Origin of the sequence: uncultured Dokdonia sp. (assembly GCF_947492815.1) — a bacterium.
Lineage (GTDB): Bacteria > Bacteroidota > Bacteroidia > Flavobacteriales > Flavobacteriaceae > Dokdonia.
In genome coordinates this window covers 1-57,671 of sequence record NZ_CANLOB010000029.1, presented here as the reverse complement: position 1 = coordinate 57,671, position 57,671 = coordinate 1, and the positions used below count along the sequence as shown (strand labels likewise).

Annotated in this window: 55 protein-coding genes; 15 read left to right on the top strand and 40 right to left on the bottom strand. The window is 33.8% G+C overall.

Annotated elements, in window-relative coordinates; genetic code table 11:
• The first annotated feature begins 160 nt into the window (after positions 1-160).
• Both Q1A01_RS20135 and Q1A01_RS20130 read left to right on the top strand, forming a co-directional pair.
• Complete coding sequence (locus tag Q1A01_RS20135; RefSeq protein ID WP_299684468.1) at positions 161-373, top strand: hypothetical protein; 213 nt, start codon at positions 161-163, stop codon at positions 371-373.
• 68 nt (positions 374-441) lie between these two features.
• Positions 442-2,781, top strand: coding sequence for a UvrD-helicase domain-containing protein (locus tag Q1A01_RS20130; RefSeq protein ID WP_299684466.1), 2,340 nt, complete (start codon positions 442-444; stop codon positions 2,779-2,781).
• Here the strand turns inward: Q1A01_RS20130 and Q1A01_RS20125 are convergent.
• On the bottom strand, positions 2,771-3,676 hold the full coding sequence (locus tag Q1A01_RS20125) for an alpha/beta hydrolase (protein ID WP_299684464.1): 906 nt from the start codon (positions 3,674-3,676) through the stop codon (positions 2,771-2,773). The two genes, Q1A01_RS20130 and Q1A01_RS20125, sit on opposite strands and share 11 nt — an antisense overlap.
• A gap of 196 nt (positions 3,677-3,872) precedes the next feature.
• On the opposite strand from Q1A01_RS20125, the gene Q1A01_RS20120 reads away from it, so the two are divergent.
• The gene (locus tag Q1A01_RS20120; RefSeq protein ID WP_299684462.1) at positions 3,873-4,490 is read left to right on the top strand and encodes an L-threonylcarbamoyladenylate synthase; all 618 of its coding nucleotides are present in this window, start codon (positions 3,873-3,875) and stop codon (positions 4,488-4,490) included.
• Positions 4,491-4,603: 113 nt separating this feature from the next.
• Here the strand turns inward: Q1A01_RS20120 and Q1A01_RS20115 are convergent, their stop codons facing one another.
• Positions 4,604-5,362: a Two component regulator three Y domain protein gene (locus Q1A01_RS20115; protein ID WP_299684460.1), complete on the bottom strand. Its 759-nt coding sequence runs from the start codon at positions 5,360-5,362 to the stop codon at positions 4,604-4,606.
• Positions 5,363-5,862: 500 nt separating this feature from the next.
• Between Q1A01_RS20115 and Q1A01_RS20110 the strand changes: the two genes are divergently transcribed.
• The gene (locus Q1A01_RS20110; RefSeq protein ID WP_299684458.1) at positions 5,863-6,264 is read left to right on the top strand and encodes a heme-binding protein; all 402 of its coding nucleotides are present in this window, start codon (positions 5,863-5,865) and stop codon (positions 6,262-6,264) included.
• Between the two features lie 216 nt (positions 6,265-6,480).
• On the opposite strand, the gene Q1A01_RS20105 is transcribed toward Q1A01_RS20110, so the two are convergent.
• The 3 genes from Q1A01_RS20105 to Q1A01_RS20095 all read right to left on the bottom strand — a co-directional run bounded on the left by Q1A01_RS20105 (position 6,481) and on the right by Q1A01_RS20095 (position 9,684).
• Entirely contained in the window at positions 6,481-7,053 is a 573-nt protein-coding gene (locus Q1A01_RS20105; protein ID WP_299684456.1) for a hypothetical protein, read from the bottom strand.
• Positions 7,054-7,512: 459 nt separating this feature from the next.
• Positions 7,513-8,757: a peptidase T gene (pepT, locus tag Q1A01_RS20100; protein ID WP_299684454.1), complete on the bottom strand. Its 1,245-nt coding sequence runs from the start codon at positions 8,755-8,757 to the stop codon at positions 7,513-7,515.
• 84 nt (positions 8,758-8,841) lie between these two features.
• Positions 8,842-9,684, bottom strand: a complete 843-nt coding sequence (locus tag Q1A01_RS20095) for an alpha/beta hydrolase-fold protein (protein WP_299684452.1) — start codon at positions 9,682-9,684, stop codon at positions 8,842-8,844.
• A gap of 86 nt (positions 9,685-9,770) precedes the next feature.
• Between Q1A01_RS20095 and Q1A01_RS20090 the strand changes: the two genes are divergently transcribed.
• From Q1A01_RS20090 to Q1A01_RS20080, 3 genes are all read left to right on the top strand, one after another.
• Entirely contained in the window at positions 9,771-10,805 is a 1,035-nt protein-coding gene (locus Q1A01_RS20090) for a quinone-dependent dihydroorotate dehydrogenase (RefSeq protein ID WP_299684450.1), read from the top strand.
• A gap of 28 nt (positions 10,806-10,833) precedes the next feature.
• Positions 10,834-11,613, top strand: coding sequence for a hypothetical protein (locus tag Q1A01_RS20085; protein WP_299684448.1), 780 nt, complete (start codon positions 10,834-10,836; stop codon positions 11,611-11,613).
• Positions 11,614-11,684: 71 nt separating this feature from the next.
• A complete protein-coding gene (locus Q1A01_RS20080) occupies positions 11,685-11,846 on the top strand; it encodes a hypothetical protein (protein ID WP_299684446.1) in 162 nt (53 codons plus the stop codon).
• Positions 11,847-11,859: 13 nt separating this feature from the next.
• Here Q1A01_RS20080 and Q1A01_RS20075 read toward each other — a convergent pair whose 3' ends face one another.
• Positions 11,860-13,077 carry a tRNA modification GTPase gene (locus Q1A01_RS20075; protein WP_299684444.1) on the bottom strand — a complete coding sequence of 406 codons (1,218 nt, stop codon included), beginning with the start codon at positions 13,075-13,077 and terminating at the stop codon, positions 11,860-11,862.
• Positions 13,078-13,155: 78 nt separating this feature from the next.
• Between Q1A01_RS20075 and Q1A01_RS20070 the strand changes: the two genes are divergently transcribed.
• The gene (locus Q1A01_RS20070; RefSeq protein ID WP_299684442.1) at positions 13,156-13,767 is read left to right on the top strand and encodes a LysE family translocator; all 612 of its coding nucleotides are present in this window, start codon (positions 13,156-13,158) and stop codon (positions 13,765-13,767) included.
• A 36-nt stretch (positions 13,768-13,803) separates the two neighbouring features.
• A complete protein-coding gene (locus Q1A01_RS20065; protein ID WP_299684440.1) occupies positions 13,804-14,670 on the top strand; it encodes a hydroxymethylglutaryl-CoA lyase in 867 nt (288 codons plus the stop codon).
• 100 nt (positions 14,671-14,770) lie between these two features.
• Here Q1A01_RS20065 and Q1A01_RS20060 read toward each other — a convergent pair whose 3' ends face one another.
• From Q1A01_RS20060 to Q1A01_RS20020, 9 genes are all read right to left on the bottom strand, one after another.
• Entirely contained in the window at positions 14,771-15,832 is a 1,062-nt protein-coding gene (locus tag Q1A01_RS20060) for a tetratricopeptide repeat protein (RefSeq protein WP_299684438.1), read from the bottom strand.
• A 219-nt stretch (positions 15,833-16,051) separates the two neighbouring features.
• The gene (locus Q1A01_RS20055; RefSeq protein WP_299684436.1) at positions 16,052-17,137 is read right to left on the bottom strand and encodes a tetratricopeptide repeat protein; all 1,086 of its coding nucleotides are present in this window, start codon (positions 17,135-17,137) and stop codon (positions 16,052-16,054) included.
• 87 nt (positions 17,138-17,224) lie between these two features.
• On the bottom strand, positions 17,225-17,566 hold the full coding sequence (locus Q1A01_RS20050; protein ID WP_299684434.1) for a nuclear transport factor 2 family protein: 342 nt from the start codon (positions 17,564-17,566) through the stop codon (positions 17,225-17,227).
• An 82-nt stretch (positions 17,567-17,648) separates the two neighbouring features.
• Complete coding sequence (locus tag Q1A01_RS20045) at positions 17,649-18,296, bottom strand: DinB family protein (RefSeq protein ID WP_299684432.1); 648 nt, start codon at positions 18,294-18,296, stop codon at positions 17,649-17,651.
• A 97-nt stretch (positions 18,297-18,393) separates the two neighbouring features.
• Positions 18,394-19,917, bottom strand: a complete 1,524-nt coding sequence (locus Q1A01_RS20040) for an alpha/beta hydrolase (protein WP_299684430.1) — start codon at positions 19,915-19,917, stop codon at positions 18,394-18,396.
• A 118-nt stretch (positions 19,918-20,035) separates the two neighbouring features.
• The gene (locus Q1A01_RS20035) at positions 20,036-21,868 is read right to left on the bottom strand and encodes a Xaa-Pro dipeptidyl-peptidase (RefSeq protein WP_299684428.1); all 1,833 of its coding nucleotides are present in this window, start codon (positions 21,866-21,868) and stop codon (positions 20,036-20,038) included.
• A gap of 94 nt (positions 21,869-21,962) precedes the next feature.
• Positions 21,963-22,862, bottom strand: a complete 900-nt coding sequence (locus Q1A01_RS20030; RefSeq protein WP_299684426.1) for a hypothetical protein — start codon at positions 22,860-22,862, stop codon at positions 21,963-21,965.
• A 4-nt stretch (positions 22,863-22,866) separates the two neighbouring features.
• Entirely contained in the window at positions 22,867-23,169 is a 303-nt protein-coding gene (locus tag Q1A01_RS20025; RefSeq protein ID WP_299684424.1) for a peptidyl-tRNA hydrolase, read from the bottom strand.
• 12 nt (positions 23,170-23,181) lie between these two features.
• Entirely contained in the window at positions 23,182-24,138 is a 957-nt protein-coding gene (locus tag Q1A01_RS20020; protein WP_299684422.1) for an ion channel, read from the bottom strand.
• Between the two features lie 256 nt (positions 24,139-24,394).
• Here Q1A01_RS20020 and Q1A01_RS20015 point away from each other — a divergent pair, with 256 nt between their 5' ends.
• Both Q1A01_RS20015 and Q1A01_RS20010 read left to right on the top strand, forming a co-directional pair.
• Positions 24,395-24,766 carry a hypothetical protein gene (locus Q1A01_RS20015; RefSeq protein WP_299684420.1) on the top strand — a complete coding sequence of 124 codons (372 nt, stop codon included), beginning with the start codon at positions 24,395-24,397 and terminating at the stop codon, positions 24,764-24,766.
• A 7-nt stretch (positions 24,767-24,773) separates the two neighbouring features.
• Entirely contained in the window at positions 24,774-25,694 is a 921-nt protein-coding gene (locus Q1A01_RS20010; protein WP_299684418.1) for a DUF6624 domain-containing protein, read from the top strand.
• Between the two features lie 51 nt (positions 25,695-25,745).
• On the opposite strand, the gene Q1A01_RS20005 is transcribed toward Q1A01_RS20010, so the two are convergent.
• The 5 genes from Q1A01_RS20005 to thrA are packed head-to-tail and all read right to left on the bottom strand — an operon-like array spanning position 25,746 to position 31,264.
• Positions 25,746-25,988: a DUF1059 domain-containing protein gene (locus tag Q1A01_RS20005; protein ID WP_299684416.1), complete on the bottom strand. Its 243-nt coding sequence runs from the start codon at positions 25,986-25,988 to the stop codon at positions 25,746-25,748.
• Between the two features lie 59 nt (positions 25,989-26,047).
• Positions 26,048-26,488: an RDD family protein gene (locus Q1A01_RS20000; RefSeq protein WP_299684414.1), complete on the bottom strand. Its 441-nt coding sequence runs from the start codon at positions 26,486-26,488 to the stop codon at positions 26,048-26,050.
• A 59-nt stretch (positions 26,489-26,547) separates the two neighbouring features.
• A complete protein-coding gene (gene thrC, locus Q1A01_RS19995) occupies positions 26,548-27,855 on the bottom strand; it encodes a threonine synthase (RefSeq protein ID WP_299684412.1) in 1,308 nt (435 codons plus the stop codon).
• 5 nt (positions 27,856-27,860) lie between these two features.
• Positions 27,861-28,817, bottom strand: a complete 957-nt coding sequence (locus Q1A01_RS19990; RefSeq protein WP_299684410.1) for a homoserine kinase — start codon at positions 28,815-28,817, stop codon at positions 27,861-27,863.
• Positions 28,818-28,825: 8 nt separating this feature from the next.
• The gene (gene thrA, locus Q1A01_RS19985) at positions 28,826-31,264 is read right to left on the bottom strand and encodes a bifunctional aspartate kinase/homoserine dehydrogenase I (protein ID WP_299684486.1); all 2,439 of its coding nucleotides are present in this window, start codon (positions 31,262-31,264) and stop codon (positions 28,826-28,828) included.
• 415 nt (positions 31,265-31,679) lie between these two features.
• Here thrA and Q1A01_RS19980 point away from each other — a divergent pair, with 415 nt between their 5' ends.
• Positions 31,680-33,335: a hypothetical protein gene (locus Q1A01_RS19980; protein WP_299684408.1), complete on the top strand. Its 1,656-nt coding sequence runs from the start codon at positions 31,680-31,682 to the stop codon at positions 33,333-33,335.
• Between the two features lie 151 nt (positions 33,336-33,486).
• Here Q1A01_RS19980 and Q1A01_RS19975 read toward each other — a convergent pair whose 3' ends face one another.
• The 12 genes from Q1A01_RS19975 to Q1A01_RS19920 all read right to left on the bottom strand — a co-directional run bounded on the left by Q1A01_RS19975 (position 33,487) and on the right by Q1A01_RS19920 (position 42,685).
• Positions 33,487-34,197, bottom strand: coding sequence for a hypothetical protein (locus Q1A01_RS19975; protein ID WP_299684406.1), 711 nt, complete (start codon positions 34,195-34,197; stop codon positions 33,487-33,489).
• A 90-nt stretch (positions 34,198-34,287) separates the two neighbouring features.
• Positions 34,288-35,181 (bottom strand): TIM barrel protein, encoded by an 894-nt coding sequence (locus Q1A01_RS19970; RefSeq protein ID WP_299684404.1) that lies wholly within the window; start codon positions 35,179-35,181, stop codon positions 34,288-34,290.
• Positions 35,182-35,221: 40 nt separating this feature from the next.
• Complete coding sequence (locus tag Q1A01_RS19965) at positions 35,222-35,599, bottom strand: ester cyclase (protein ID WP_299684402.1); 378 nt, start codon at positions 35,597-35,599, stop codon at positions 35,222-35,224.
• A 176-nt stretch (positions 35,600-35,775) separates the two neighbouring features.
• Complete coding sequence (locus tag Q1A01_RS19960; protein ID WP_299684400.1) at positions 35,776-36,498, bottom strand: hypothetical protein; 723 nt, start codon at positions 36,496-36,498, stop codon at positions 35,776-35,778.
• 75 nt (positions 36,499-36,573) lie between these two features.
• Positions 36,574-37,170 (bottom strand): hypothetical protein, encoded by a 597-nt coding sequence (locus Q1A01_RS19955; protein WP_299684398.1) that lies wholly within the window; start codon positions 37,168-37,170, stop codon positions 36,574-36,576.
• Positions 37,171-37,318: 148 nt separating this feature from the next.
• The gene (locus tag Q1A01_RS19950; protein WP_299684396.1) at positions 37,319-37,933 is read right to left on the bottom strand and encodes a hypothetical protein; all 615 of its coding nucleotides are present in this window, start codon (positions 37,931-37,933) and stop codon (positions 37,319-37,321) included.
• A gap of 167 nt (positions 37,934-38,100) precedes the next feature.
• Positions 38,101-39,171 (bottom strand): 1,4-beta-xylanase, encoded by a 1,071-nt coding sequence (locus tag Q1A01_RS19945; protein WP_299684394.1) that lies wholly within the window; start codon positions 39,169-39,171, stop codon positions 38,101-38,103.
• A 75-nt stretch (positions 39,172-39,246) separates the two neighbouring features.
• A complete protein-coding gene (locus tag Q1A01_RS19940; protein WP_299684392.1) occupies positions 39,247-39,825 on the bottom strand; it encodes a YceI family protein in 579 nt (192 codons plus the stop codon).
• A 47-nt stretch (positions 39,826-39,872) separates the two neighbouring features.
• Entirely contained in the window at positions 39,873-40,226 is a 354-nt protein-coding gene (locus Q1A01_RS19935) for a nuclear transport factor 2 family protein (protein ID WP_299684390.1), read from the bottom strand.
• A gap of 97 nt (positions 40,227-40,323) precedes the next feature.
• Positions 40,324-40,908: a Crp/Fnr family transcriptional regulator gene (locus Q1A01_RS19930; RefSeq protein WP_299684388.1), complete on the bottom strand. Its 585-nt coding sequence runs from the start codon at positions 40,906-40,908 to the stop codon at positions 40,324-40,326.
• Positions 40,909-41,039: 131 nt separating this feature from the next.
• Positions 41,040-41,738 carry a LytTR family DNA-binding domain-containing protein gene (locus Q1A01_RS19925; RefSeq protein WP_299684386.1) on the bottom strand — a complete coding sequence of 233 codons (699 nt, stop codon included), beginning with the start codon at positions 41,736-41,738 and terminating at the stop codon, positions 41,040-41,042.
• Positions 41,735-42,685, bottom strand: a complete 951-nt coding sequence (locus Q1A01_RS19920; protein ID WP_299684384.1) for a histidine kinase — start codon at positions 42,683-42,685, stop codon at positions 41,735-41,737. The genes Q1A01_RS19925 and Q1A01_RS19920 overlap by 4 nt, the downstream gene beginning before the upstream one ends.
• 230 nt (positions 42,686-42,915) lie before the next feature.
• Between Q1A01_RS19920 and Q1A01_RS19915 the strand changes: the two genes are divergently transcribed.
• The 3 genes from Q1A01_RS19915 to Q1A01_RS19905 all read left to right on the top strand — a co-directional run bounded on the left by Q1A01_RS19915 (position 42,916) and on the right by Q1A01_RS19905 (position 45,314).
• A complete protein-coding gene (locus Q1A01_RS19915; RefSeq protein WP_299684382.1) occupies positions 42,916-44,004 on the top strand; it encodes a serine hydrolase domain-containing protein in 1,089 nt (362 codons plus the stop codon).
• Positions 44,005-44,069: 65 nt separating this feature from the next.
• A complete protein-coding gene (locus Q1A01_RS19910; RefSeq protein WP_299684380.1) occupies positions 44,070-44,876 on the top strand; it encodes a sigma-70 family RNA polymerase sigma factor in 807 nt (268 codons plus the stop codon).
• Positions 44,877-44,882: 6 nt separating this feature from the next.
• Positions 44,883-45,314, top strand: a complete 432-nt coding sequence (locus Q1A01_RS19905; RefSeq protein WP_299684378.1) for a hypothetical protein — start codon at positions 44,883-44,885, stop codon at positions 45,312-45,314.
• A gap of 73 nt (positions 45,315-45,387) precedes the next feature.
• Here Q1A01_RS19905 and Q1A01_RS19900 read toward each other — a convergent pair whose 3' ends face one another.
• The 8 genes from Q1A01_RS19900 to Q1A01_RS19865 all read right to left on the bottom strand — a co-directional run bounded on the left by Q1A01_RS19900 (position 45,388) and on the right by Q1A01_RS19865 (position 57,393).
• Positions 45,388-46,851: an NAD(P)/FAD-dependent oxidoreductase gene (locus Q1A01_RS19900; protein ID WP_299684376.1), complete on the bottom strand. Its 1,464-nt coding sequence runs from the start codon at positions 46,849-46,851 to the stop codon at positions 45,388-45,390.
• 484 nt (positions 46,852-47,335) lie between these two features.
• Complete coding sequence (locus Q1A01_RS19895; protein WP_299684374.1) at positions 47,336-47,923, bottom strand: 2OG-Fe(II) oxygenase; 588 nt, start codon at positions 47,921-47,923, stop codon at positions 47,336-47,338.
• 91 nt (positions 47,924-48,014) lie between these two features.
• Positions 48,015-49,241, bottom strand: a complete 1,227-nt coding sequence (locus tag Q1A01_RS19890) for a DUF418 domain-containing protein (protein ID WP_299684372.1) — start codon at positions 49,239-49,241, stop codon at positions 48,015-48,017.
• A 503-nt stretch (positions 49,242-49,744) separates the two neighbouring features.
• Positions 49,745-50,656 (bottom strand): T9SS type A sorting domain-containing protein, encoded by a 912-nt coding sequence (locus Q1A01_RS19885; protein WP_299684370.1) that lies wholly within the window; start codon positions 50,654-50,656, stop codon positions 49,745-49,747.
• Positions 50,657-50,693: 37 nt separating this feature from the next.
• The gene (locus tag Q1A01_RS19880) at positions 50,694-52,142 is read right to left on the bottom strand and encodes a hypothetical protein (RefSeq protein WP_299684368.1); all 1,449 of its coding nucleotides are present in this window, start codon (positions 52,140-52,142) and stop codon (positions 50,694-50,696) included.
• 455 nt (positions 52,143-52,597) lie between these two features.
• On the bottom strand, positions 52,598-54,586 hold the full coding sequence (locus tag Q1A01_RS19875) for a hypothetical protein (RefSeq protein ID WP_299684366.1): 1,989 nt from the start codon (positions 54,584-54,586) through the stop codon (positions 52,598-52,600).
• 344 nt (positions 54,587-54,930) lie between these two features.
• A complete protein-coding gene (locus Q1A01_RS19870; RefSeq protein ID WP_299684364.1) occupies positions 54,931-56,472 on the bottom strand; it encodes a hypothetical protein in 1,542 nt (513 codons plus the stop codon).
• Positions 56,473-56,691: 219 nt separating this feature from the next.
• Entirely contained in the window at positions 56,692-57,393 is a 702-nt protein-coding gene (locus Q1A01_RS19865; protein WP_299684362.1) for a carboxypeptidase-like regulatory domain-containing protein, read from the bottom strand.
• Positions 57,394-57,671: the final 278 nt, after the last annotated feature.

Genomic DNA, 57,671 nt, shown 5'->3' with positions numbered 1-57,671 from the left:
TCGACTGAGTGATTTGATTTCGCCGAAAGGCAGAAAGGAAATAGTATCGAAGTCTCGCCTATACAATAGAGTACTACTCTAATTCTGTTTTATTCTTCTTTAGTCGGTCATTTCGATACTATTTTTATATTTCGCTATCGCTACATATTAAAATCACTCAATGTCCTTTGTTTTATATTTACCCAACACCCAACACCCAACACCCAACACCCAACACCCAAGACCCAAGACCCAACACCCAACACCCAACACCCAAGACCCAACACCCAACACCCAACACCCAACACCCAACACCCAACAATTCTTCAAACTCTCTTTTCCTTTTAGACAGTCTATACGCTATGCACTATATTCTTTTTTAAAAGGTTGTTGAAAAAACGCTATAAAAAGGGAACGGATTGGTTTTAAAATAGCGCTTCATATCGTACTTTGGCAGGAGCTATGGATTCTAAACTAGAAGTATATATTGAGGGCTTAAACGATGCCCAACGAGCGCCAACGTTACACAAAGACGGAGCGCTAATTGTGATTGCGGGAGCGGGGTCTGGGAAGACACGTGTACTTACGATGCGTATTGCATATTTGATGAGTCAAGGGATTGATGCCTTTAATATACTGTCACTTACCTTTACGAATAAGGCAGCACGTGAGATGAAAAAACGTATTGCTGGTATTGTAGGAAATAGCGAAGCCAAGAACTTATGGATGGGAACTTTTCACTCCATATTTGCTAAGATTCTTCGCTTTGAAGCCGATAAACTTGGTTTCCCTTCTAATTTTACGATTTACGATACGCAAGATTCTCAACGCCTTATCAGTGGGATTATCAAAGAGATGCAACTGGATAAAGATATTTATAAGTACAAACAGGTGCAAAACCGTATTTCGTCTTTTAAAAATAGCTTGATTACCGTACGTGCATATTTTAATGATCCTGATCTTGTAGAGGCAGATGCGATGGCAAAGCGCCCGCGTATGGGAGAGATTTATAAAGAATATGTAGATCGTTGTTTTAAAGCTGGTGCGATGGATTTTGATGATCTACTATTACGTACCAATGAGCTTTTAAATCGTTTTCCAGAAGTATTAGCAAAGTATCAAAATCGTTTCCAATATATATTGGTAGATGAGTACCAAGATACCAACCATAGTCAGTACTTAATTGTAAAGGCACTTTCAGATCGTTTTCAGAATATTTGTGTAGTAGGAGATGACTCTCAGAGTATCTATGCCTTTAGAGGTGCCAACATTAATAATATTCTGAACTTTCAGAAGGATTATGATAATGTAGCGATGTATCGTCTGGAACAGAATTATCGCTCTTCTAAGAATATTGTAGAGGCAGCCAACTCTGTCATTGAAAAGAATAAAACGCGTCTAGATAAAACGGTTTGGACGGCCAATGAAGATGGAGGAGAGATTATCGTACATAGAAGCCCAACCGATGGAGAAGAAGGGCGTTATGTAGCCTCTAGTATTTTTGAAAATAGAATGAACCATCAGTTAATGAATGGTGATTTTGCCATCTTATATCGTACCAATGCACAGTCTCGTGCGATGGAAGATGCTTTACGTAAACGCGATATACCTTATCGTATTTATGGAGGACTCTCTTTCTATCAACGTAAAGAGATCAAGGATGTATTAGGCTATTTACGATTGATTATCAATCCTAAAGATGAGGAAGCATTAAAGCGTGTGATTAACTATCCTGCGCGTGGTATTGGAGGGACAACAGTAGATAAGCTTATCGTTGCTGCAAAGCATTATGGACGTTCTATTTTTGAAGTAATGGAGAAAATAGAGCAATTAGGGGCTTCTATGAACATTAATCGAGGGACACAAACTAGACTCGCTAATTTTGTGACCATGATCAAGAGCTTTCAGATTATGAATGAAAGCGGAGATGCTTTTGAGTTAGCAGAAACGGTTACTAAAAAAACAGGACTTGTTCAAGAGCTTAAAAAAGATGGTACTCCTGAAGGAATCGCACGTATAGAGAATATTGAAGAGTTATTAAATGGTATGCGTGATTTTGTAGAAGAGCAAAAACAACTGGCAGATACTACAGGTTCTTTAGCAGAGTTTCTAGAAGATGTTGCCCTCGCTACCGATATGGATAATGATAAAGGAGATGAAGATCGTGTAGCACTCATGACCATTCATTTAGCTAAAGGCTTAGAATTTCCATTTGTATATATCGTAGGGATGGAGGAAGACCTTTTTCCAAGTGCGATGAGTATGAATACTCGTAGCGAACTGGAAGAAGAACGTCGTCTCTTTTATGTCGCATTAACGCGTGCTGAAAAGCAAGCATATCTTACCTATACAGAATCTCGATATCGTTGGGGAAAACTGGTAGATGCAGAACCTAGCCGTTTTATTGAAGAGATAGATGATAAGTATCTAGATTACCAAACGCCTATGCAAAGCTATCGCTATAAACCTTTAATGGATACCGATATTTTTGGAGATGTAGATAAAAGTAAATTACGTTTAAAGAAACCCGTGAGTGGTTCGCCACCAAGTGTGGGAACACCTACAGGAGATCAATTACGTAAGCTCAGAAAAATAAGACCTACAGACTCATCTGATGTTCCAATCTCTAGTGTTGTAGGAGCTTTAACACGAGGGACTATTGTAGAGCATATTCGCTTTGGACGTGGTATTGTAGAAGGTCTTGAAGGAAAAGGCCAAGACCAAAAAGCCGAAATCAATTTTGAAAATGGAGGCTTAAAGAAATTATTGTTGCGTTTTGCAAAGCTTAAGATTATTGAGTAATCACAGGTAAATACGTATCTATATATTCACTTGATTTTAACGTAAGATCTAAGGTGCTTTCTTCACTCCAATCATTTCCATGGCCACCTTGATACACTGTAAATAAATGTGGTACATTGGCTGTATTCAAGTTACTATCTAATTGCATTCCGTTGGAAAGCGGAACCAAAGGATCCTGATCTCCATAAAAGAGTAGGGTAGGACTACTACTTGCGGTTACTTGTAAAGCAGGACTATTTGCAACAGCATAATCTGTTCCTTCTGGAAATTGAGATTCATCTACAAAAAAGGCAAGAGCGATATTAAAATTAGGATCATTGGCATAAAACGGATCTGTAAAATCACTAGGTCCTACAATATTGATCACAAATTTTACTTGATCGTTGGTATCATATACATAATCATACATCATGGCAAGATGTGCTCCTGCACTTGCGCCTATCATTCCAAATTCTGGTAAGATTTGTAATGTTTCACTTTGTGTTGTGATTTGATTAATAACCGTTTGTATATCTAAATATTGATTCGGAAACGCTGGTGTACCAGATACATTAGCCAATACATAGTTCATGTTTATAATAGCATGATCAGGGTGAAACGCTTGTACAAATGCAACCGATGCTGCCATGTCACTTTTATCTCCAGAAGTCCAACCACCGCCATGTACCAATAGAATCACCTTTGTGGTAGTAGCAGTTCTTCCTTCTGGTAAATACAAATCATATACTTGCTGTGGGTCATCACCATAGGAAACATTCGTCATAGTAACTGCTTCCAAAGCAGGTTGTTCAATGGCCGTCGTATCATCAGTGATGATCTCATCATCAGAAGATGAGCAACTAGCTAATGTGATAGAAAAGCCAATAGCAATTAAGAGTATATAGAGATATCTCATGGGTGGTTTTTTTAGTATAACGTTTGTATGTATGTATTACGTATGTATATACATGATTTCTTTTGCATCAATTAGTATGCCCTTTTCAAAGAATTGTATATAAAAATGATCAATAAGACTGTTAAATATGTTTTATACGCTTTCGCGAAAGCGTATAATTTTTTTATATAACTTTACAACGTTCATACAGATACCTATGGCTGAGTTTATTAAAATATATGAAGAAAACCCTAATCCTAAAGAGATAGAGCGTATCGTGTCTATTATAAGGAATGGGGGATTGGTCATTTATCCAAGTGATACGGTATATGCTTTGGGCTGTGATATTACGAATAATAGAGCATTAGAACGGGTCGCAAAAATAAAAGGCGTGAAACTAGCAAAGGCTAATTTTTCTTTTGTATGTAAAGATTTGAGTAATCTATCAGATTATGTAAAGCAAATTGATACGGCCACATTTAAATTACTTAAGAGAGCACTTCCTGGACCATATACATTTATATTACCAGGTAATAATAATCTACCCACAGTATTTAAAAAGAAAAAAGAAGTTGGGATACGTGTACCTGACAACTCCATTACGCATGCTATTATTGATACGCTAGGAAACCCCATTGTATCTACATCTATTTATGATGAAGATGAGGTCATAGAGTATATGACAGATCCTGAACTTATCTTTGAAAAATGGGAACACCTCGTAGATGTTGTAGTAGATGGAGGTTATGGTGATAATATTCCTTCTACAGTTATTGATCTTACAAGCGGCGAACCTATTCTAGTCAGAGAAGGGAAGGGGAGTTTAGAAATATAAACCATATAACCTAACCATTAGATAGCAAAAAGCCTCCATTGGAGGCTCTTAAAACTAAATCTAAAAAGATTTGGGGTAAATACTAATTGTAATTAACTAGTATACTAATAATTTTATCTATCACTTATCGCGATAGCTGTTGTTGTATTGAATTTGTTGTTTTGAAAAGCTAGCTCTTGAAGATCTAGTGTGTTTATCGTTTCTGGAAAGTCTCCTGAAAAATTGTTGTCAAATATGCTTAATCTCTTAAGAGAGTTCATATATCCAATTCCGATTGGTAACTCTCCTTCAAAATTATTACTACTGATATGAATCTCACGTAATTTTGTAAGATTTTCAATAGATGTTGGAAGTTTACCTTCAAAGTTATTACTGTATAAACTTAATCTCTTAAGGTTTTTTAATGCTCCTAAGTCTGCTGGTAATTCACCAGTTAAATTATTAAAGAATAAATCAATGTACTCTAGACTCGCTAAATCTGTAAATGAAGAAGGTAATTGTCCTTCTAATTTATTGAAAGACATGTTTAATACTTTCAATCCTTTAATAGCAGTAATAGATTGTGGTATAGTCCCTTCAATACTATTTTTATGAAGATTTAAAACTTTTAAGTTTGTTAAGTCTCCAATACTTTGAGGAAGTGCACCAGTTAAGTTATTATCAACAAGAGATAATGCAATTACTTTATCATTTAAAACAATAACACCTTTCCAAGTTTTTGGAGATTTTTTCAAATCCCAAGAATTTGTCCAAGTGTCTCCATTGGTTTGTGTATAAAGATCTATTAAAGCTTGTTTTTCGGTAGAAGATATCTGAGCAATTGTGCTAAAAGATATCATGACAGCGATTACTAGGGTAGTAAAGATTTTCATATTGTTGTTGATTTGGGTGACACTAATATACTATGATAGTCGAAACACTAGATGAAAGTGCACCTTTTTTCGACCAAATACTCAAAAATTTAACATTTAAAAGGCAATTTTGTGTATTTCATCGATTCTGGAATTCCTAAAACTGTGTATTTCATCGATAAAATACATTTAAATGTAGTCCAAGTACACAAATTTCACACTTTCTCAACAAATTGAAAATAGAACTTTATCAAACAAAGTTTAGAGGATCGTTTTCATGGATGTTTTTAAAGTAGTAATGATCAATTGTAAGCAATTATTCAAGCTTATAATCTCCATTTTTTGCTTAGAATTTTACAGGATGAAATAAAAATTTCCCCTATGTATCTTATAAGAAATAGGAAAATTGAAAGAGTCTATTAGAAATACATAATTATTTATCCTTATCCAAGTAAGTATTTATGGATCATACGTACTACATCTAGTAGTTTGTATTTAGACAAATTTTAAACATATATATAATGAATATCACATTAGAACAAGCAGAACATATAATTACAATAGCGAAAGCTACATCTACAAAGATAGATACCAAAATGAATATAGCAGTAGTTGATGCTGGGGCAAACCTAGTTGCGTTTGCACGTATGGATGATGCATGGTTAGGATCTTTAGATATAGCTATTAAGAAAGCAAAGACAGCACGTTATTTTGATATGAATACTGGTATTATAGGAGAATTGTCTCAACCTGGTCAACCTCTCTATAATATAGAACATTCTAATAATGGTCTTATTACATTTCCTGGAGGCGTACCTATAAAAGATGCAGCAGGAGTTATTATTGGAGCGATAGGAGTAAGTGGTAGTAGTGTAGAAAACGACCATACTGTCGCTGAAGCTGGAGCACTTAGTATACTTTAGATGGCATACTGCATAAAAAATGCGTTCACAATGAATGCCTTTTTTATGGGTGCTGACAAAAGATTTTAATTCCAAAAAAAGAGATTGAATTTTCAATCTCTTTTTAGTTTTGTTCTAGGAAGCTTTCATACCTTAAAGCTTGTTTCGCTAGTTAATATTTAAAGTTTGAAAACGTGTTTTTTTAAACGATTCGTATACTTATCTAGAAGAAATGTACTAGAATCTATATCCAAAAGAAACACCTCCTCTAAAGAATCCATCTGGAGATAAACCATCATCATCGTCACCTAAATAACGACCACCTCCTAGAGATAATTCTATAACAAAGCCATTTCTACTTACCCATTTCTGACCGATAGCAACTCCAACTCCAAATTTGTTCCAAGTCCCTCTTTCATCCAAAGTGTTTTCATCAAAATTAAAAAACCTTTCATTATCTCCAGTGGCATATTGTAATAAACCTTCAGCAAAAAAGCCTCTTGCCCCATACTCTTTTTTATTAAAGAAATACTGTCTAAAATAAGGAGTAAAAGCAAAGTTTTGTCTAAAGTCATTTTCATCATCTTGGAAACTAATATTAAGACTTGCTCCAACACCTGAATATTTACTTAATACATACTCATAGCTAACATCAATAGCGGGTAACGCAAGACTTTCTAGAACATCGATACGAAACTCATGTTTTTTGTTATTGATTTCATTAAGGTTTACGGGTTGTTCTTCTGTGTCTTCTTGAGCAAATGCAAAAGTTGAAATGATAAGTGTTAATAATGTGATCGCTTTTTTCATAAGATTGATGTTTATAATTAATTGTGTTGTTGTAGTTTTCGTTATTAATTCTATAGATTCATAAAGTTTAAAATGGTTGCTTAAATAAAATATGATTAACCAAAAATTAACAACCTGTATTTTAATAAATAACTCATTGATATAGTATTAAAACGATATTTGATAGGTGTTCATTAATCAAAAGTGATGCCAAAAAAATATTCTTTTCTAATGAACGATAATTAAAGTGGTTTACATGTAAATTACTGTTTATTAATACTTTTGTGTTTTTGATTGAGCATCAACAAAAATAAATTTCCTTATATCTATTAAGACAAATATATATGGATAGGTGCTATAATTGTATTGCAAAAATTGCTAAAAGAACTGAAAAAAAATTGCAATTTTTGCAAGCATAAAAAAAGCCACTGTTACAAAATAACAGTGGCTTGTATATTATGATTGTTTTAAATTAATATGTTAAGCTAGTTGTTTTTGTGCAGTAATTTCTGCAATTTTCACAATGACTTCTACCGCGCGCATCATACTTTCTACAGGAACATATTCATAACGACCATGAAAATTATGACCTCCTGCAAAAATATTAGGACAAGGTAATCCCATAAATGATAATTGCGAACCATCAGTTCCACCTCGTATGGGTTTAATGAGTGGTTTAATATCTAATGCTTTCATTGCTTCTTCAGCGATATCCACAATATGCATTACAGGTTCTACTTTTTCTCGCATATTGTAATATTGATCTTTGATCTCTACAGAAATAAGATCTTTACCCAATTGCGTATTCAATTCGTTGGCAAGTTTTGACATCATCTCTTTACGGGCTTCAAAATGCCCTTTATCATGATCACGAATAATGTACTCTAATCGTGTACTATCTACACTTCCTTCTATACTATATAGGTGAAAGAACCCTTCTCGGTCTTCAGTATGTTCCGGGGTTTCAAGTCTTGGTAATGAGTTGATATAATCTGTAGCGATGTACATACTATTCACCATTTTTCCTTTAGCATATCCAGGATGTACAATTTTTCCTTCTATAGTCACTACAGCTCCAGCAGCATTAAAGTTTTCATATTCTAACTCTCCAATCTGACTACCATCCATGGTATATGCCCATGCTGCTCCAAATTTTTCTACATCAAATTTATGAGCACCTCTACCTATTTCTTCATCTGGAGTAAAGCCTACACGTATAGGACCATGTTTGATTTCTGGATGTGCAAGTAGGTATTTCATAGCTTCCATGATCTCTGTAATCCCTGCTTTATCATCGGCTCCTAATAAGGTAGTTCCATCGGTGGTAATGATCGTTTGTCCTTGATATTGCTTTAAGTCATCAAAATAATCGGGTGATAAAATGATATTCTGAGCTTCATTAAGAACAATATCACCCCCATCATAATTTTCTATAATCTGTGGCTTCACATCTTTTCCTGTAAAATCTGGTGTGGTATCAAAGTGAGAGACAAAACCAATAGTAGGTACTTCGTGTGATACATTAGATGGAAGCGTAGCCATGACATAGGCATTATCATCTATAGAAACATCTTGCATTCCCATTGCTTCTAATTGCTCTGCGAGAATGCGTGCTAAGTCCCATTGTTTTTCAGTACTAGGTGTGGTATCACTATTTGGGTCACTTTCTGTATCTATCGTTACGTAACTTATAAAACGGTCTATTAAGGCTTGTTTGTTAATCATAGTAATGTCATTTCCGAAAAGGCAGGAATCTCAGCCCGTCTTCTTGATTTATATTTTTAATTTTTCTTTTACGCTTACGCGAAATTATTCTTTTTTCTCTTCTTCTTTTGGGTAAAAATGTACAAAAGCTTCATATACTGCTTTGTGTAAAATATTTGAATGGTCTTGACCATCAAAATAGGTGAAATTTGAGGTGATATTTCTATCTTCTTTTAAAGTTCCTATCAAACTAAAAGCAGCGCTCTCCATATAGGGACCTTCTTTTCCAACAGCTACATATACGTTTGTAGGGTTTGTAATAGCGACTCTTTCTTTGGGAAGTAATGAATTGTCATCCCACCATAAACTTGGACTTACAATAATATATTTAGAAAATAATGTAGGTTTTTTCCAGAGAATTTCGGTAGCCAAAAGGCCTCCTAATGACTGCCCGATAAGTGTGCGTTCTTCCGAAATACGATAGGTATTTGCCACGTATGACTGTAATTCTTTTTCTAAAAAAGAGATAAATGCTTCCGAGCCTCCAGTGGTTGGAAAGTCTTCTTTATCCTTTTTATTGGTTGTTGGGTATGTGAAATCTCGTTTTCTATCTACATTACTAATCCCAATAATAATAGACTCTGGCAACATTTTAATCCACGGAAAATTTCCAAATTGTACAATACCTGCAATATGAATAAAATCTTCATCCTTACTACCGTCTAGAAGATAAATGACGGGATAGGTAGCTTCTTTTTTTTCAGTATAAGAAGCGGGTAGGTATACGTTTATCGTTCTGTTTTCTTTTAGTATATCAGAGTAAAACGTACGAGTTTCTCCTATAGTAAAAGGTGTTGTTTCTAGCGTCTTAGGCGCACTGTTTTGTTGTGCAATACCCTGTAGAGATAGTGTAGAAAGAAGTAGTAAAAAAGCGTAGTGTAGCTTCATAAATACAGTTGATTTTTTTTATGCTTTCGCGAAAGCATAAAATTACCCATTTTCGATTACTTTTGCACTCAAGATCTATAACGATTATGTATAAACTTCTTGTCAGACCTATTCTTTTTTTATTTGACCCTGAAAAAGTCCATTATTTTACATTCTCTCTTATTAGAAATATGACCAAACTAGGTTTTGGTGGGCTCTTTAGAAGCTTATGGCAAGTAAAGGACCAAGCTCTAGAGCGTGAAGTATTTGGATTGAAATTTAAAAACCCTGTGGGACTTGCAGCTGGTTTTGATAAAGATGCCAAATTGTTTCAAGAACTGGATAATGTAGGGTTTGGATTTATAGAAATAGGTACGGTAACTCCAAAAGGGCAGATAGGAAATCCTAAAAAGCGTTTATTCCGTTTAAAGAGTGATCATGCGATTATTAATCGAATGGGCTTTAATAACGGTGGGGTAGCTGCAGCAGTAGAACGTCTTAAGAAGAATAAAAATGTTCTAATAGGCGGTAATATAGGAAAGAATACAGGTATTAAACCTGAAGATTATACCGCAGATTATTTGACGTGTTTTCATGCATTACACCCTTATGTAGATTACTTTGTACTAAATGTAAGTTGTCCCAATGTATCGAGTCATGCAAAGCTCAATGATAAAGACTATCTGGTAGAATTGATACAAGCGGTTCAAGAAGCCAATAAGCAGTATGATATACAACGTCCTATTGTTTTAAAAATAGCGCCAGACCTTAATGACAATCAACTTGATGAGATTGTAGAACTTGTTCAAGAGACCAAGTTAGATGGGGTAATTGCTAGTAATACGTCTGTCTCTAGAGAAGGATTAAAAGCTACAAAAGAGCGCCTGGATGAAATTGGAAACGGAGGCCTCAGTGGAAAACCGATTACAGACAAGTCGACACGTGTGATACGCTATCTTTCAGAAAAGAGTAACAAATCATTTCCTATCATAGGCGTAGGAGGAATTCATTCGGTGCAGGATGCGCTAGATAAACTAGATGCGGGTGCAAGTCTTGTGCAATTATATACTGGTTTTATTTATGAAGGGCCAAGTTTAATTAAGAATATTAATAAGGCACTTTTAAAACGTGGTTTGGTGTAGATTTTTTAACTTAATAACTTAGGGTAGAATGAAAACTACGATATTAACGAATGAAATTTTTCCAGGAGATATATCGGTTGATTCATATCCTTGGTTAAGTTTATTAGAAATAGTTAATTGGAAGATAGATCAGCTTGATATAGTTAATGAATCAATATCCTCATCTTTATATTATTCTATTATACTCGACTTAGCAGGAATTATAGAAGGATTCACTAATCAAACTTTAGATACTGTTTTAGATTTAAGAACTTCAGTTTCTTATACAATAGAAGAGCTTGCTGATTTAAAAGATTCTGACTTTTGGGAAGATTCTAAAAACGAAGAAGATGATTTTAATTTGAGATTAATAAAAGATGTAAGAGAAAAATTATATTCAAGTACTTGGACTGGTTACAATAACATTTTTAAATTAATTTTTGGTAAATCGATACTTGAGAAAATAAAACCTGAAACTTGGAAAGGAATTAATTCTCTTTTTACCCTACGAAATATGATAATTCATGGTAAAGTATTAACTATCAATTATAATCAAATAGCGGAAAGTGATGAATATAGTATTACTGTAGATAATAAATATCAAGGAGTATATTCTTATTTAACTGAAAAAAAAATAGTTGAAGTAGGCCCTACTGGTTATGTAGAATTAATTAGTAAAATGTCAATAGATCATTATTATAGAAATATGAATTCTTATATCAAAGAGATTGTAGTTGGAATAGAAAATATAAAAGAAAGAAATGAAATAGTAGAAATTTGCAGTATGAACAAGGACTTAGTAGATATACTTAATTCTGATATTTTGTAATGTTTGAGTTATTTTACGATTAAACCCTATAGCTAAACCAAATTCAATCTATATTCTTATCATTATCTGTTATGCGAAATTCTCATAAAGTACTTCTAGCTTCTGTTATGGTGTTACTTTTTTCTTTAAAACCAGATTTAGCATCCTTTATCCCGCAAGTTGTAAAAGTAGGAGTTGCAGGTGCTTTATTTCTCTTAGGACTTTTTCTAGTCTGGAAAGAGCGTCAATGGTAGAGTAGTTAATTTTTTAGAAGAAAGAGTATCCTACTATAAACGATAATGTTTTATAGTCCGTAATTCTTAATGATGAAGTATCATTAATGATATCTCTATCAGTAAAAAGTCTAAACTCGGTACTAAACTTATTTTTATATCTATATCCGATTCCAGTTGCAAAACTTGTTGACAATTTAAGATCTAAATCTCTACTTGTATTAAAATCATCAGTTTCTAGTTGAATATTCGAACTTCCATTTGGAAAATCAACTATAAAAGATACGTTTAAGAAGAGGTCAGATGTATCATTAATATGAAATGAGTATCGAAATCCTAAAGGAACTTCTATGGATGTGTAATCAACAGTTGCAATGAAATTTTCTGTTTGTTGAGTTGCTTCATAGCTTTGAAAAGTTGGTTCTAGGATAACAGATATGTTATCTATATTGAAAGGCAGTATAAGTTCTGCTTCTAATCCTAATCTAAAACTTGTTTGATTATCAAAGTCTACATCAGTAGCTGTTAGGCCTAGTGTATTATTAGTAAGAAATAAAGAAGAATTATTTATACCTGGTCGTATACTTAGATTAAAAGCATCTCTATCTTTCTTTTTGTATATAGATTTTACACTAGATGGATTTTTACAATTATTATACTTTAAGAAAAAAGAGGTTAATTTTTTCTTGTTATAATCCACCATTTTAATATCCTTGTCAGTAATCTTGTTACACCCTAATGAGTTAGTTAGTTGCTGTTTATAATATATGTTCTCTTTGGTAATTTGAGCTCGTGTGTAATATCTTTTAAAAATTAATTGCTCTATATCTGCTGTGTTTTTTTTGTAAAAAAACCGTGTAAATTTATTGGTTTTATAAAAATATAAATTTGCTTCACCTTCTAATAACACTTCTAAAAAGACTTCTTGTTTTTTAAATTCGGGGTTTCTTTGAGTAGATAAAAATCTTAAATCATCATTTGATTGATCTATTTGTACAGTTGTTTTTATAAATTTAGATTCATTCTTTATACCAAACTCCTTAATAGTAGTAATATTATTATTTAATTCTTCTCCATTTTCAGATAGTTTATATGTGAAAAAAGATGGTGTATTTGACCAATTATTATCTTTTATCTGACACTCTATTTTTTTTCCTTCATTAGTGATAAAATATCCATTTTTAAATGATATTTGCGAATATGCATTAAAACAAAAAAAATAGGTAATAATTATTAGTATCAGGTTTTTCATAGTTTTTTTCAAATTAGATTGATAGTATAAGTCAGCAATGTTAATCATTTTTATAATATTTACAATATAACTTACACCATGATTGAATCTATGATTGGATTTTTAGGAGCCACGGCATTATTAGCATTTTCTCCAGGGCCTGATAATATATATGTATTGACGCAAAGTATTGTTAATGGTCGTGCTTCAGGACTTGCCACAACTGCTGGCCTTATTTCAGGATGTATTGTACATACAACACTTGTTGCTTTTGGTGTTTCGGCTATTATAGCAACGTCACCAACCATATTTTTTATCATTAAACTCTTGGGTGCCATCTATCTCTTATATCTTGCTTATAAAGTGTTTCAAAGTGATTCTAAAGTATCCCTTACTGATGGAGCTCCTAAAAAGAGTTATTGGAGTTTATTTAAGCAAGGAGTAATCATGAATATACTAAACCCTAAAGTCACTATTTTCTTTCTCGCTTTTTTTCCAGGTTTTTTATGGGATCCTGATGGAAATACCGTGTATCAGTTTTATGTATTAGGTATTTTATTTATGATAGCATCTTTTTTCATTTTTGGTGGAATTGCTGTGTTGGCAGGAAGTATTTCTGGATATCTTAAAAAAAGCAATCAAATAGGAACTGTTTTAAAATGGTTACAGATTATTGTTTTTATTGGGATAGCAGTTTTCATTCTAATTTAGCTTTCGCGAAAGCGTAATTAGCCCTATTTTTACATAGTGAATAACAAGGTTAAAATCATAGAATGTCCTCGCGACGCCATGCAAGGAATTAAGGATTGGATTCCTACGGATGCTAAAGTTCAGTACATCCAGTCGTTATTGCGTTGTGGTTTTGATACGATAGATGTGGGAAGTTTTGTATCGCCCAAGGCGATTCCTCAGATGGTAGACTCTGCCGAGGTATTACATCGTTTAGATCTTTCAAAAACGGAGAGTAAATTGCTTACTATCGTAGCCAATGTACGTGGCGCCACCGATGCTGTTACTCATGAGATGGTAGATTATTTAGGATACCCCTTTTCAATATCTGAAAACTTCCAGATGCGTAATACGCATAAAACTATCGCACAATCTGTAGAAGTGCTTAAAGAAATACTAGATCTGGCACATAGCAATGATAAACAGGTGGTCGTATATATATCTATGGGGTTTGGAAATCCTTATGGAGATCCTTGGAATGTAGATATCGTAGGGGAGTGGACAGAGAAATTAAGTGCTATGGGTGTCAAAATTCTTTCGTTGTCTGATACTGTTGGGACATCTAATCCAGAGAATATTAATTACTTATTTTCTAATCTAATTCCAAAATACCCAACCATAGAGTTTGGAGCACACTTGCATACTACACCAACAACATGGCATGAAAAAGTAGATGCAGCGTATAATGCAGGTTGCCGTCGATTTGATGGGGCTATTCAAGGTTTTGGGGGGTGCCCTATGGCTAAAGATGAGCTCACTGGAAATATGCCTACAGAAAAGTTAATCTCTTACTTTGCTTCTGTAAATGCATATGATAATATTAATACTATGTCTTTTGAAAGCAGTTATAATGAGGCTTTGAAAATATTCCAAAAGTATCATTAACTATTATGAAACACTATTTTGTAATAGTCTGTAAGATGCTCATAAAATAGATAGTTGAACTAATCTCACTTTTTCAGCGAGATCTTGGTTTAATACCTTTTTATTCAGTATTTGTACTTTTGCCTCTTTGTTCTAATTTGCTTTGAACTAATTCTCTTTGCGCTTTATGGATATCTCTAGTTAGCCTTGTGCTTTTACGTATTTTAGCTATCAGAATACCTAATAATAAGAGAATAATTGTCCCAACTACATACAAAATTTTGTATAATAGTTCCTTGTCTTTTAATGATTGTAATTGTTGTTCTTGTTCTTTTTGTTGTTGTTTTAGTTGATTTAATTCAATATCATTTAAGTCAGAGCTTAAGGATAAAGAATCGTTATAATTTAACACTTTTTTTAAGTAAAAGGCTTCTTTTTTAGTGTCTCCTATTTCTGCATAGATAGAGAAAAGTTCTCTACTACTTTCGTAAGCACTTTTGGGTGCATTTTGTTTTTCTGCTTCTTGAAATGCTTTTTGTGCTTGTGATATTGCTAATTCTATTTTTTTTTGGGCTCTATATGATTTTGCAAGTGCAAGATCTGCTTCACTACTAGATTGTTTTAAACTATCGAGTCTTTGAATTCCTTTTTTTAGGTAGTGTGTTGCTTCTTTATAATTGCCAATGGCATAATGGGTTTCTCCGAGACTTGTGTATACAACTCCTAACAGTCTTTTAGAATCTCCTTTTTTTACTATTGTTAAAGAAGAATCTAAGTTTGTAAGTGCTTTATCATATTCTCCTAATTCTTTATGAATCATTCCTATATTGTTATATAGTAGCGCGACACGAACAGGTTCATTAAGCTTTTTTGCGAGTGATAAACCTTCATTAAAATAGGTGACAGCTTTTTCTTTATCGCCTAAAGTATAGTAGATGATGGCTTGATTATTTATAGCAAAAGCTTCTATATCTCTTTCTTTTACTTCTTCTCTTTTTGAAATAGTTCTAATCTTTTCCAAATAGACTAAAGCACTATCATAATGTAATTGTTTTTGAAAATAATTATTAGATATGTCAATGTAATGCTTAAGTTTTTTTTGTGTATCAGTTTCTGTTTTTGCCTTTTGCTTTAAGCTATCTACATACGAAGTTTGGCTTATGGAAGAATAAGTTTGTAGCAAAAGGATAAAAAGGAAAAGTATATATTTTGGCATCTAAAATTCCATAAATAAGAATTTAAATATACTAAAGATTTGGAGTTATATATTGATAAAACTTATAAAACATGACGATAACGTTGTCGCTATATCGCAATAATAATGTCATAAGACTATTGTTGAGAACGTCTTAATTTAGATATTTAAAGCAATTTATTTGATAACTTAATTCAAAACTAGGCGTCACTTTTTAGCAGTTTTTTCTCTTCGGTCTAGTTCGTTTTGAATTAAGTTTTTTTGTGCCTTATGAATCTCTTTAGTAAGTTTAGAAGCTTTGAGTTGCCTATATAATAAATAGCCTAGTAAAATAAGAATAATGACGCCTACAATGTATAGAATAGTGTACAGTATATCTTTGTCTTTTAATAATTGTAATTGTTGTTCTTGTTCTTTTTGTTGTTGTTTTAGTTGATTTAATTCAATATCATTTAAGTCAGAGCTTAAGGATAAAGAATCGTTATAATTTAACACCTTTTTTAAGTAAAAGGCTTCTTTTTTAGTGTCTCCTATTTCTGCATAGATAGAGGAAAGTTCTCTACTACTTTCGTAAGCACTTTTGGGTGCATTTTGTTTTTCTGCTTCTTGAAATGCTTTTTGTGCTTGTGATATTGCTAATTCTATTTCTTTTTGGGCTCTATATGATTTTGCAAGTGCGAGATCTGCTTCACTACTAGATTGTTTTAAACTATCTAATATAAAAATGCCTGTTTTTAAATGATGCGTAGCTTCTTTATAATTGCCAAGCGCATAATTTGTTTCGCCCAAACTCGTATTTACTACAGCCAAGAGTCTTCTAGATTTTCCATTTTTTACAATGGTAAATGCAGAATCTAAATATATAAGTGATTTTTTATATTGCTCTAGGTCTTTATAAAGTAACCCTATGTTATTATATAATAAGACATTTCGTGAGGGAATGCCTAACTCTTTCGATATGTAAAGGCCTTCATCAAAATAAGAAATGGCTTTTTCTTTATCTCCTAATACTTCATATATCAATGCTTGATTATTTAATGCTACAACTTCAGCTTCTTTATTTCCACTTGTTTTAGCAAGTGATCTAATCTTTTTTAAATATACAAAGGCACTATCATAACGTAATTGTTTACTATAATAGGTATTTGCAATAGTAAAATAATTTTTAAGTCTTTCTTCAGCACTTATGTCTTGTTTGCTTATTCTTTTTAAGCTGTCTATTTTTGAATTTTGTCCTGTGGCAAGCATGGAACACATCCATGCTAAAAGAAGAGTAAGGACAGTTTTAGACATTCGTTAGTTTAGTTAGTTATTTTTAAATATACTAAAGTTTTTAATATCTCTATATGATGCTAATTAAAATAGTATTTCAGGTATAATTTATTTTCTAATAAAATGGGCTTTAAGAATAGAAGTATCATTCACTTCATAAATAGCAATAAATTCTAAAACATCAACCCCTTTGCGACCAGTAATCTCTTCATGATCTATCACTTTATTACCTAAAACAATTCTATGTATAAGTCTTGAGTGTAATTGAGGTGAATTTTCAAATATTTCTGAATATATAGTTCTTATTTGCTTTTGTCCTTGAGCAAAAGGTACTGTTTCAGAAAAAGAATATAGCTGTACGTTTGGATGGTGTATCGCAACAAAAGAGTCTATATCTCTATTATTATAGGCATCTAGTTGTTTTTGAGCAATTTCTTCAGGTGACATCATTAATGATTTAAAGTATTATAGGAATATATCAAAAATAGTAGATACATTCCTATTATATAAATTATGCAGACTATTATAAACCTTATGAAGACATTCTAGACATAATAAATTTAATTTGCCCGTTATGATTAGATTCATGTTCTACGACATGAAACCATTTACAATAAGCATTGGTCGGTCCCCAAGGCCAGTTATTGTCAATGCTTAGTAACCAATCATCATCACGTTTTTTTAACTCTTCTAACGTATGTGATCGTACTTCATTAAGGGCATCTAAATAGTAAGAAATATCATTTCCTTTTATTAGCATACGAGCTCTATCTCCCAAACCAGAAGCGACACTCCAGCGTTTACGATCTTCTCGAGACCAATTTCCCCAATTTTTACCTTCAAAAGTATGTATCTGATAATAACGTTCTGTAGCAGCGAGATGTAATAGCATAGCGCCTACAGTATTTGCTTTGTCATCTATTAAAAAATCTAATTGTTCTTGTTTAAGACCTCTTACTTGATCCTCTATAACATTACGCATCCAGTTCATCATAGAAACAAGTGTCCCTATTTGTGGAGAATATCCGGCCTTAGGTCCTACAATATTAAGTTCATCTTGTACTGGGGTATAAGAAGCTCCCATAAGTGGCATTGAAACAAAGCTTAAGGTGCCTGCTGCAGCAAATGATGATTTCTTTAAAAAGTCACGACGACTGTAATCTGGTATGATAGAATTCATGATGATATATTGATTAGTTGAGTACAATATAAAAGCAGCACATCAAAAGATTACGTTAAAGCTGCGATAAAATCTTGTTAATTACCTATAAATACTACTATTCTAACTCTTGAAGTCTTGTTATTGCATTCTGATTTTCAGGGTTTAAGACTAACGATTCTTTAAAACTCTTTTTTGCATTTTCTATATCTCCTAGATATAAATACCCTTCAGCTAAACTATCATAAAGATTTGCAGATGTAGGATATAACTGAAGTGCAAATTTAAAAACAGCAATACCTTCAGTTGCTCTTGAAGGATCAAAAATAAGCTGTAACCCTAAGGTGTTCAATACTCCCTCTGGTATTTCCATCATCGGATATTTACTTTTTGATTGCACGTAAAGAGTATGTATGTTTTGATAACGTTGTTGTCGTACTTGTTCTAAAAAATCATAGAATGAAAACGTGGATGTTTGAGCTTTTTTTGAATCGATAGTTATGAGCTGTTCTGATATATGATTTGCTTGCGGTGTGTTTGTAATAAAAGCTAACGATGTTGCATTATTTTTGAGATAGGCATTAAAGAAATGTAAACTATAGGATGTTGCAATTTTGTAAGAAGCCATAATTTCTGGATCGCTTTTGTCTTGTTTTGGATCTCTTTCTTGAAAAAGGACTCCTAATGTGCTAAAATAAGAATGTGATAAATCGTGTAAACGTATTTTATAGGCATCATTCGTGATTAATTCATCATAAAATGTAAAATGAGTATTTAAAGAATCTGGGATGTTTTTTTCTTCCATAATTATCTTAGGAATCTCTTTTTGTGCCAAATGCATAAAAGGGATTGTTGCTTTTTTAATATCATAAAAAGGACTTCCTTTAATCACATCAGGTCGATAACGTATGGTTCCATCAAGACTCATATTTGCCTTAATGTTTGTATTACGCATTTGCAGAAGTACATTTGATAATCCTCCAAAACTAAATCCCATAGTCCCTATATGATTCATATCAGTATTTGAAACCTTTGCAGCTTCTTTTACAAGAAACTCTAAATCTCTCGCTTGTGTTTCAATGGCGAGTTCTAGTTTTTTAAAACGTTTTGAAGTTGAGCCTCTACTTGGGCTAGCAATAACAATATATCCATGACTAGCTAAGAGTTCGCATAGTGCAAAATTTTCTATAGAAGATGCTTGAAAACTAGCTGCGTATATAATCACAGGAAAATTACCTTTTGCAGGTGTAATGTCTTTAAAAGCTGTTGTTTTTTCTTTAAGATGTTTTTGATTTTCAGGAGTGTTTTTATAATAGAACCAATCTAATAGGAAATAATTTGGGAGGTGCTCCCATTCTTCTTCTTCCTTTAAGACTTCCATATAATTTAAGATTGCTAATGATTGCTCATTCTCAATAGTTACATCAGATGGATACCAGATGCTTATAGGAATAGGTCTATGTACTGTTGTAGCATTAATATCAGATTTTGGAATATATGTACGTGTACTATCAATAGCAGTATAGTGATTAAAGCCTACAGTATATGTTCCATTTTCTAATTGTAATTCTTGTAATGAGGTCTGACTATATGTGGTTTGTGAGAGGGTATATATTAAGAAAAAAAGAAGTGTTGGTTTCATAGTGTTAGCTAATGTATACTATCAAAGATGCCATTTGTAGTAAAATGTTACAGTTTTAGATAGGTACAAAAAAAAGGCACTCTTTTGGAGTACCTTTTTACTGGATATATGGTAATTTTTATTTTACCGCTTTCGCGAAAGCGGAATCACCTCCCACAACAGGGAGCGTAAGTGTCGTTCCTTTAAGATCCAAGGTAAGTTCTGTACCCGGTCTTGGATGTAATGTAAATTCATTATCACTAGAAAAGATCATTAATCCTATTTGTTGCCCTTTAGGAATAATTTGATCATCTGGCATAAGATCAAAAGTGACATCATAAAATGTCTTTGCTACTAATGGTTCTCCTTTACGTATTGAACTATGATTTTGAGGGTCAGCCCATCCTCGTGTAATGATATTATCTGTGATTTTTGCCTTGCTTTCCCCATTCCATGGTAGTGAAACTAGCCACACAGATAAGTTTGCAGCAGGTTTGCTACTAGCAATACGTATAGTTACTTTTGCTGTACCCGAAATATGAATATCTTCTTTTAATGCTGGTGTAACATATAATAAACGGTTTTTTGAATCTTCTGCTTGCGCATGATCAGCTCCTTTGATGGTATAATCATCTATAAATGATTCAGGAGTTGCATTTGTGTTTTGAGAAGTTCCTAAAAGCCCTATTGTTGTACCTCCTTTTCCAGGAAATAAAGTCACATTTGATGCTGCTGGATTTGGATAGTCTTCATATGAAGTTGGATTATCTCTATCATCATTTTCGCGAACAATCCATGAGCGTGCATCCTTTTCTACACCATTTTCGATACCATGTAAATATCTTGTAAACCAACGGTTACGCATTTTCATAGGTGGCGGACCTCCGTGACCATTTTGATGATAAAAAATTTGAGAAGGAATTCCTTGTGCTTTTGCTTGTGCATAAATACGGTAACTATGTTCTGGCATTACATTCCAGTCATTAAAACCATGAGACATTAATAATGCGGCTTTCATAGGCTTCATCTGAAGTAAGTAATCTCTACCTGCCCAAAAATCATTATAATCTCCTGTAATACGATCCATGCCATTTTTCATTTCAGTGTCTCGTACTGTCTTATTATTATATGGACGTTTTGCTTCGTCTCCACTATGAATAAAGTCATAAAGTACATCAATATCTTCCCCTAAGTATCCTCCTGGAGAACGAACCAATCCATTAGAACGATAGTAATGATAATAGGATGTATTTGGAGCGATAGGAATAATAGCTTCTAATCCTTCTACCCCAGTAGTAGCAGCAGCAAGAGGCAATGTTCCGTTATACGATGTTCCAGTCATTCCTACTTTTCCAGTAGACCAGAATGCTTCTACTGTTTCTTTTCCATCTGGCGAGGTGTATCCTTTTCTTTTTCCTGTGAGCCATTCTATAACGGCTTTTGGCGCTAGTGATTCATTAGGACCTCCTACGGTAGGAGAACCTTGCGAAAGTCCTGTGCCAGGCGATGATGAATGCACTACAATATAGCCTCTGGGTACCCATGTTCTGATATGAGAATTCGAAATAATAGGACGTTTCCCTCTACGTTTTACTTCAGGATGCGCTCGTTCTTCAGCGGTTTCACCAAGTTCATGTTTTACATTCCAATTGGGAGTATCTGCAGCAACCCCAGCAAAATAAGGACTGCTTACGTATATGATAGGAAGTTTTAAACCTTCTGTATCTGTCTGCTTTGGACGTGTTACAGAAACGTGCATACGATCCATAGTGGTATCACCATCCGTATTAAAATCTGTCTCGACCCATAAATCATGACGTATCCAATCGCTTGGGTTTTCAAATGCAGCTACTATTTGAGCTTCTCCATCCTTAAAGATAGGAACAGCATTACTACTTTTTTCTTGTGCGCAGGCAATAGAAAAACTTGCCAAGAGAATCGCTAAAAAATAGATAGTTTTATGTTTTTTCATAGAAAATATTATGTATTAAAAAGTAGCTAGTAAGATACGGATATTCTACTATTTTTATGTTAAAAGGTAATTTTGTATACTAATTATAACGCGATTATTGTAAATCTACAGCATCCCATATTTTGAGATTTAGATGGTATTTTTCTGATTGGATAATAAATGCTAGTAGGGTAGAAGCTTCTATCCAATGGATAGTTTCTTTGTTTACTTTTTTAATAGAGATATACATACCTTTTGCACCTACACTTAGAAGAGTTTGAAGTAATTTTTTTAATTCCTTTTTTTGATATCTACCATCAATAAAAACTTTTACTTCTTGATTTTCTATATCTTTTACTATAGATCGAATATTATCTTTAGTTTCCTCAGCTAAATCATTTGAAGCGATTCTATTGGCAATAATCATTTTAGATGATGGAGACGTATATTTTCCAGGTCCATTAGGGAAAATAATAAGATGTGAGTTTTGAATATTATGATTTTCAATTTTTAGGTTTGATATGTCAGAAAATACAGGGATTTTTAAGTTGCTATACTTCCTCATATTTAATGGATCATATATATGATTTAGATGCATAGTATCTTGATCCCTATACCCTCTATATCTCCTATTAGTTTCTTTAGAAAATAAATACAAAGTATCTGTATCTGAAAGATCTTCGTTATCAACTATCCAAGGAGCTAAAGCATATGTTAGTTTAATAGGGGCTGAGTCCGTATGTATTATAAGTTCTTTGTTTTTTGTGTCTTGACTAATTTCATACGTTCTCAAAAAAGTAGAACTCTGATTTACGACTCCTTTTTGGTCACTGATATCAAAAGTTTGGAAATCATAAAATTCTGATGGCATCTCATCAGCCACAAGGAATATTTCTTCTTTTTCCTTGTCTTCCTCAGTTACTTCTATAATATGCCAATGCCCATCAATATTTTGTGTGTCACAACTATAGAAAAAGACAGTTAAAAAATAGATGTAAACTAATTTTTGCTTCATAAATTTATCTGTATAGTTTGTAAAATTTAAAAGGTTTAGGCCATTCCTCTCTAGGTTTAAAAGCAATCGCTACTTCTTTATGTTCTAATGCAGATTCTGTAAGTAAGACATGATCTTTGAATGCTTTCGCTTTTTGGAATTCTTTATCATTTACTTTACAAACTACCTTATAAAAGGTGCCAGAAATCCATGTTTGCATATCACTATCTTCTTTATATTTTAGATATGTAGCAAGGGAAGCATGAGCGGCTGCTAATATTGCAAACCCTTCAGGAATATCATCTTTAATGAGGATGTACATTTTCATAAGTACTACTTTTTATTCATTTAATGCTATATCATACGTTTCGTCTAGCCGTTCTACATCAATAGCAATTTTATCATTTTCAAAGGTAACGAGGTATACAAATTTTTGTCCCCACTTTATTTCAGCAGGTTTATAAGAAGTACGCGAGTATACAGTTTGCGAAAAAGATTCATCAAAGGCTTTGAGAGTAACTATAAACTCTGCATCCTTATCTTCGAGATCTTCTGGAGTCAAATTGTATAATGGGCTTTTAGTACTTATGGGATGTACTACAGTCCATACGGAAGGCAAAAATACGACTTTAGAACGCTCTAAGTCTAAACTAAAAAAGTCTCTTAAATCAGAGCTTTCTCTTCGTAAAGAAAGCGATACTTTCACCTCTACTTCTAGTAATTGATTTTCTTTTACATTAACCACTCTAAACATAAAACCATTAATATCTCTATATGGAGCAATGACGCCATGCTCACTATATTTTACAGTAGCCTTTGGTTTTGAAAAACGACCGTATAACATTCCTGTAGCCAGCGCAAAAGTGAGTAACCCTAACATAGATTCGGTGGCAGCTATAATATTAGCCATAAGGCCTACAGGTGCCACACGCCCATACCCTAGTGTTGTAATCGTTTGTGCGCTAAAGAAAAATGCTTCCATGAATTGTTCCATAGGAGCATCTACTTTTTTCATACCAGTAAGGTGCTCTACACCTATAAGCATATAAATAGATGCAAATAAGGTGTTAATGATAAAATAGCCTACAAGAATAAGCCCTAAAAAACGAGGCCAAGGCATAGAGACTAATGAGTGAAAAAAATTAATGCGCTCTAAAAACGGAACATTTGTTTTTCTAACGTTAAACGTACCGTCTTTATTTAGTGTACGATATACTCCAGAAGTTTCTTTTACACCTAATCCAAGATCATTGTATTTCTTCTTAGTATACTTTTTAGTCGTCTTTTCAGAAGTCATATGCTCATTTTATTTACAGTATGAAGGTATTAAAAAAGTAACAGTACTATTTAGAAATAATAAACGTTTTTAGTAAAGTATAAAGAGATCATATTTAGTGGTCTCTTTTTTTGTGCGCTTTCGCGAAAGCGTATAAAACACCGTATAAAAATGGCTAAAACCTGTTTGAATTTGTTGATCTGTCGAAAAAAAATAAAACTACAATGGCTCTTAGGTATTTTTGAGGCATCAATTTTTAAAACGAATCTTTATGAGAATGCCTTTTTCAGAATTTGTCTCCAGTGGTGATTTAAAATTTATCGTAGTCTTTATCATTTTTAGTGGATGGGCTATCGTTCACTTTTTTAAAAAACTAAGCCTGCGAAAGCAAGAAGTAACTATAGATCTATTACAGTATCATAATACCAAAATAAACAATGCGGCATTTTGGATTTTGATACTTAGCCTATTGTCTCTATTACTAGGGCTGATGCATAGCTTTTATTTTATAGGAAAAACAGGTGGAATAGCTCCAAATCTCATTTTTCAAGGTGTTTCTTATGGATTAATAACTCCTGTTTTAGGAGTATGTCTTTTTATATGCTGTAAAACACTAAAAGGAATCTTCAATAAAATCTCCACTAAATAATGCCAAGATGAAAATACTATATACATTATTATTAATACTAAGCATTAGCGGTTTAAGTAATGCGCAATCTACGGTCTCCAAAGCCGATAGTTTACGACAAGTCGGTAAGTTAGTAGAAGCAATAAAATCGTATACAAAAGATTATAATATGACTAAGGATAAGAAGGTGGGATACAATCTTGCAGCTACCTATGCTTTAGTATTTCAAAAAGATAGTGCCTTTCATTATCTTGATCTCTCTTTAAAAAATGATACCTCTTTATGGCCTTTGGCAGACACCAATTTATTTGCCTTAATTGATGACCCTCGTTGGTCTTCAATAGAAGAGAGTCAGTTGCATAAATATCAACAAGATCAAGGCGTTTTAAAGCAACCTGAGTTCACTAAAAAACTACTACAACTTATTATAAAAGACCAAGCATTGGATTATTATATAGATCAAGCAAAATCTCATTTCATGAAAGAAGGAAGCCCTCCTCAATGGTATTATCCTATAGGGGCTTATAAACAAGAAATCGTAAAAGAAAACTATGAGACGATGCTTCAGTTATTAGATGCGAATGGTTGGCCAACATATACTAACGTAGGGAAATTAGCAGCAGATGCTCCTCTATTAGTGATCAATCATCATGAGGAAGATGCCGTTAGAAAGAAATTCTTAGGAAAAATTAAACAATCGTGTCTAGATGGAGAAGGAAGCTGTATGGAATATGCTAAGATTCAAGATCGCATATTAGTAAATGAAAATTTACCACAGCTTTATGGAATGCAATTTCGATATGCTTCAGATAGAACTTTAGAACCTTTCCCTATTGAAAACCCTGAATACGTAGACCAACGTAGAGAAGTCATCGGGCTGGAACCTTTAGCAATATATCTTAAAAGAAAAATCAACTATGATTGGATGGTAGTTCAAAAAAAACGTTAGTGTGTCGTTAATTTGAAGTTGTAAAAGTATGCGTGATTTATGCTTGTGATTTTAGAGGTAATCTTCAGGTAATGCATCAAATTCTCTTCGCTTACTTTCAAACCATGCTTGCATAGATTCAGGAGAACTCATAAGGGCTTTCATATCACCCATTGCTTTTAAATGTGCTTCATCTTGTATTTCAAACATTGCAGTACCATGTTGTTTACTCATAGCTGCAATTTCTTCAAATGTATTAGCTTGAAAAGTCATATCGCACGCACCCCCTAATTGTTTGCATGTCATTGTCTTCATATGGATGGTTGTTTTTTGATGAATCATTACTAAAGAAATTAGTTATTCTCTATGAGAATTTACATTTGTACAACAATAGTATTAGCTGCTATATCCCCGATACGTTTATTCATTTTGTTATTTGCAGCAACTATAAATCCTATTAAGAGTACATAATCTATAAACCCTAATATGTAACGTGTTAAAGAAGCTGTTATATCAATAGATTGGTAATGATTTGTAAGTACTTTTATATTTAATATTCGTTTGCCTATGGTTTGTCCCCAAATCCCTTCACTAATAGGCCATAGGAAAAACCCTAGAAGCATCATCACATAAATGGGAGTTCCTCCTTTAAGCATAAAACCAATTTCGTTTATAGGTTCGCCCAAAAAGTAGCCTAAAGTAATGCCTATTATAGCGTAAATAAAAAGATCAATTATAAAAGCAATGATCCGTGTTCTTTTTTGAGCAATCTGAAATGTGTTTTCAAATGAATACTCTATAACATTATTTTGCATAATATATAGTTCGTTAGTTAGGGATTAACAATATATAAGTGACAAAATTAAATCAAATGTTACGAATCTATTAGGGTTAAATGCCCCTTTAATTCTTCATAATTTGCAATTTTTTGGGTGATTCCCCCCTTTTTTACAAGATTTTTAACTTGATCTGGTAATTCTTTATACTTCCCAACTATAGGTTCAATTGCAGGTAAAAACTTAACAGGATGAGCTGTTTCTAAAAACACACCATAGGCTTTTGCATCTCCTTTTAAGTACTCTTTTAATCCTAGATACCCTACCGCTCCATGGGGATCTAAAATGTACTTACAATTTTCATAGACATCTCTTACGGTTGCACGCGTTATTTGATCACAGTAAGAATATGAAGTTAGCTTTCGCGAAAGCGTACTCAAATCATTTTCAAATAATTGTAATACACGCACAAAATTACTTGGATCACTCACATCCATTGCATTGCTAATAGTAGGAACCGTTAGAGTAGGAGCATACACGCCTGACTGCATAAAGCGAGGGATGGTTGTATTGCTATTTACAGCAGCAACAAATTGCTGTACCGGCATCCCCATATGATGTGCCATCATTCCTGCACAGATATTACCGAAATTCCCACTCGGAACCGAAAAAACCAATGGTTTCCCTTTCTTTTTAAGTTCTTTATACGCAAACAGATAATACAATAATTGAGGTAGCCATCTTGCCACATTAATACTATTTGCAGAGGTAAGCTGGCGTTTGTTTGTAATCTCCTGATCTAGAAATGCACGTTTTACCATGGCTTGGCAATCATCAAATGTACCAGCAACTTCAAAAGCAGTGATGTTCTCACCTAATGTTGTTAATTGCTTTTCTTGAATATCACTTACTTTTCCAGAGGGATAGAGAATCATTACCTTAATACCAGGCACTTTATAAAAGCCTCTTGCAACAGCGCCTCCCGTATCTCCACTAGTGGCTACCAGTACTGTAACTTCTTCTTTTTGATTGCGTTGTTTTAAAAAATATCCTAGACAACGTGCCATAAACCGAGCACCTACATCTTTAAATGCCATGGTGGGACCATGAAATAACTCTAAAGTAGCTACTTGATCTTCAAGTTCAATAATCGGGAAATCAAAAGACAATACATCTGTTACAATTTCAAGTAATGAAGTATCATCTATCGTGTCACCTACAAAGGGTTTCATGGCAGTACATGCAATTTCTTCTTTAGATAGGTTTTCTATGTTCTCCCAAAAAGATGCTGGTAATTGTGGTATTTCTTCAGGAAAATACAATCCTTTATCGGGTGCAATGCCTCGTATCACAGCTTCGTCAAAAGTGACAATAGGCGCTTGTTTGTTTAAACTGTAGTAGTTCATAGTTGTTATTGTATCACCAGACATCCAGTACCGCTTATTTGGCTGGAGTAGGTATCTACTTTTAAATGTTGTTGTTCATAATAGGTTTTACTTGCCATTAAATAGCTTTCTATATTCGCTTTCGCGAAAGCGAACGCAAAAAGACTAGGACCGCTTCCTGAAATACCAAACGCCATACATCCATGTTCTTTGGACAGTGTTTTAATCGTATCGAAATGCGGAATCAATTGCTTGCGATGCGGTTCTACCAATACATCTTGAACGCTTTCTACAAATAATTGTTTATCCCATTCGTACAGACTTGCCACAAACCCAGCGAGACGTTGTGCTTGTGTAATCGCATCTTTTAAAGGCACTTCTTTTGGGAGTATAGCTCTGGCATCTTTAGTCGCAATTTTAATATGTGGGTGTAAAATTCCAACATATACGGTTTCCATAGGAGGGAGCGAAATCACTCGTAAAGGATCATATCTTGTAATAAGCGTAGTGCCTCCATAAATACACGGAGCTACATTATCGGCATGTTCATTACCACTCGCTAAGGCTTCTCCTTTCATGGCGTATCGAGTCAGCTCTAAATTGGATATTGGATGATCTAGTAATTGGTTGATCCCAAAAACGGCTCCTGCAGCACTGGCTGCACTACTACCAATCCCACTTCCTGATCGTATTTTTTTATGAATCTCTATTTCGACACCAAAATCTGCTTGAATCCCTTGGAGCATAGCGTTACCCGCAACCCCAGCCACATTGTTATGTGCCTCCAAGGGTAGTTCTTCTCCAGTAATCACAGTAATAGTAACTCCTGGAGTAGATACTTTACGAAATACCATTTCATCTCCAATACCTTCTAAAGCAAAACCTAAAGTATCAAAACCACAGTTTACATTAGCTACGGTTGCAGGGCAAAATATTTTAATTTCATCTCCGCGAAGGTGGAGCTCTTTTTTACTTTCTTTCATGCCTTTATTTAATAATTTCTCAATCGTATAATATCTGAAAATAATCCACTAGCTGTTACATCGCCACCAGCACCGGCACCTTTAATAATTAATGGTTGATCGGGATAGCGTTCTGTATAGAAAAGTACAATATTATCTTTTCCTTCCAATTGATAAAACGGACTTTCTGTCGAAACCGATTGTAAGCCTACACTCGCTTTATCACCTTCTAATTGTGCTACATATTTTAAACGATGCCCTTTTGCAGTAGCATCACTCACTAAAGTTTCAAAATGAGACGCATCTTCTTTTAAGGTTTCAAAAAAGTGAGACACATCTGTACTTTCTAGATTATTGGGTGTCAAAAATGGAACATTCTTGATATCCTCAAGGGCTAGTTGTAATCCTGCCTCTCTAGCAAGAATTAATATTTTACGAGCCACATCTACACCGCTTAAATCAATACGAGGATCGGGTTCTGTATAGCCTTCTGCTTTTGCTTGTTGTACCACATCATGAAAACTACTTCCTGATGTAAAATTATTAAACACAAAATTGAGACTTCCAGAAAGTACTGCTTGAATTTTTGTAATTCGATCACCCGATGCGATGAGATTTTTAAGGGTGTCTATAATTGGAAGTCCAGCACCTACATTGGTTTCAAAAAGTAATGAGGCATTGTATTTTTTGCTCAGACGTTTTAACTCATTATAATTTTCCATGGTGCTGGCACAAGCAATTTTATTACACGCAACGACTGCAATACTATGACGCAAATACTGCGCATAACTCATGGCTACGTCTTCATTTGCAGTAACATCTACAAATACTGAGTTGCGTATGTTGAGGCTTTGTACGCTTTCGCGAAAGCGTATACCATCAGCTTTTTCGCCTGCAGCCAGTTGTGTTTGCCATTTGGATAAGTCTATCCCTTCTTCTTGGAAAACCATGGTTCTACTATTGGAAATTCCGATCACACGAAGATTGAGGTTGAGATGTTCTAATAGATACTGTTGCTGCTGCTCTATTTGTGCCATTAATCGGCCGCCTACATTTCCAACACCCATAATAAATAGATTGAGCTGTTGACGCTGATCTTCAAAGAAACGCTCGTGTAAACTATTCAATGCTTTTTTTACATCTTTAGAAGCAATCACTGCCGAGATATTTTTTTCACTAGCACCTTGTGCAATGGCTCTAATATTGACATTGTTTTTACCTAGTGTACTAAACATTTTACCAGAAATACCTTGATGGCTTTTCATACGTTCTCCTACCAATGCAATAATGGAAAGATCTTGCTCCACAATCACCGGATCTATTTTATGAATAGCGATCTCATAAGCAAAGGTGGTTTCTATGGCTTCTTTAGCCTGTTGCGCATCTTCTTGTGCAACACCAATACAAATGCTATGCTCACTAGAGGCTTGTGTAATTAAAATTACATTGACTCCTACCGTCGATAAGGTTTCAAACAGACGCTTGGAAGTTCCTGAAATACCTACCATTCCTGCACCTTCTAGCGTCAATAAGGCAATATCACTAATATGACTAATCCCTTTTATGGGATTATTTTTTCCATTAGCTTCATTAGAAATACAGGTTCCTGTAGCTTCTGGGTCAAAAGTGTTTTTAATGTACAAAGGAATATTTTCCTGCATCACAGGTGCAATCGTAGGTGGGTAGAGTACTTTGGCACCAAAATGTGATAACTCCATCGCTTCGTGATATGAGATATGCGCAATAGGCTGTGCTTGTTTTACGAGTTTAGGATTGGCACTATACATACCGCTTACATCAGTCCATATTTCGACGGCATCTACTTTTAGAGCTGCTGCTATAATAGCGGCAGTAAAGTCTGATCCGCCACGACCTAAAGTACTTGTTTCTCCGGTTTCAGAGCGTGCAATAAAACCAGGTACTACCGTAATAGCGGTTTGTACATCTTTAAAATATGTTTGTATGGCAGTATGTGTTTGTTCATAATGTACAGCCGCTTTTGTATGTGTTGTGTCTGTTAGAATTAAGTCTCGGGCATCTTTATATTCTGCTGGAATGTTTTGTTCTTGAAATGCAGCGGTAATAATGACAGACGAGGTACGTTCTCCAAATGAAGTGAGCTTGTCAATAGTTTTTGGAGATAATTCATGAATCAAGAAAATACCTTGTAATAAGGCTTCTAAGTCGTTCATTAGGGTTGCTACGTGTGCGTAGGTTTCTTTGCTTTTTGAAAGCGCTTTTGTATACGTAAGATGGGTCTCTTTGATGTCTTCAAATAACGTCACATATGTAGTATCGTTTTTTGAAGCTAGATGTCCTGCTTCTAATAATTTGTTAGTAATACCTCCGACAGCTGAGACTACGACAGCTACGTTTTCTTTTTGAGCACGTTGATTAACAACGGCGATGACTTTTTGTATGTTTTCAGGACTTCCAACGGAAGTTCCTCCAAATTTGAGTATTCTCATGATAACGCCCATATAATGGGTAGTTTTTAGCAATGCTATTTGATGACGTATATAATATTTGATAGTGATACCGATAAACGGATATAGGAATGGATAATATGTAATGACTATAACCCCATAGGGGTAATCGTACCAAATGTAGAAATGGTAATCGAAGAAATAACTATGTAATTTGTTGTCTTCATATACAGTACGATAGTTTAAAAGTACTCTTTTTAAGTGATAGTACAAGTGTACCTACTGATTTTTATGGAATTAAAAATTATTGCTCTTTATTTTGTGAGATGTGTAAATGAAGGTAGGTTTTATTACACTTTTTAAAAATGTGTAACCAACTCATCTAAAAATGGGTGAAAATACGGTAGTATTTTTTTAGGTGTTTGGTTAATTTTAGAGGATTTTTAAAATGGTATATATGGAAACGTATAAAGGAAATACTAACTTAAAAGATACGCAAGGTATCACTAGTATTATAACAACACTTAATGCTGAGCTAGTAGCAAAAAAACAAAACCAACTTAATGATTTAGAAATAGCAGTGCTTGAAGCTGCCTATACTAATTTAAGTGGTCCAGAAGATAAGAGAGGTGCTATAGATGATTTTACACCCTATGGAGCTCTTGAAAAGTCAGGACCACGATTTGCATTAGATGCAAAAGCATTTCAAATTATTAGAAGAGAAGATCCTTCACAAGCTGTGTATAAGAGTTCTTGGGTGCGTTTTGGCGTTGAAGTAGATACTATAGATGGAGAAGAAAAAATCAATGGCTTCTTACGAAGTAATATGTATGAGTATAAAGATCAATCTGTAAATGTGAGTATTGATATGCCAGATACGGCATTTCACCTTAATAGACTTATGGATGAGGGTTTACCTGTTGTTGCTTTTCTTGGTGCTGCGCGGCTGGGTATCGTAGATGGAATGTTATTATTAGAATATGTACAGAACGTCGTAGATACCATACCCAATATGGCTGTGATGACGGGTGGTTATCGAGGAGAAGAAGGAAATAGTTATGGAGTTACGCGTGCAGGCTTTGATGTCCCAAAAAGCCGTAGTATGGAAACATTAGTAGTGATGTGTGAAGCGGGTGTGGGTCATGCACATCAAACATCAACGTCTAAAACAATTTATGGAAAACATTGGGGAGATGATACTCCAGGTCTTGTTGCCACTAGTGATGTTGCTATTTTTATACGAAATGTGCCAGCAGGAAAAAACTTTGGAGCATGGACAGAAGTAGAGATTGCTAATTTCTTATATCATAACAAAGGAGTTGCTATTTTGGATCCTACACTTTCAGAAACTGATTTCCCAACAGGAGAAACTGAAGAGGTGTTTTTTGAAAAGAAAATACGCGTGTTTCGAGATCCAATAGCATTAGCACACTATATTAAAACCGTATTACCTTGCCGAGAGACATTACAAAATAGAACGCCATTTACTCCTAATGAGGAAGCTGTAGAAAAAGCAATCTATCAACGTTATATCGATCATGACATGGTAAAAGAAGATTGGTTAGGGGTTCGTTTGCATTATGGTCCTATATCTGATGAAGAACGAGAGGAATTAGACGCCCTCATGACAGATGAAGAACGAGAGTCTAAGAAGTATTCTAGAAGAGCTCGTTGGGTTCGTAATGAGAGAATATCCTTTCTAAAATATGATGAAGCAGAAAAGACAAAGCTTCCCGAAGCAGAGCGACAAAATTACATACCTGTTTTTCCTTTTAGTAATCTTCCAGAAGCTATAGAAGCAGGTTCTAGAGATTTGATACTTTCTGGATATTGGAAAGATATTATGTTGTTACAAATCTTAAAAAAGATAAAAGTAGAAGATATTACTACTAGTGAGATGATTGAACAATATGCAACCTATCGAAAGGTTATCAATGATCGATTACAAAAAGAGTTACTCATAGGATCAGTAGAATCTATATTACTTTCCAAAGGCACTATTGCAGGTATATGGCTTTTATATAAAGTAGAGCATACGCCTAATATGTTGTCTTGGTTAATAGATATAGTACCTAATGACTATGATAAAGCTTTGCAAGCACTATCATTGTAGGGATATGTAAATGCTGAGTTGGTTTTAGTGTTGCACTCTCCCTTCGGTCGTGAATTTCGCAAGCTAGATTTCGCGAAAGCGTATATAATTATATTTATAGATAAGGTATCATTTTTAGTATCCTAAGGTTGTATATGCATGAATGTGTTATTTAATCTCCACATCCACTACAACCACTGCATCCACTATCTCCCCAATCGGAATCATAGTCATCATAGGTACAGCCACTGTCGTTATTTTTCCCCTTACCTTTGTTTGCGATACCAGCGATTATAATAAGAACTATAATAAAAAGAAAGATTATAAAGCTACCTTTCGCTTGAATATATAATGATGCAATTAATGTCAATACCAATGTAAGGACAAGTGAAGATAACCGTAAAGAAGTAGGTTTTTTAATCATCCAGTACTTATCTATATTGATTCTCTGAAAATTGATTTGTGCGAATCTAGTTTTAGTGTCTAACCAAATAGCTGCAGGAGGGGTTTCTTGAAATTCTTCCTTATATCTATCAAAGGTTGCGTTGTAACAACTATTGAATTTTTTCTTTTCTTGATCACCTCCTTTTGTTGGGTTGTGATGTATTTCTTTTTGCAGTGTGTTTTTGCAAAAGTCTATCCAATAGGATTTTGTATAGGTTAGATGTAAATGCCAAACTTGGTCAACAGCATCTGATGGTGTTATAGATTCAGAACTTACGCAACATAGATAGATAAACTTTTTATATTCCTGAATGGTTTTTTCTGTAAAATCTTTTGACCAATTATTATCTCTGGCAAGTCTTTTTGAAAATGTAAATGTAGCGTTGGTATCATCTAGGGTAAAAGCGTTAATTCTTGACCAAAGGGCAGTGTCTCTCATAAAAAGTGTTTGATGGTTATATAGAGTATTCAACTATATGTTGAGATATACAGGAAAATGTTACACAATCATCTTATTAGAATACAAGATTTACAAATACTTATGCAAATGTTCTTTGAAATAGGTAACACTGTCGGTGGCGCTCTGAATAGAGTTTTGTGTAAAATTACCGCCTTGTTCTATGTAATAGTATTCTAACCCAGAAGCAACAGGATCGGGGAGGAGTTTTGTATAGTCTATGGACCCATTTCCTAATTCTGTATAATCTCTGGTTTGGCGATCCATATCTTTAATATGCCACATGGTGTATCGTCCTGGTTGTTTTTCGATGAGTTCTTTTGGAGTATATTTTGATGAATGCATTACCCAATACATATCCATTTGTAATTTTACTAAAGTGGCATCTGTTTCAGCGAGGATAATGTCATAGCCATTTTGTCCGTTGTGATCGTCAAATTCAAACCCATGATTATGATAGGCAAACCCTAGACCTGCAGCGGTTATTTGCTCTCCAATGATGTTTAGTTTTTTAGACATGATTTTAAAGTTGTCTAGTGTACGTTGCTCTGGAGCAATCCATGGCCATGTGATATAGGCACTGTTTAGAGTGTCAGCTCCTTGAATACATTGATCTACAAAACGAATTAATGCATCTTCTGGAGCATTCAAAAACTTTGAAAACCCATAATGACCACTAGAAAATGACACTCCTAAATCATCCAGTATTTTTTTGAAATCTGATGCTTTATGTCCATAATAGGTTCCTTTTTCGGCATCAAAACCGAAATGTTCGAAATCTTGATAGCCTAGCGTTTTTAACAGTTTTAAAGTAGCTATAGGATCTTTTGCCATCTCATCTCTGATGGAAAATAGTTGATATCCTAATTTGTAGTTGGTTGTGGCTTGCATATCTAGACAAGAGATAGGAAGTAAGGAAGCTGCTCCTAGGATTCCCATAGACTCCATAAATGTTCTTCGGTTCATGGGTATGAAGATAGGAATATGTATTCAGAATTTTATGATGTTAATACATTGTATTTAGATTGGCCGATTGTTTTGGAATTTGTTGGATCGCATCCCAATGTTCGCAGATTTTTCCATTTTCATCAAACCGGAGAAAATCCATAGTGACATATTGATCATTTCCGGGCCATATTTGATGGGTATGTAATGCGACAAGATCACCTTCGGCAATACAACGTACAAACTTTATAGATTTATCAGGATATTCTTGTTGCATTCTGTCAAAGTAGTTTATAAAACCTTGTAGACCATCAGCTACATCAGGATTATGCTGAATATACTCTTCTCCAACATATCGATCTATAGCTTCTTTTGGGTTGCCTTCATAAGCCATTTTATAAAAAGCAATGGCGTTTTGTTTGTTTTGTTGTAGGTTCATATGAGGTGCTATTTATTTTTAATACTAAATATAAAGATATATATTCAGTATGGACTTTAACGCTACGCTCTCTCTTTTGGTTATAAATCTGCCTGCTTGCCGGTAGGTCTCTCAAGTTCGCTTTCGCGAAAGCGTACAAAGAATTATAAAATTTAAATATGCTTGTATTAGGAGTATTAATTCTTAATACGCATCACATCATTACCTGTGGTTTCTTTAATGATGTCTGTATATTCTTTTTCTGCGGGTTCTAATTCTGGAATGTCAAATGATGAGTCTGGTATCTCTTCAGAAACATAATCTACAAGAATCATTCGTATTTCCATTAGTCCATTTAAGGACTTATTAATTTGAGTAGGGTAGGATTTGGTACGTTTTAAAATATCATAGAAATATTCAAACTTATGATCTTTAAATAATTCAGGATCAATGTTTAAGAAAGTATCATTGTAGAAATAGGTTTCTTGCCCTAAACCATTCCAATCTAGCGTGATAGATATGCACTCTTTTCCTGCAATTGTGGTAAGAGAATCATTTTGAGTGAACGTTGGTTTTCCAAATTGAATCTTTGTTGCTGCATATTTTTTAGCATTTTGAATCAATACATATTCAAACCCATTATCTATCGTATAGATCTTATGATCACTAGATGTATAAACAATTCTTTTTCGCTCTTTCGAATTTGCTGTCTTTTCGTAGTTTCCATCTTTGATACGTATTGTAAGCGTATCAAAGTAATCCCCAGATTCTTTTAAGGTTTCTAGAATTTGACCTTTAGAAACTCCAAACGCCTTATCAGTCTGAATATCATATTCAATCTTATAGGTTAATGTGCCTTCAAAGGATTGTGCATACATCGTTGTAGAGACTATACATAGTAATAATAATAGTTTATTCATGGGTTGTGATGTATACTTAAAATTTTGAGTAAGATATCTCTATATACTGTATCGTATAATTGTGATCGTTATGTATTATTTATTGTGATTATTATCAAGACCTTTCATTAGTTTATTGAAGACTTCATCACTAGATGGCATATTGGTTACATGTCCTTTAATTCTTTCATATAAATCAGTAAAGTTAGCTTCATAATTAATCACTTTTGTAGCATATTCTATAGGATATAAGGATAGTTTTGCGCCTTGATTATCGTACTTTAGTGTCATTCCTCTTAAAGGATATTCAGGCTCTGAATCTTTATAAAGTTTGAAATTATGATGTTTAATCATGAAATCATTAAATGCCATCGCTAGAAGACCAACCGCATAGCTTTCATCCATATCCATAGCTTTACAATACATTACAAATCCAAATCCATCATCTATTGTTTGATCTAAGTTTTTAGGATGATTAATAGGTTTTTCGACTACGGGTTGTATTTTATTTGCTGGAAAATACGCTTCAATCATTTTTAAAGTCCCTTCAAGTATTGCTGTATCAACAGTATCTTCTTGATATCTCTTATCAAAATATTCGCTTGTTGCAATTGTATTAATTCCAACTTTTGAATCATTTTTTGATGTCTGTTTCGGTTTTTTACCTTTAAATAAATTTTTTAAAAAACTCATCTCTCTTTTTTATTAGTATCGTCAAAGGATTTAATCTCTGGAGGCTTGCCTCGAAATTAAAATTCAGTTTCGTATAAATACCTAATGGACTTTGCTCATGGTAGTTGCTATAATTATGATACGGTAACTATTTGTAGTTATGAATATGTTATTTTGCTTTAATAGTCTGATCAATAACCTTTAAGGTTTCAATACTTTCAGTAGAGCTTGATCCATCATCATTTTTGGTGTCTTGAAACGCAATAAAATGTGTTTTAGAATCTTCAGTTTCAATCTCAAACATTTCATAGGTTAGACTCACACCCATAATGTCTACAATGATTTCTTTTCCTTCTAATGTGATATCTCCTAATTGACGTTTTTTCTTATTTACTTTACAGTTTTCTTTTCCAAACTGACCTACGATTTCGTCAATAAAAAAGTCTAACTCTATTTCAATGTCATATTGAAAGTATAGAATTACAAAATTATTACCATCTAGTGTCCAGTTTTTGTATGCTAGATCTGTTTCATACTCAAAGGCAAAATGTTTTGGGTAGTCAAACGTAACAGCAGCAAAATCAAAAGTTAAGAAGTCTGATGATGCTACTTTGATGGTATTTCCATCTACAACGATACTACCGCCATCGGTTACTTGGTATTTTTCTCCATTTACTTCAATGTTTAGTTTCATTTTGGGTTGTTCACTATCATTATTTTGAGCAATAAATAATTGACTCATAAAGAGTAACATTGAAAAAGTAAGTATGGTTCTGATCATCATCTAAAATATTATTTTTGGTAATATAAGACAATGCTACTTGTTATAAAACTATTGTGTTAAAATAAAAGAGATCGCTTCGAATTTACAGCGTTAATTCTTATCAAAAAATCAATCTTATATGTTACTTTCATGCTTGGTACGCTTTCGCGAAAGCGTATAAAAGAAAATTACTTCTTAAAGGTATAGCCATGTAATTTTTCCCACAAACTATCGCTTGCTTTTAGATACCTTGACTTTGCCATTTCTGCTTTCCATTTTTCACTAATAAACGGACTTACTTGAATACGAGAATCTACTTTTTGAAACACCGGATTCATTTTCCACATGGTTTGTTCAGACCAGTTGGTATTGATATAGCTAAAGGCTTTGATTACATCTTTGTTGTCATTGAGCGTTTTGAAAAACGGTATAAACCATTGTTGCCATGCTCGTTTGGCAATGATGTCTTTTTTAAGATCGGTATCAAAAAATAAGTTATCTATTTGTAGGGTAGGACTAGCTTCTGCGATAAATACAGGTTTGTTATGTTTTCTAGCAAAGGTGAGCATTTCAGTATCAGGATTTCCAAAATAGGAGTAGGCACACCAATCTACCACATCATCTCCTGGATACCATTTTTCTAATGCTTCTTGATTTGAACCTGTGCCTTTTGATTGCCAGACAAAAGCTACATTATCTACACGTATTTTTCTGAAAATGTTATAAATACGCTCCCATGCTTTTAAATAGTGCTTTCGGTTATAATGATTCCAATCATGCCCATCAAATTCATAGCCTATTCGTAAAAATACAGGACGTTTACTTTCTCTTATCCAATTGCCCAAACGGATGATATATGCATCATGCTGTCCGTTACCTACTTTCTTTTCATGGTTTACAATAGAGAGTCCTATAGAGATAATGGTATTTTTATACGTTGTATCCTCTAGATAGTATTGCGCACAAGCATCTCCAGCGCCCCAATTGGCTTTGGTTTCTATACCGTCCAGACCTCTGTTGTAATACCCAAATGATTCATCACTAGGGGAGATGTTGGTATAGATCGTAACTCCAACGGGTGTGTCAAAAAAATTGGTATATCCATTGGTATAGGCATCGAGTCCGCCAGTAGCTTCTAGATCTTGACCAATAAATACCAAACAGCTTCCATCTGTAGGTTCAAACTTAGCAAGTGTTTGTGTGTATCCTATCACAGATATAAAGAAGAAAATGATCGTGTAAAGACGTATGAGATTCATTGATTATAAATATATTAAAAAAGCGCATCATCATAGGGATGTGCGCTTTTTTAAATGAATAGAAACGTGGGGAGTTTAGAACTCTAAATCAACCACTAAGTCAAAATCGTCATAAATTGCTTTGTCTTTTAAACCATCAAAAAAGCTTGTAGATCCGTATCGTACATCAAATTTTGTACGATCTATTTTTAAGGAAGCCGTTGCTTTATTTCCATAAACAGAAAGATCTAAGGTGATAGTTTCTGTATGCCCTTTAATGGTGATATTTCCTGTTACTTTGTATGAATTTTTTCCTGAGGATTTCACTTTCGTGAAAACTAACGATGCCGTTGGGAATTTCTCAACGCCAAAAAAATCATCCGATTTTAAGTGACCTTCTAGTTTTCCTTTGTATTCGCCTTCTAAGTCAGTATTGGTAATAGAACGCATATTTATAACAAATTCTCCGCCTGTTAATGCTTCATCATTGAATGTGAAGTGTCCTTTTTGTATAGCGATGGTTCCTTCATGTGAGCCTGTTACCTTATAGCCTTTCCAAACGACTTTACTTTGGGTTGTTTTTATTTCTTTTTTGGTGTTTTCTGGTGTTGTAAACGATAATGTAAACAAGGCTACGAGTACGATGCTTGCGATATTTTTAATTGAATTTTTCATGATATATTTTTGATGTTTTTTATGGTTTGTGTTTTGATTTAAATGGATTATGATCCGTAGTAGAATTTTTCTTTAATGATTTTCCCATCTTGCCAATCTTGAACAGCTACTTGTGTGTAATTTTTTACGCCCCAATCTTTATGCGTATAATCAAAATGCCATTCTACCATGGTCGTATTTTCTCCAATGGTTACTTTTAAAGGAGTCGCTCCTCTAAACTCTGTGATAGCTCCAAAGAAATCTTCTTCACGTTGTCTGTTAGCTGCTTTTCCTTCAATAATAGGATTGTCATTTTCTTGCATTACGACATCTTCATGGTAGAATTGGTCAAAAGCTTCTAAAGCTTTTCCTTCTAAGATCATGTCGTTAATAGTGCTGATTTTTTCTAATAATGTATTCATCGTTTTTAGTTTTAAATGATTATGGTACAAATGTCCAAAACATTCAAAACGTGCAAAATGAAGTAGATTATGAAATGATGTTAAACTAGATTAACATTTATTGATCTTGGATCAATTGGCTTTTAATTTTACTTAAAAACTCTTTGGTAATTCCTAAATATGAAGCAATCATGTATTGCGGAACGCGTTGTTCTATTTTAGGGTAGGTATTCTTAAAAGTGAGGTATTGTTCTTTCGCCGAAAGGCTAAAGTTTCTTACCACTCTCTTTTGTGAAGCCACAAAAGCACGCTCTGTAATTTTTCTAAAAAGACGTTCTAGTTTAGGAACTTCTTTATATAAACCTTCTAGCTTGTCAAATGTAAATTGAATGAGCTGTGTGTTCTCCAAACATTGAATATTAAAGTCGGCTGGGGTTTGTGTGATAAAGCTTCCTAAATCAGAACTCCACCAGTCTTCTACAGAAAACATAATGATATGTTCTTGTCCTTCTTCATCTACATAAAACATTTTTGTACATCCAGCAATAATAAAATTAATGGTTTTGCAAATATCTCCTTGCTGTATGATATATTGATTTTTGAGGTACCGTCTATCTATGATTTTTGAAAGCACTATTGTCTCCTCCTCAGCTGTTAAGTCAATGTATTTTTTTATATATGCTAGTAGCGGTTGCTGATTCATGGGGATGTTTAACGTATAGGAGCTTTAAAGAATTGATTAACGAATACTACTCATTTTTGATGCTCTAAAATAACAATAAAATGGCAATTTCATTTCAAAATAATAGTAGTTGTAACTTGGGTAGCCCATACTTATGAAAGTAATTTGTCGACGTTTAGTTTGTACATTTTTCCAATTGGGATTTTATGGCTTTTGATATGAATTCTATTTCCTTCTATGAGTTCAATTTTTGGAATAGAAATGATATAGGATTTATGTACACGTACAAACTGCTTCTCTGGTAACTGCTGTGTAAAAGAAGATAAGGTTTGGTGAGAAACAATTAATTGATCGATCATATGAATTTTAGTATAGTTTCCATAGGCTTCGATACAAAGAATATCATTTAAATTAATTTGGTGGTATTTTTTATCTTCTTTGATAAAAATTGTAGCACTATCTGAAGTTGTTGTTTCCTGAATACGTTTTGAAGGTGTTGCTGCTATTTCATAAACTTTGTTGACAGCTTTCATAAAGCGTAGAAAACTGAAGGGTTTTAATAAATAATCTTCAATATTTAATTCATATCCCTCTAAAGCATATTCACTATAAGCAGTCGTAACAATAATCTTAGGCGGATTGGAAAGTGTTTTTAAGAAATCAAAACCCGATAATTTAGGCATATTAATATCTAAGAAGATGAGGTCAACCGTGTTTTTAGTAAGATATTCAATAGCTTCAAAGGCATTATAACAACTTGTTTGAAATGATAAATAGGAAACACTCGCCGCATATTCTTTTATAATATCATGCGAAGCTGTTTCATCATCTACAATTATATATGTGATCATTGTTTTGTGATTTCTAAAGTTGCGGTATAAACATTTTCTTCTATTGTACTCGTTAAGTGATGCTGATTTGGGTATATTAAAGTTAAGCGATCTTTTAAATTTTTGAGTCCGATGCCTTCATTTTTTGATACTTGTTCTGTATCAAAGTTATTTTTAATTGTAAAAAGGATCTTCTCTTGATTTTCCATTAACTCTAGATGTATAAAAGCATGCGCTGTCATTTGCTCTACACCGTGTTTAAAAGCATTTTCCAGTAAGACAATACACAATAACGGTGCAATTCTGGTTTCTGAATATTTTATTGTTTTCGCGAAATTTATATCAATATCTTTATGATAGCGTGCCGTTTGTAGTTCAATAAAATTGTTTAAGTAGTTTACTTCCTGCTGAAGAGATACTTTTTCTTTTGCACTATCATAAATAGTAAAACGCATTAAGTCTGACAATTGAAGCACATATTCTTGTGCGGCATCTGCATCTTTTTTTATTAAAGAATAGAGGTTATTAAGGGTATTAAAGAAAAAATGCGGATTGATTTGTTCTTTTAATAATGATAACTCTGCTTTTGCTTTTTCATTTTTAAGAGTTTGAATGCTTTTCCATTCTCTAAAGATCCAAGAGAAAATTAAATATCCTATTTCAATGGCTAAAAGCACTTTGACAGCTTCTTTTAAAAAACCTTCTGATTCTTCTGTGACATCAATGGCAAAAATCAAAAACGGAATGCTTATCGCAAAGAAGAGGTATTTATAGATGGTTTTTTTGGGGTTCTGTTTGATTTTTTCTGTAGTGTATACATAGTATAAAAATGTAAAAAAGATAGTAGTTCCTAATCCTATAGATAGACTTGTAAATAATTCACTTTGTGTGTTTCTGAAAATGATCATCAATATGATCATGAGTACAGATACAATAGCCGATCCTGTAGTCACTTTTTTTAAAGTCATAATCCAAATATATTAAAGTTTAGGTGTCAAAACTATCATATGGTTTTATGGCTTAGGTATTTATTTGATTAACGGATCAGTTTGCTATGTAAACAATCAATAAGGGATGGCAAACGATGTTTAGACTTTAGGATGAGTACTTCATCAAATCATACATCGTGTTGATCAAAATTATTTACAGACTTCTTATGTTGCTTATACGTTTGTATAGAATTTATAAAAAACAAAAAATGAAAACACGTATTACAATGATTTTGATGGTATGCATTTCTTTTATGATGCATGCTCAAAACACTTCAGAAAAAGAACTTCTCAAAACCTTTGATGCACATACTCCTACAGCTTTAGAAAAGAATAATGTACCTGGTTTAGCTGTAGCCATTATTAAAAATGGAGAAGTTATTCTCAAGAAAGGCTATGGATACTCAGATGTTTCTCATAAGGAACTAGTTACTCCCACTACAGGATTTAATATAGGTTCTATCTCTAAAATGTTTACAGCTTGGGGTATTATGAAATTAGTAGAGGATGGGAAACTTGCATTAGATACTCCTGCCGCTAACTATATCACATCATGGAAATTACCTGATAGTGAATTTGATTCAAAAAAGGTAACTATTAGAAATTTATTACAACATACAGCAGGTTTGTCTGTTCATGGGTATCCTGGTTATGAAAATAAAGGAGAGCTCACTTCAACCATTCAATGTTTATCAGGAAATGGAGATGAAGAAGCATTAGTACAACTAATTATGGAACCAGGAAGTTCGTGGAAATACTCAGGTGGTGGTTATTCTGTTTTACAACTAGTGATAGAAGAGGTGAGCGGGACTTCCTTTGCAAACTATATGGAGACCACTATTTTTAAACCTTTAAAAATGAAACATTCTAGTTTTACGATTGATCACCGAATTTTGAAAACATCAGCAAAGGGTTATGATAAAGATGGAAACGAGATTCCTTTACGTCTTTTTAATGCACAAGCCGCTGCAGGATTGCATACTACGATTGAGGATTTAATTCTTTTCGCGAAAGCGTCATTATCAAAAAACCCTGTTTTATCACAAGAGAGTATCGCATTATTAATTACACCTACAGAATTATCACGAGGGAATTACGGGATGGGTTATATGGTGATGAATCGTTTTGGAGATTTTACACTTTCTGGGCATGGTGGTTCTAATAAAGGTTGGCAGTCTGGGTTTATGCTTGATTTTGAATCAAAATCAGGGATTATCGTACTTACCAATGGTTCTTCAGGGAAAAAGGTATTGTTTGGAAGTATGAAAGACTGGGCACAATGGCGTGCGACTCATTAATATAAAATTCTTTTTCCAACTATTCTGTCACAGATTGTATCTTATATGTGTCTAATCTATAGTATATGGAAAATAATCTTACGGCACTCGTTAAAAAAGCAAATGAAGGGGATAAGGAATCTTTAGAACATGTGATTCTAGAGATCAATGACTTAGTGTATAACTTATCCCTTAAAATGCTTCTCTTTCCAGAAGATGCCAAAGATGCGACACAAGATATTTTAATTAAAGTAATAACCCATTTAAGTACGTTTAATTATCAAAGCCAGTTTAAGACATGGGTGTATCGTGTGGCTACTAATTATTTGATTACTTATAAAGGGAAAAAGTCAAAAGTATTTGCAATGCCTTTTAAGGAATATGCAACCTTGATTGATTCGGGACAAACAGCAACTGTTACCTATGCTAGGAATGCAGGGGAGTTAGCCTTATTAGAAGAAGAAGTAAAGGTAAGTTGTACGCAAGGTTTATTACTATGTTTAAATTCAAGTGATCGCTTAGTTTATATACTCGCTGAAATTCTAGAATTCACCAGTAAGGAAGGAGCAGTAATTCTTGGAATCACTCCAGAAAATTTTAGAAAGAAGCTATCGCGATCTCGAACAAAAATCAAAAACTTTTTAACTAATAAATGTGGGTTAGTAAAGGCAACTAATCCATGTAGATGTCATAAAAAAATAGACTTTTTAACCAATCAAAAAGTAATCAACCCTAAGAGTTTACGATTTGCTCAATTTACAAAGCGAAGTATGGATTTGGTAGATCAAATAGGTGATTTAGAAAAAACGATTGCAATCTATCGTGCGACACCCAATATCCCAACACCTTCAGATATTATGAAAACCATTAAAGAAATCATTTTAATTACGTAAAGCATCATGCATCCAAACTTTAATTTTAAACAGTTTATTGGTATCACCTTACTTGTGAGTATCTGGATAAACATTTCTGAAGTATTCAGGTATTTTGTACTTGTCATGCCACGTGTCAAAGCTTTTTTTGATTATCAACCAGGTATTGCAGATATGAGTTGGAGTATTTTTTCTATTTGGGGACTTTGGGATATCTTACTAACAGCGATACTTGTCTTTGTGTTTTGGTTGTATATACAATCCTTTGGAAATACAAACACTGCTGTGTGGCTGTCAGGAACACTAGTATGGGGAGCCGTTTTTGTGATTTTTTGGGTCGCAACCGCCAATATGGGATTATCTAATTGGAGTATACTTCTCATTACATTACCATTGAGCTTGTTAGAAATGCTTGTGGGGGCATGGATTGCTTCTAGGTTGTATAGAAGAAAGGCGTAAAGATTTGGTGAGTAAGTCCTTTTTAAAATTTTACAATGATAGCTTTTACGAAAGCTATAGCAAAAAGCATACATTATATATCAGTATCTGTCTTCTTTAAAGTACGTCCTCTAGGGGCATCACTTTCCTGTAACACAATATCAGAATGTAAGAACTGTGCCGCTGCTGCTGAGTCTTTTACTTTGGAAGCGCTACGTGCTAACATTTCTGTTTCAAAGGTTGTTAAAACGCTTTTTCTAATTCCTATTTCTCTCCATTTTGATAAAGGACGGCATCCTTTTGATATTTCTCTGGCTAGTGCCAATGCATCCAGTAATGCTTGATTGGCACCTTGTCCTTTGAACGGGCTCATAGGGTGTGCGGCATCTCCAAGTAAGGTTACGTTGTCTTCTTTCTGTAATAGATCTGAAGAGAGTAATGCTCTATCATATACAGGATACCCAGATACTTGAGTTGGGTGAGTAGCTTTCATAATCTGAGGAATTGGGTCATGCCACTGGGTTCTGCGACAGGCTTCTTCTTTCAAGGCTTCGGCGCCTTGACTACTCAATGCTTTTGCTTCTGTCTCTGAGATGGGGAAACTCAATTGCCACATGATAGCATCAGCAGTAAATGGCATCATATAGATGCGCTCATTACCATTTGCTGTTTGAAAAACGGTCGCCGAGTCGAGTAGGGGACTCTCTATATTTTTAAGTGCATCTAGCGGACAAATACCTAAAATCACAATACAATCTAGATAACGCAAAGGGGTGGTGTCTTCACCGATCAATATTTTTCTTACCGAACTACGAATGCCGTCTGCTCCTACGATGAGGTCTGCTTGCGCATTTTTTGTAATTCCATTTACTTGAAACGTGAAGTTCATACTACCGTTTTCGAGTTTGTTATAGTCTATAAATTGATATCCCCATTGTACAACATCATGTCCTTGGAGTTGCTCTAATAGGGCTAAGCGTAATGATTGTCTTGCAATATGAACATTGGTGCGTTTTGGAGTTGTTTTTGCGTCAGAGGCTATCCATTTTCTCATTCCCCATTCCCCTAGTATTTTTCCTTCAGTGGTATGTACTACATGTCGTGTAGAAACAATTCCTTCTTGTAAAGAGGAAATTCCAAATCCTTGAATGGCTTTGCTTGCTTGTTGTAGTGTAAGTCCGTAGCCTTGTGATCGTTCATCAAAACTTGTATCACGCTCATAGAGTGTAAAAGGAATCTTACGATGTAAACAAGCTACAGCCAGTGCAACACCTCCAATGCCTCCACCAATAATAGCAACATGTGGGTAGCTTTCTGTATCGGGTATGGGATAGCTGTCAGTAGGAAGTAATCCAGATCCATTACAGGTTGAACAAGGGTATAATGGACCTTTTGGAGGAATAGGAGCCGTTCCTTTTCCGTCTGTTTTTTCAAATACTTCTAATGCTTTCTTGTATTCAAGTCGTACCTTTTTACGTATGCGTCGTCTTTTCTTGCCATGTCCTTTGCACTCTTGACAGGTGGTCCAACTTACTGCTTCCATTGCTACCTTTTCCATGATTTGCTACGCGATACCATTGATGACTTTTATGTTTTAAAGCCTATGCGTTTCTAATTTTTTATAAATATAATTTAAAATTGATAAGAGGAAGTATATGCTTTACTGCTACGCTTTTCTTTTTGGTAATGAACCTGCCTGCTGGCAGGCAGTAGCGCATTTAGAAAAACACATTAAATAAAGTGTAAAAGTTTGTTATGTAGTTTTTAATCTCCTCTCCCAGAGGGAGAGGATTAAGGTGAGGGTTCTTGATATGAAAACCTCTCATCCTAACCTTCTCCCAAAGGAGAAGGAACTTTTTAGCTTGTAACATACTAAATAACAGTGTTGCTTATATCGAACTCACGTTAAAAATAACTTTCATATATCAAGCTGCACTTGGTTTTGTTTCCTATTTCATTACTAATTACGATGTCATTCTGAAACGAGTTCAGAATGACATATCGAATTTCTTTTTGGATACCTTTTCTATAAGATGAAGATACTATCTATACGGAGGCCCAGAAACCCAACCTACAATAGATTGACGGGTGCCTTTAGTGATAGGAGTAACGCGATGAATAATAAAGGAAGGGAAAATGATAATGGTTCCTTTTTCTCTAGGTGCATTGACAACTTTCTGATTGATCATAAATTGTAAATCTCCGCCTTCGTAGTCATCAGGATCTGATAATTGAATCGTCATACTTAGTTTTCTGGCTGAAATTTCTCCTGCACCAAAATCTAAATGCCAATCAAAAAAATCACCTTCAGAATATCTAGTTAGTTGTAACTCTTGGTGAAAGCCTAATAAATCAAACCAATAGCGTTCATTATTACAATGTACAGCCAAGTCTGCTAATTTCTTATAAATCCATTCATTTTCTGGAATATGATCAATAAACATCACCGAGCTTTTTCGGAGTTCTTCATCAGGTTTTTCTTTTCCAGAAACAGTAGCTTCTATGGTTTTAGTATCATCCCAAAAGTTGAGAATTCTATCTATTTCATGTGGGAGAAATAATCCTTGATAATAAATATATTCAGCAAAATTATGTTTAAGCGGAAGTCCAAATGAATAGTTTATTGCCATATGTAAAATGTCTTTTATGAGAAGTTTTTATTGATTTTTTATACGGTAATCTTCTTTTGTATAGTAGTTTATAATTGGAAATTAAGATAGTTTAATTTTCTTTTGGTCTCTCTTTTTTTATAGAAAATATTTTAAAGAAGGTAAGACTTCTCCATACCCATTCTAGCGGTCCGTACTTAAAGTGTTGTAACCAGATTTTGCTTACCCATGCTTGTACTAGAATAAGTGCAAAGGCTATTAAAAGCGTATAGGTGTTTGAAAGCTTTCCTAGAAAACCAAATCCCCAACCATAGAGTAATAGTGTTCCTAAGATACTCTGCATAACATAATTGGTTAACGCCATTCTTCCATAAGGAGCTAATTTTACTAGCCATTTCTCAGGTTTTATATTTCTATATAAGATCACAAAGAGTGCTAGATATATAAACGTCATAGCAACATTATTTAAGTCATATCCAGCAAGCCCAATCATTGCTAGCCAGTTATCCATTTTTGCTTCGGGTCCCATAATCATAAAAGCACCAGCGGTAATACCTAGCGATACGACAAACAAAACAAGTGACCAAATGAGTACTTTTTTTGTGAATTTTTTGCTTTCGCGAAAGCGTGTAAAGAAACCTGAACGTCCTACATATAAACCTATAAGGAAGAATCCAAATGTAAAATACCCACGTCCAAAGAAACCGTATTGAAAATTCATCTTATCCAAATGACCTTCCCAACTATTAGTGTCAAAAACCTCTCCAATAGTTCCATTTTTTAAGATATTGTAATAGTCGGTAACATGTGAACTCTCCATATCCATTGGATTCACATCTAAAAATAAGTGTTCTCCTTGTGTTAGATAAAAGACAATGTATCTACCTAGTCCAAGAAATAGGAGTGTAGCAATACCTAGTACCCATTTGTTGTTTGCTTTATAAAATGGAATTAATAAAATACCAAGCATCGCATAAATGGTGAGGATATCGCCTCTGTAAAATAGACTATGCACATATCCAATAGCGCACAGTAAAATTAATCGCCATAGAAATCGAGTACCAAAAGCTTTTCCTTTTTTGGCTGCATTATCCATTTGAATAAAAAAGCTAAGTCCAAATAGAAAAGAGAACAAAGCAAGGAATTTCCCTCTCATGAATATACCAATTCCCCCTTCTATAATTTGATCTGATAGTCCTACGCTTACTGATTCGGCATGACTTGGTGGTGCGCCTGCACCCAAATATTGCTCTACCATATGGCAGATTAATATTCCAGCAAGGGCAAACCCTCTTAGAGCATCTATGATTTCAATTCTAGGTAATTTTGAGGATGACATATTGATTAGGTTGATTGATTGATGATGTGTTTATGTCTTTATTCCGCTTTCGCGAAAAGCATTCTATGTACCCACCATACTACTATTTATGATACGGGTATCTAAGTATTTCCTAAAATTAGTAAAAGAAAATGAGCCTTTATGGATGTTGCTGTATTTTCTTGAAGGTGGAAGAGGGTGTTGAAGCTTCAGAATACTTGCATAAGAAATTAGAGGTTTCCTTGTCTAAGAATTTAATCTTTAAACTCATCATATAACGAATCGAAGTCTTCTGGTGATCCGAGATAAGTCCAGACATCCGGTCTTTTTATCTCATGTTTTTTATGTTTTTGAATTCAATCATCTAAACTACTATCATAGTGTTACTTACAAAGTTACCGTAAATTTTAATAGATAGTATCGTAATTTATTGTGTATGGTATGTTTTTAGGAAGGTATAGAAGTACTAAATGTTTGTTATAGGTATCAATGATTATACTGATGTAAGGTAGTTAGAGTTGTACTTATTGGACAATTAGTTTTTTTGAGATACGGCCCTCATTTGTTTGAATACTTACAATATAGAATCCTTTGGATAATTCGTTAATTGGGTATTGGTCTAATACATTTGAAAATGATTTTACAATTTTCCCATTCAGATCAATGATTTGAACTTTGGTTATTTCTGAACTGATTGTTACTTGGAAAAAATCACTGGAAGGGTTTGGATACATTTTAAAATTAATAAATGTTGATTCATTTACAGATAGTAATGCATCACATTCTTCTTCTGTGCCTACAAAGGTACTTATAGGGTCTATGTTTACCCAGTTGGCATTACTATAGTCTGTATCATCCACAATGATACATTTCAGATTAGGGTTATTAGTAGCTCTAAAAAAAGTGAAATTGCTATTGTTACCATTAGCTATATTCAAAGTTTGTAGTGAGTTATTATGTACAGATAATCCATTTAGATTTGGATATGATGAAACATCCAATTCAGTTAAGAGACCGCCTGTAGAGAAGAATTGTCTTACATCTGCATTATGAGGTAAATTTAAAGAACTAAGACTCGTGCCAGACATTATAAATGATTCTAGGTTTTCACATCCGCTAAGATCAATGGATACAAGGTCAGAATTGCTTATACCTTCTATATAGCTTAAATTATTCAGATTGCTAAAATCAATTTCAGTAACATTTGTTCCTGCAAAAAAAATCGTTTCTAAAGCCGTAAAATCTTCTATTCCTGTAAAATCGTTGATAAAATAAAACGGCGGACTCTCATTGATTTGAAGGTCTATTCTAAAATTGATATCACTTGTTAAGACTTGACCATTAATAATCCCATCAGAATCAATGCCAAAATCAATTAAATATTCTTCAAAAATGGGATCTGGGATAGCTGTATATTGTGCTTTAATGTTATTCACAAAAAGTAACATAAAGACGAACAATATATGTTTTAAATTACTCATTATTGTTTCCTTTAAGTATCATATTTTGTTCTTGAGTGCCATCATCGTACTCTTTTTGGATTAGGTAGAGTCCATTTTCTAAGTCTTGAATGAGTGTAGGCTGATTTATTTGTAGAGAATCTTTATCTGTAATTGTGTAGTTATTATTGGGGACGCCATCATTAAATTTAATAATCTTACCACTACTGGCACCTCTATTAATGTTATGATAACATTTTCTAGGTTGATCATCTAGTTGCTCAATAATGATAGCTGATTTATTTGGATGTGTTATACTTTCTAGATCTAAAGAAAAACGATCTACTGCATTTGCAATCGTATTTACATCATACACAAAATTCGTATCCTCATAGTCGGAAGGTGTATTATAGAATTGATATCCATTAAATATCTGTCCACCAGCACTTACAAATTTATAGTCAAAGCCAGGCTGAAATAAGGGCTTGTTATCAGAATTGCTAGGGCCTGCAAAATAATAATCGCCAGAATAGGGCTCGTAAAGACAGGCTATAGTCGTTAAAATAGCTTGTAATATAGGCTCATTATTTATAGTCTCTCGCATTCGAACTCCTTGACCTTCAGTAAATATAGTGATAAATTCATTAAATTCAATTACGCCTTGAGGAGTTGAGATCATAAAATTTGTGCCATCAATATCTACATATGGAATATCAATAGCATCTACAACTTCATTACTAAAGAGATATTGAAGTGTAGAGATGCCCGAAGAAGTGTCTATACATAGATTAGGATTGAAATAGGTAGCAGGGGTATCAACTACAAAATCCCCTGCTATATTTGCATTGTAATTTATATTCGTTTCATCACGAGTTACATTTTCATTTGAAGTTGGGTCAAAAGAAGGAAATGTGCCAGATATTATTTGTTCTGTATTACAGACAAGAGGCGTTATAAAATCGTCAACAAATCTAGAAGTATTACCATTTGTATGTTTTAGTCCAAATATATGACCTACTTCATGCGCTAAAAGATATTGCTTGTTTTCTTCATTGTTATATGCTTGATAGGTTAGTATAACATTTAACGGATTAAAAAGACCTGCTGCACCACCTCCTGGTTCGTTCTGGATTCTAAAATTAATTCTATCTGGAAAGTATTCATTTCCATCATGATCCTGAATGTCATCTACAAATTCAAAACCGATGTATTTAAAAAAAATATTGAATTGATTGTAATTAATATTTAAGTAGGCTACCGCTTCAAAATACGTACTCTCATCAAAACCTCTATCAATAGCTGTTATTTCTTCTAAAATAAAGTATGCTTTTACCACAAGCGGTTCTTCATTTTCAAAATCTAAAGTTGTGCTACCTGTGTGATAGGGTTCCAAATCGTATTCAGTTAAGCATTCACAGATACTTAACATTTGGGCTTGGAGGGAAATAGGGAGGAGTATAAGTAAGAATATAATTTTTTTCATATGGTTTATGAGTTCAAAGCTTACTGCTTCTCTAACAAGTCTCTATGTTTTAGTATTTTATGTAAGCACTTGTATTTGAAACGTTTATTGCTTTCAGTAAACCTACTTGTTATTTAGTTAATATTCTTACGGTTTTCCGTAACAAGAATGAAAAGACTGAAAATTGCTTCGTTTTAATGATATGATTATCAGGGAATACTATGTTATTTCTGTTGTGTTAAAAGAGCAAATTTCTTGATTATGTAGACTCCTGTTTACGCTTTCGCGAAAGCGGAATTAAAAAGGAAAAATAGATAGAGAAGGGGATTTCTTATAGCACCCATCTTTTTATGAAAAATGATTTCAATGAAAACCAGACACGAGTGTAGGATAGCATATTATTGTTGCTATTAGATATGAATGTTATAGAAGAAATGTAGGTGCGATATTAATCATAGGCACGGTCACCTCCTAAACTATTTTTTATTATTATATAAATAATCTGCGATTTTCATGATGAGGTGTTTGTTGTCAAAAACGTCTTTATTCATAAAATCCTTAGGAATACAACTATCTATAAATTTTGAAAAATTAATATCATAAGAGTTAAAATGCTGCTCATTATATGTAACCTTCCAAGGTAAATTCCATGGTAATGAATTCATATAATAATTTCGAGAAATATGTATGACATCATTATTTTGATTTGTGATTTGAATTGTAAACTGATTACTAGAGGTGCTCCATATTCCTTCGCGCTGATGTAATATGTTACGAATAACTTTAGTATTAAGTGTATCTAAGACATTTGGAATATTGTAATAAAACTCTTTATTGACTTTCTTTTTATTTCTTGAGAAATCAGGACCTTCTTTTATCCTTTTGTCTACAAGTGATATGTAATTTTTTACATCTTTGTCTGTAATAGTAAAGTCTTGGATTGATGGTATTTTAGATGGAGTGTTATTTATTTGTTCAAGTACTTCTGTGATATGGAGTAGACTTACTTCGTTTTTGAATTTTGAAGCTTTGGCATCTGTATAATTACTTTCAGATGTTTTAGTTGTTGCGAGTGTTGATGCATCTTTTGCAATGTATACTACTTTATTTTGAGCACTATGAAAACAACCCAAACTACTAGCACTTATTGTTACTGATTGAATAGGGGAGTTTAAAAACTTTTGTAAAGGTTCTTTAGGTTTGTAAAGTTGTATTTTATGAGTATTCAAAGAGTATCGGTAATTATTTTTATGCCCATCCCATAGTATCGCTAGGCTATCATTTTTTAGCTGAAAGTCTGCAACTGAAAACTTTACAGTATCTTCTCTGTACCAGTCTTTTCCATTATCTTCAGAAAGATAAATTTGATTACCACTAATTCCCCAAGTTAAATTTTTAAATTTTTTTACTATTGTTGGTTTCGTTATTTTCCTATCTGTTGTATATGGAATTGCATGGGTAATTCCGTTTGTGTTTACTCGATAGACTTCATATTTATTATTTATAATATATAAAGACTGATTTACTACTTTTATGTTTAATGGTCTTGTAGTAAGCCTTTGTTTGGTTATAGGTTTAAAGGTTGCTGGTGTGGTAAAAGAAATCACTTTACCATCATTTGTAATTGCGTATAATTCTTGTGAGTTTTTATTTATTTCAAAATCGATGATCGTTTCACTGAAGGGTTTCCAATCAATATTGTTTTTGTCAGTATAAAAGATTTGTCCGTTTTGATCTACAACAATATAATTTTTCCAGAAACGTATTTTCTCAATTCTGTCATCAGAATAACTGTTATCATCTTCTTTGATATATTTTTTTTGATCGTATGGGGTCGGTACTTTTTGATACGTTTTCCAATTGTCACTGGTTTGGTAGATTCGATTGTGCAAAGCTCCGGAGATACCTTCTAGGTTATTGCTCATAAATATGCTATGCATACGTGTAGAAGAATTATATGGGGATTTAAGTTTTTTCCATTGCTGTCCATAATCTTCAGAAAAATAGATTTTACCAGAAGAACCTCCCATCCATGCTTTTCCTTTTTCATTGACATAAATATCATAGATCCATGAGTCTCCTCCGTAATCTAATAATTCCCATGTTTTTCCTCCATCATGCGTAAGGTAATACCCATTGTTTTTTTCCTTTTCATCATTTGCAGGAATGTATCCCGTCATGATGGCAGTATCTTTATTAAAAAAAGAGATTCTTTCTAGAAATGGGCCACCAATTCCAAATTCATCATCAGATTGAAATGAAGTATCGCCATAATGCCAATTTGTATCTATTGTATTGGTAAAATACATAGTGCCTACTGCAGAAGTAAGCCAAATCTGTTCATCTGGAGAAACTGATATTTCATTTATTCGTCCTGTTATTTCTAATTTGGCTCTTCTGTCTTTAACTTGTCCAAAAGAAAGTATGGGTAAAATCAAAATAAGTAGTAGGATGTAATATTTCATGGTTATTGTTATTAATCGTTTCAGTGACACTGTTTTTTAAATTCAGATTGTTCTATTTTACGTACGATACATCAATAGTACGTTACTTCTTTATTTTTTTGAATACATAATGAGTGAACTCCTTTTTTGAGTGAGTAAACGCTATTACATAACATGAAAAATTTAATTAATAGGTATAGAAAATGTTTTCGTATTTAGATGACACTCTTTATACATCTTTGTATTGTTTTGCTCTTTGATAGCAAATTTTTGAAAACATAAACAACAATTAATATGCCATCATTTAACTAAAAAAGCCATTTCATAACGAAATGGCTTTTGATATTGTATTTATTTATAGGTAGTTACTCAGGCAACTCAATACTTTCATAAGCTCCTAGGTCTGGAGCTGTTGTTCTACTCACTCCTTTAATGTCTAAGGGAAATTGATTAGCAGCACTTTGAAGCCCTTGACCATTTCCTGCGGTATCTTCACCTACTTGTAAAAGATTATTAAACTCGTCTTGGAAATCTGGATTTCCGCCACGTATAACATCTGTATATAGGGTTGTATTGGTGAAATCAAAAAGGGGATCATTCTCAAAATTTCCAAAGGTATCGTCAAAACGTATGTGCGTATTCCTGAAGTTATAATTGAATGGCGCAATGGGATCTGCATTAAAACCAATCTCTTCTCCTTGGTTTCCATAGATGATACAGTTGGTAAAATTAGCTTCTACTAAATCATTTCCAAACCCAGCAAAGGTATTGTCTAAAAAGACAGCTGGTGTATTTCTAAAACTTCGAGTCCAGTAATTAGCAAATGTACAGTGTGTAAAATTATAAGTACCTCCTAGTTGTACCAACATTGCAAATTGACCACAATTATTAATCACAACATTAGAACCTTCTACAGTAGAAAAACGGTTGATTAATCCTGCGGCAGAAGCATTATAAATTTGCGTATTCGTAATTGTAAGATCTGGAGCTCCAGACCCTGTATTTGATTCATTAATAATTCCTGCAGTTGCATTTTTTATAGTGGCATATTCTATTTCATTATTTACACTTCCGTCGGTAAGTAAAATAGTTCCCCATTGTCCAGGTGTATCAGAGAAAGAAGGCTCTAAGCGATCTCCTTCAAAAATCACTTCGTTTTCCATTAGTTCAGGATCGGTACTTAAGGCACCATTAATATCTAGGGTACCATTGTCACCTACAATAATCCCACTATCTGCATGGAAGTGAACTCTCGCTCCAGGTTCTATAGTTAAGGTTTTTGGTGTATTACCATCTGGGGTACCTACAGCCATATACCCATAAATAACATAAGGTTTTTCATTGGTAAAGGTGAGTTCATCATCGGTTAAGAAACGACCTTCTAATACGGTTTCTGTGCCATTAATGGTAAGTGTTTCTACCATGCCTGTCTCTTCATCACGATCGGCAAAAAGGAATATGGCATCTTTGATTAAGGTGACCAACTCTACTTTTTGCTGATTTGGACCACTGTCAAACTCTATAGCTTCTGTATTTAAAAACTCTAAGCTTCCAGCACCTACTTCGTTAATGTCTGTTGTGGTCTCAACAAATACAAAAATACTATCGTTGGCTAGGATTTCTACATTTTCAAAGGTACGTCCAGGAACACCGTCTATATTTAAACGGTAATCAGATTCATCTCCTGTCGTTAAGCGTACGCTAGGAATATTAACAATCTCATCAGAGTCATTGTATACCTTAAAGTTATACGTGCTAGAGCCAATATTGGTAAATACGGTATCTAAGAAAATGGTATCTCTAGAAAAACGTAAATCTCCTGTACTAGGCGTTGTGTCAAAATCATTACGACATGAACTTACTAAAATGATACAAACTAATAAGAGTAAACTATAAATACTGCGCATTCAGATAAATTTTATTGGCACCGCCAAAGTGTTTAATACTCCGAGGCTTGCCTCGAAATTAAAATTCAGTTTCGTATAAATACCTCGTTGGGTTGCCCCGAGGTAGTTTACAACAAATATAACTTTTTAGCCAGTGCAATATTGCCTATAGATGCGATTACTTTTTTTTGAAGTTAAAAGAAGTTCTTTTTAGATACTCACGTATATGTATTTTACATTTTAATTTGATTTATGATCAGAATCTTTAATGAGAAACTTCCCCATCTTAATTATTATATGCTCCTCTTTTAGAATCATTTTAAGATTGACATTCACAACTTGTTGCCTATCTACCTTAACCTCTAGAGTTTTGTAATCTACATATGAGAAAAGGATGGTATCACCAGAGGTGATTTCTAACTCATAGTTACCATCAAAATCTGTATATACTCCTTTATCTGTTCCTTTTATATAGACACTAGCTCCTGGAATTGGGCCAGAGTTATCAGAGACATTTCCTTTTAAGACATATTTTTGTTGTTGTTGAGATGGTGCATTGTTTTGCTTTCGCGAAAGCGAACTAATCTCTATACTCTTATACACACTATCAGCATATTCTATCGTTCTAATTTTTCCTTGTGCTTTGACCTCTTGTGTAGAAAGAATAGCGGCAGGTATCAAAAGTGAAGCTGCATAACTCACCCATGACTTTCCTTTTTTACGTTGTAATTGAATAGGACGTTCTAACTGCGTTTGATGAAAACGACCACATAGATTTCCTCCGCCAGTTGCTGTTTTATAGAGTTGCTCATCTGTCATTTTTGAAAAATCAATGACTTCTTTTGTACATACAGCACAATGTTTTCCTTTTTGAGTAGGTGTCATAGTCGCCCAATCTTCATGGCAAGGCTCAGGAATGGTAATGATCATTGATTTTTTCATCAGTGTTAGTTTTTATAGTATCAAACCTAGCTTTTTTACAAAGACGATAAAATGATGAATGAGGGAATGAGGTGTTTTAGTGAGGGAACGTACTTCAAAAATGGCGTGTTACTCTATTTTGAGTATAGATGGTCTGTTAGTTGTAATCTGTATTATTTGAAAGTTCTCTCCAATATTTTAATTATGTGATACTGTCATTTCTGTAAAGGTTACCTAATTCGTTGACAGTTTTGATTAAATTTATTAGGTGCTAACCCGTCTAAGCTTTGATGTGGTCT

What these genes read in the sequence shown, in the direction of transcription:
- Q1A01_RS20135 (WP_299684468.1), top strand. Translation starts at nt 161, where the DNA reads ATGTCCTTTGTTTTATATTTACCCAACACCCAACACCCAACACCCAAC.
- Q1A01_RS20130 (WP_299684466.1), top strand. Translation starts at nt 442, where the DNA reads ATGGATTCTAAACTAGAAGTATATATTGAGGGCTTAAACGATGCCCAA.
- Q1A01_RS20125 (WP_299684464.1), bottom strand. Translation starts at nt 3,676, where the DNA reads ATGAGATATCTCTATATACTCTTAATTGCTATTGGCTTTTCTATCACA.
- Q1A01_RS20120 (WP_299684462.1), top strand. Translation starts at nt 3,873, where the DNA reads ATGGCTGAGTTTATTAAAATATATGAAGAAAACCCTAATCCTAAAGAG.
- Q1A01_RS20115 (WP_299684460.1), bottom strand. Translation starts at nt 5,362, where the DNA reads ATGAAAATCTTTACTACCCTAGTAATCGCTGTCATGATATCTTTTAGC.
- Q1A01_RS20110 (WP_299684458.1), top strand. Translation starts at nt 5,863, where the DNA reads ATGAATATCACATTAGAACAAGCAGAACATATAATTACAATAGCGAAA.
- Q1A01_RS20105 (WP_299684456.1), bottom strand. Translation starts at nt 7,053, where the DNA reads ATGAAAAAAGCGATCACATTATTAACACTTATCATTTCAACTTTTGCA.
- pepT (WP_299684454.1), bottom strand. Translation starts at nt 8,757, where the DNA reads ATGATTAACAAACAAGCCTTAATAGACCGTTTTATAAGTTACGTAACG.
- Q1A01_RS20095 (WP_299684452.1), bottom strand. Translation starts at nt 9,684, where the DNA reads ATGAAGCTACACTACGCTTTTTTACTACTTCTTTCTACACTATCTCTA.
- Q1A01_RS20090 (WP_299684450.1), top strand. Translation starts at nt 9,771, where the DNA reads ATGTATAAACTTCTTGTCAGACCTATTCTTTTTTTATTTGACCCTGAA.
- Q1A01_RS20085 (WP_299684448.1), top strand. Translation starts at nt 10,834, where the DNA reads ATGAAAACTACGATATTAACGAATGAAATTTTTCCAGGAGATATATCG.
- Q1A01_RS20080 (WP_299684446.1), top strand. Translation starts at nt 11,685, where the DNA reads ATGCGAAATTCTCATAAAGTACTTCTAGCTTCTGTTATGGTGTTACTT.
- Q1A01_RS20075 (WP_299684444.1), bottom strand. Translation starts at nt 13,077, where the DNA reads ATGAAAAACCTGATACTAATAATTATTACCTATTTTTTTTGTTTTAAT.
- Q1A01_RS20070 (WP_299684442.1), top strand. Translation starts at nt 13,156, where the DNA reads ATGATTGAATCTATGATTGGATTTTTAGGAGCCACGGCATTATTAGCA.
- Q1A01_RS20055 (WP_299684436.1), bottom strand. Translation starts at nt 17,137, where the DNA reads ATGTCTAAAACTGTCCTTACTCTTCTTTTAGCATGGATGTGTTCCATG.
- Q1A01_RS20050 (WP_299684434.1), bottom strand. Translation starts at nt 17,566, where the DNA reads ATGATGTCACCTGAAGAAATTGCTCAAAAACAACTAGATGCCTATAAT.
- Q1A01_RS20045 (WP_299684432.1), bottom strand. Translation starts at nt 18,296, where the DNA reads ATGAATTCTATCATACCAGATTACAGTCGTCGTGACTTTTTAAAGAAA.
- Q1A01_RS20040 (WP_299684430.1), bottom strand. Translation starts at nt 19,917, where the DNA reads ATGAAACCAACACTTCTTTTTTTCTTAATATATACCCTCTCACAAACC.
- Q1A01_RS20035 (WP_299684428.1), bottom strand. Translation starts at nt 21,868, where the DNA reads ATGAAAAAACATAAAACTATCTATTTTTTAGCGATTCTCTTGGCAAGT.
- Q1A01_RS20030 (WP_299684426.1), bottom strand. Translation starts at nt 22,862, where the DNA reads ATGAAGCAAAAATTAGTTTACATCTATTTTTTAACTGTCTTTTTCTAT.
- Q1A01_RS20025 (WP_299684424.1), bottom strand. Translation starts at nt 23,169, where the DNA reads ATGAAAATGTACATCCTCATTAAAGATGATATTCCTGAAGGGTTTGCA.
- Q1A01_RS20020 (WP_299684422.1), bottom strand. Translation starts at nt 24,138, where the DNA reads ATGACTTCTGAAAAGACGACTAAAAAGTATACTAAGAAGAAATACAAT.
- Q1A01_RS20015 (WP_299684420.1), top strand. Translation starts at nt 24,395, where the DNA reads ATGCCTTTTTCAGAATTTGTCTCCAGTGGTGATTTAAAATTTATCGTA.
- Q1A01_RS20010 (WP_299684418.1), top strand. Translation starts at nt 24,774, where the DNA reads ATGAAAATACTATATACATTATTATTAATACTAAGCATTAGCGGTTTA.
- Q1A01_RS20005 (WP_299684416.1), bottom strand. Translation starts at nt 25,988, where the DNA reads ATGAAGACAATGACATGCAAACAATTAGGGGGTGCGTGCGATATGACT.
- Q1A01_RS20000 (WP_299684414.1), bottom strand. Translation starts at nt 26,488, where the DNA reads ATGCAAAATAATGTTATAGAGTATTCATTTGAAAACACATTTCAGATT.
- thrC (WP_299684412.1), bottom strand. Translation starts at nt 27,855, where the DNA reads ATGAACTACTACAGTTTAAACAAACAAGCGCCTATTGTCACTTTTGAC.
- Q1A01_RS19990 (WP_299684410.1), bottom strand. Translation starts at nt 28,817, where the DNA reads ATGAAAGAAAGTAAAAAAGAGCTCCACCTTCGCGGAGATGAAATTAAA.
- thrA (WP_299684486.1), bottom strand. Translation starts at nt 31,264, where the DNA reads ATGAGAATACTCAAATTTGGAGGAACTTCCGTTGGAAGTCCTGAAAAC.
- Q1A01_RS19980 (WP_299684408.1), top strand. Translation starts at nt 31,680, where the DNA reads ATGGAAACGTATAAAGGAAATACTAACTTAAAAGATACGCAAGGTATC.
- Q1A01_RS19975 (WP_299684406.1), bottom strand. Translation starts at nt 34,197, where the DNA reads ATGAGAGACACTGCCCTTTGGTCAAGAATTAACGCTTTTACCCTAGAT.
- Q1A01_RS19970 (WP_299684404.1), bottom strand. Translation starts at nt 35,181, where the DNA reads ATGAACCGAAGAACATTTATGGAGTCTATGGGAATCCTAGGAGCAGCT.
- Q1A01_RS19965 (WP_299684402.1), bottom strand. Translation starts at nt 35,599, where the DNA reads ATGAACCTACAACAAAACAAACAAAACGCCATTGCTTTTTATAAAATG.
- Q1A01_RS19960 (WP_299684400.1), bottom strand. Translation starts at nt 36,498, where the DNA reads ATGAATAAACTATTATTATTACTATGTATAGTCTCTACAACGATGTAT.
- Q1A01_RS19955 (WP_299684398.1), bottom strand. Translation starts at nt 37,170, where the DNA reads ATGAGTTTTTTAAAAAATTTATTTAAAGGTAAAAAACCGAAACAGACA.
- Q1A01_RS19950 (WP_299684396.1), bottom strand. Translation starts at nt 37,933, where the DNA reads ATGATGATCAGAACCATACTTACTTTTTCAATGTTACTCTTTATGAGT.
- Q1A01_RS19945 (WP_299684394.1), bottom strand. Translation starts at nt 39,171, where the DNA reads ATGAATCTCATACGTCTTTACACGATCATTTTCTTCTTTATATCTGTG.
- Q1A01_RS19940 (WP_299684392.1), bottom strand. Translation starts at nt 39,825, where the DNA reads ATGAAAAATTCAATTAAAAATATCGCAAGCATCGTACTCGTAGCCTTG.
- Q1A01_RS19935 (WP_299684390.1), bottom strand. Translation starts at nt 40,226, where the DNA reads ATGAATACATTATTAGAAAAAATCAGCACTATTAACGACATGATCTTA.
- Q1A01_RS19930 (WP_299684388.1), bottom strand. Translation starts at nt 40,908, where the DNA reads ATGAATCAGCAACCGCTACTAGCATATATAAAAAAATACATTGACTTA.
- Q1A01_RS19925 (WP_299684386.1), bottom strand. Translation starts at nt 41,738, where the DNA reads ATGATCACATATATAATTGTAGATGATGAAACAGCTTCGCATGATATT.
- Q1A01_RS19920 (WP_299684384.1), bottom strand. Translation starts at nt 42,685, where the DNA reads ATGACTTTAAAAAAAGTGACTACAGGATCGGCTATTGTATCTGTACTC.
- Q1A01_RS19915 (WP_299684382.1), top strand. Translation starts at nt 42,916, where the DNA reads ATGAAAACACGTATTACAATGATTTTGATGGTATGCATTTCTTTTATG.
- Q1A01_RS19910 (WP_299684380.1), top strand. Translation starts at nt 44,070, where the DNA reads ATGGAAAATAATCTTACGGCACTCGTTAAAAAAGCAAATGAAGGGGAT.
- Q1A01_RS19905 (WP_299684378.1), top strand. Translation starts at nt 44,883, where the DNA reads ATGCATCCAAACTTTAATTTTAAACAGTTTATTGGTATCACCTTACTT.
- Q1A01_RS19900 (WP_299684376.1), bottom strand. Translation starts at nt 46,851, where the DNA reads ATGGAAAAGGTAGCAATGGAAGCAGTAAGTTGGACCACCTGTCAAGAG.
- Q1A01_RS19895 (WP_299684374.1), bottom strand. Translation starts at nt 47,923, where the DNA reads ATGGCAATAAACTATTCATTTGGACTTCCGCTTAAACATAATTTTGCT.
- Q1A01_RS19890 (WP_299684372.1), bottom strand. Translation starts at nt 49,241, where the DNA reads ATGTCATCCTCAAAATTACCTAGAATTGAAATCATAGATGCTCTAAGA.
- Q1A01_RS19880 (WP_299684368.1), bottom strand. Translation starts at nt 52,142, where the DNA reads ATGAAAAAAATTATATTCTTACTTATACTCCTCCCTATTTCCCTCCAA.
- Q1A01_RS19875 (WP_299684366.1), bottom strand. Translation starts at nt 54,586, where the DNA reads ATGAAATATTACATCCTACTACTTATTTTGATTTTACCCATACTTTCT.
- Q1A01_RS19870 (WP_299684364.1), bottom strand. Translation starts at nt 56,472, where the DNA reads ATGCGCAGTATTTATAGTTTACTCTTATTAGTTTGTATCATTTTAGTA.
- Q1A01_RS19865 (WP_299684362.1), bottom strand. Translation starts at nt 57,393, where the DNA reads ATGAAAAAATCAATGATCATTACCATTCCTGAGCCTTGCCATGAAGAT.